We start from the raw sequence: 55,470 nt of genomic DNA, 5'->3' as shown, positions 1-55,470 counted from the left end.
CAGCCCGGAAACGCCAATCTTCGACAAGGGGCGCAACCTTTACAACCTTGGTCCGGCGCGGGCGGCGGTGGCCAAGGGCGCGCCGCTGATTGTGGCCGAAGGGTATATGGACGTGATTGCCCTTGTCCGCGCCGGGTTTGAAGGCGCGGTCGCGCCTCTTGGCACCGCGATCACCGACAGTCAGTTGCAACTGATGTGGCGCATCTCGCCCGAACCGGTGATTATGCTGGACGGCGACGCGGCGGGACAACGCGCCGCGCTGCGGCTGATCGACATGGCTCTGCCCATGAGCGGGCCAGGGCAGGCGCTGCGTTTCGTGACCCTGCCCGCCGGGCAAGACCCCGACGACCTGATCCGCGACCACGGTGCGGGGGCGATGGCGGTGCTGCTGGCGCAGGCGCGGCCTCTGGTCGATCTGCTGTGGTCGCGCGAAACTGAAGGTAAGGTGTTTGACAGCCCCGAGCGCCGCGCCGCGCTGGACCATGCGCTGCGTCAGGCAATTGCAAAAATCCCCGATGAAACTACGCGCAATCACTATGCGCAGGAACTCAAGCGCAAACGCTGGGAGATGTTCAGCGGCGGCGCAGGTGGTGGGGCCGGTAGCGGGGCCGGGCGCGGGCGCTTTACCCCCGGTCTGCGGAACCGCCGAAACGAAGGTGCCGCGCCACAGACACGGGCGTCGGCGCTGGTGACGGGGGATGTGGGCGATACGTTGCTGGAGGCGGTGGTGCTGATGCTCTGCGCCCGGCATCAGGTGCTGATTGCCCGGCTTGAATCGCGGCTGGAGCGGCTGGAGCCGCAAGACCCAGACCGCGCGGCGCTGGTTCACGATCTGCTGACCGCGACAAGTTGCGAGGCCGGGGGGCGCGCTCTTGAACGGCTGCGGGCCGATCCCCATGTGTCCAGCACCGCCATCATCAACGACGAGGACACGGCTTTGACCATCGTGGAAAACGCGCTGGACCGGCTGGAAGCCCGGCGTGCCGCCCGTCAGGGGCTGGCCCGTGCCGAGGCCGAGATTGCCGGCCTTGCCGATGAGGGTCTGACCTGGCGTATGAGCCAGCTTGCCCGCGCCCGGCAGCGTGCCGAGCATCCCGATATGGATGATACCAGCGATCTTGGTGAGGATCACGAGGCGCTGGCGGCCAGCCTGAAAGCCAAGCTGGATGCGCAGATCTGGCGCAAGGGCGGGGCCTGACCCCGTTCGCCCGAAACGAATCAGTTGCGAATCACGCGGCGTCCGGGCTTTGACAGCCACGCCGTAAACGCTAAAAATCCACCGAATCGCCAAGTGATTCGCTGCCCCGCGAATCACCCGCCTGAAGGAGCCGCACATGGCCAAGGACGACGACAACAAGCCGGATACCGAGGACGATGGTCACTCGCTGGACATGAGCGCGGCTGCGGTCAAGAAAATGATCGCTGAGGCGCGGGAACGCGGCTTTATCACCTATGACCAGTTGAACCGCGTGCTGCCGCCTGAACAGGTCAGCAGCGAGCAGATCGAAGACGTCATGTCGATGCTGTCCGAAATGGGCATTAACGTCGTCGAGGATGAGGACGAGGCCGAACAGGAAAGCGCGGGCGAACTGGTCCCGGTCAACACCGGCACCCGCGATGTGGCGCTGGCGAGTGCCACGACCGAAAAGCTGGACCGCACCGATGATCCGGTGCGCATGTATCTGCGTGAGATGGGCAGCGTCGAACTGCTCTCGCGCGAGGGCGAAATCGCCATCGCCAAGCGGATCGAGGCTGGCCGCAACACGATGATTTCCGGGCTGTGCGAAAGCCCCCTGACATTCAAGGCCATTACCATGTGGCGTCAGGAATTGTTGGATGAAGACATCCTGCTGCGCGACGTGATCGACCTTGAAACCACCTTTGGTCAGTCGATGGAGGATGAGGAGGGCGAGGAGGTCGAGCTGGACGAACCAGAGGCCGAGGAGGCCCCGGCCGCAGCACCGCCCGCTGGCGAGGATGACGAGGACGAGGACGAAGGTGCCAACCTGTCGCTGGCCGCGATGGAAGCCAGCCTGAAACCCAAGGTTCTGGAGACGCTGGAAGCCATCGCCATGGGCTATGAGCAACTGGCTGATATGCAGGACCAGCGCATGTCCGCGACATTGAACGAGGATGGCCGCTTTACCGCCAAAGAGGAAAAAGCCTATCAGGTGCTGCGCCAGAAAATCGTTGATCTGGTGAACGAATTGCACCTGCACAACAACCGGATCGAGGCGCTGGTCGATCAGCTTTACGGCATCAACCGCAGCATCGTCAGCATTGATTCGGCCATGGTCAAGCTGGCCGACGCTGCCCGCATTAACCGGCGCGAGTTTATCGACGCCTATCGCGGCTCGGAGCTTGATCCGACCTGGATCGACCGCATGTCGGGCAACAAAGGGCGCGGCTGGCAGGCTTTGTTCGAGAAATCGCGCGAGCATGTCGAGAAGAACCGTCACGACATGGCCCGCATCGGCCAGCACGTCGGCGTGGACATCGAGGAGTTCCGCCGCATCGTGAATCAGGTCCAGCGCGGCGAGAAAGAGGCGCGGCAGGCCAAGAAGGAAATGGTCGAGGCCAATCTGCGGCTGGTGATCTCGATCGCCAAGAAATATACCAACCGCGGGTTGCAATTCCTTGATCTTATTCAGGAAGGTAACATCGGTCTGATGAAGGCGGTGGACAAGTTCGAATACCGCCGCGGCTATAAGTTCAGCACCTATGCGACCTGGTGGATCCGGCAGGCGATCACGCGCTCGATCGCCGATCAGGCGCGCACCATCCGCATCCCGGTGCATATGATCGAGACGATCAACAAGCTGGTGCGGACGGGGCGGCAGATGCTGCACGAAATCGGCCGCGAACCCACGCCCGAGGAACTGGCCGAAAAGCTGCAAATGCCGCTGGAAAAGGTCCGCAAGGTGATGAAAATCGCCAAGGAACCGATTTCGCTGGAAACCCCGATTGGCGACGAGGAAGACAGCCAGCTTGGCGATTTCATCGAGGACAAGAACGCCGTCCTGCCGCTGGATTCGGCCATTCAGGAAAACCTGAAGGAAACCACGACCCGCGTTCTGGCCAGCCTGACGCCCCGCGAAGAACGGGTGCTGCGCATGCGTTTCGGCATCGGCATGAACACCGATCACACGCTGGAAGAGGTCGGCCAGCAGTTCAGCGTCACCCGCGAACGCATCCGCCAGATCGAGGCCAAGGCGTTGCGCAAGTTGAAGCACCCCTCGCGTTCGCGCAAACTGCGGTCATTCCTTGACCAGTAACGGGATCAGTAATGGCGGCTTGGCCAGCCATGGCGTCGTGGCTGATGGTCTGGTTTTTCTGCTGTATCGCAGCGAAACCGACCTGAAGCCGGGCGCGGTCGAGGTGGATAATATTATCTATGTTGCCCGTCGTGACAATCAGCACGGCGGGTTGACCGGCTATCTGCACCTTGAGGATGGCTGTTTCTATCAATGGCTTGAAGGGCCGGGCGATGCTTTGACGGCGCTGATGGGCCGGATTTGCGCCGACCAGCGCCACCGCAACGTCAAGGTGCTGTGGCAGGGGCAGGCGTTGAGCCGCCAGTTTCCTGACTGGTCCATGGGCTTTGGGATTGCTGACCCGGACACGCTGTTTGACTGGGTGTCTCAACGCGGCGTCGCGGGGGTGGATTCCGCAGGCTTTGCCCGCGAAATCCTGGCATTTATGCGGGCTCAGGCCGCTTAACCGATTTTCCCGATATGGGTGGCAAAGGCGTCGATGAAGCCTTGCAGGAACTTGCGGGTGCCGTCGTCGGTGATGCTGCCATCTGCGGCGAAAGCCTCATCACGCCATTGGATATAGGCTTCCGGCTGTTGCATCACATGCATGTTCAGATGCAGTATGGCGTTGCGCAACTGCACCTGACCAACCGCTGCCCCAATCGCACCGGGCGAGGTGCCGGTGACTGCCGCCGGTTTGCCCGACCACGAGTTGTTGCCATAAGGGCGGCTGCCCCAGTCCAGCGCGTCTTTCAATACGCCCGGAAAATGCCGGTTATATTCCGGCGTCAGGAACAGAACGCCGTCAGCCGTGCCGATCCGCTCTTTCAGGGTCACGACCGAGGCGGGCGGATTGTCCCACAGATCTTCGTTGTAATGGGGCAGGTCAGCCAGTTCGATGTAATCAAACTCCAACTTGCCCTTTGCCAGCTTTTCAAGGGCTTGGGCTAATTTCCGGTTCAGCGAATCCTTGCGCAGCGAACCGATCAGGACGGCAACGGTCTTGGTCATGGTAACTCCTCTGAGAAAGATAAAGTTTTAACTAAATAGCTGTGGAAAGCGTTCCTTTGCAGCTTGAAATTATCGGGGAAAAACGAGAACATGCAGCAATGGAACAGGTGATGCGATATTGGCAGGATGCGGGGGCGTTACAGGCGGCGGTGGTGCTGCTTGGGGCGCTGGTCCTGATTTTTCTGCTGCTATGGTGGCGGCAGCGGTCAGCGCGGCTGCGTCTGGACGCGCTGTTGCAGCAAGCCGGGCTTGATGCCGGGCGGCAGGATGAGCGGTTGGATTTTCAGGCTGCGCGGCTGGTGGCGCTGGCTGAGGAGCGCGATGATTTCAAGGATGCCTTGCATCAGGCCCGCCGTGATCTGGCCGGGCTGGAACGCGACCTTGCCGGGGCGCAGGCGCGGTTGCAAACCGCCCAACAGATGCGCGAGGAAATCTCGGGGCAATTCCGCCTGCTGGCCGATGAAACCCTGCGCCAAAAGGGGGCCGATCTGGAAAAGACCCATTCCGACCGGCTGTCGGCCCTGCTGACTCCGTTCCGCGAGCAGGTGGACGGGTTCCAGCGCGAATTGCGTGACCGGGGCCGTGCTGTCGATCAGGAACGCGCCCGGCTACGCGAACAGATCGAAGGGCTGCACCGCCGGTCCGAGGATTTGGGGCGTGAGGCGCTGGCGCTGACCCGTGCGCTCAAGGGCGACCGCCAGCGTCAAGGTGCCTGGGGCGAGATGGTGCTGGAACGTCTGCTTGAGGAATCCGGCTTGCTGCGCGGCACCCATTATCAGGTTCAGGCCAGCACGACCGACGAACAGGGGCGTCGTTGGCGGCCCGATGTGATCGTGCATATGCCGCAGGAGCGGGCGCTGGTGATTGATGCCAAAGTGTCGCTGTCGGCCTATGAACGCGCCGTAAATGCCGATGACGCCGAGGCGCGGGGGCAGGCGCTGCGTGATCTGGTTGCGGCGGTGCGGGCGCATGTCACGGGCCTGTCGGCGCGGGGCTATCAGGCGCTGGATCATGGCAGCGTTGACTATGTGCTGATGTTCGTCCCGATCGAGGGGGCGCTGGCGCTGGCCATGCAGGCCGATCCTGACCTTGCCCGTTTCGCGGTGGATCGTAAGGTCGGGCTGGTGACGCCGCTGACCCTGATGCTGGCCTTGCGCACGGTGGACCATATCTGGACGGTTGAACGGCGCGAAAGCAACGCTATGGAAATCGCAAACCGTGCCGGGGCGCTTTATGACAAGCTGCATGGCTTCGTCTCCTCGGTCGAAGATGTGGGCAAGGCGCTCGATCAGGCGCAGCGTGCGCATCACACCGCGTTGGACCGGCTGGCGCGGGGGCCGGGCAACGTGATCCGTCAGGCGGAAATGTTGCGTGAATTGGGGGCGCGGGCGCAGAAAAAACTGGCGCTGGACCACGATCAGACTGACCTGTTGCCGGGTGAGGTTGCGGAATGATCGCAGGGCTGAGCATCGAAACGCAAGGGCTGGGCTGCTATGACATCACCGACCGGGTGGCGGCGCTTCTGCCCTCGGGTGATGGGCTGCTGACCCTGTTCCTGCGGCATACGTCCTGTTCGCTGCTGATTCAGGAAAACGCTGATCCATCGGTTCAGCGCGACCTGTTGGCGTGGCTGGACCGCATCGCACCTGCTGCCGACGCCCCCGGCATGGGCTGGATCACCCATCGCAGCGAAGGCCCGGATGATATGCCTGCCCATCTGAAGGCTGCCGTTCTGCCCACCAGTCTGAACATCCCTTTCGTCAAGGGGCGTATGGTGCTTGGCACATGGCAGGGCATTTATCTGGTTGAACACCGCAGCCGCCCGCATCTTCGGCATATCACCTTGCACATGCGCCCGGACTGAGTCGCGGGGGCAACAGGTTGCCCCCATGATCTTGCGGGTGGGGTTTCGGGCTACTCAAGTTGTCGTGTGGTTGCTATCATGCTGGGGAAACCGAATGTGATGCCTCCAGATAAAGGGACACCGATGCGCTGCCCGTTTTGCGGAAATGTCGATACGCAGGTCAAGGATTCACGTCCGGCCGAAGATAACGTCGCTATCCGCCGCCGCCGTTTTTGCCCGGCCTGCGGTGGCCGGTTCACCACCTATGAGCGGGTGCAGTTGCGCGATCTGGTGGTGGTGAAATCCAATGGCCGGCGCGAGGATTTCGACCGGGATAAGATGTCCCGCTCGATCCGCATTGCCATGCAGAAACGCCCGGTTGACCCGGAGCGCATCGACCAGATGATTTCTGGCATCGTGCGGCGGCTGGAAAGCATGGGTGAGACCGATATTTCGTCGAAAATCATCGGTGAGATCGTCATGGAGACGCTGGCCCGGATCGACACCGTGGCCTATGTGCGTTTTGCCAGTGTTTACAAGAACTTCCAGGACCCGGATGATTTTGACCGCTTCGTTTCCGAACTGCGCCCTTCGGTTGAATGAACGGGGCTGACAGCCGCCACATGGCCCATGCGCTGCGCTTGGCGGCGCGGGGATTGGGGAACACATGGCCCAATCCGGCGGTTGGTTGCGTGATCGTGACGCAAGGGCGGGTGGTCGGGCGCGGGTGGACGCAGCCGGGTGGTCGTCCCCACGCCGAGGTGGTTGCCTTGGCGCAGGCCGGGGCGGCGGCCCGGGGGGCAACCGCTTATGTCACGCTGGAACCCTGTGCGCATCACGGCAAGACCCCGCCTTGCGCAGAGGCGCTGATCGCGGCCGGGGTCTTGCGGGTCGTTGTGGCGCTGACCGATCCTGACCAGCGGGTGTCCGGGCGCGGGCTGGCGATGTTGCGGGCGGCAGGTGTCGAGGTGGTCGAGGGTGTCCTGACGGATGCCGCGCGGGTGATGCAGCGCGGATTTCTGAACCGCGTGACGCTGGGCCGACCGATGCTGACCCTGAAGCTGGCAACCAGTTTCGACGGGCGGATTGCGACGGGCGGCGGTGACAGCCAATGGATCACCGGGCCAGAGGCGCGGCGGCATGTGCATCTGCTGCGATCACAACATGATGCGGTGATGGTGGGCGGCGGAACGGCACGGGCGGATCTGCCGGGGCTGAATGTGCGGGATTTGGGCGTGACGCATCAGCCGCTGCGGGTGGTGGTGGCGCGTGAGGCTGTGCCGGATTTGCCCGAGGGGCCGGGCTATGGTCCGCTGTGGCGTGTGACCGGGCAGGGGGGCGGCGGGCAAGGTCGGGTGATCCGCGTGGCGGAAGACGCGCGGGGGCTGGACCCGCTGGCTATCATGCAGGCTTTGGCTGCCGAAGGTCTGACGCGGGTGTTTTGTGAAGGGGGCGGACAGCTTGCAGCGGCGCTGCTGCGGTCCGGGCAGGTGGATGAACTGGTCGGCTATAGCGCGGGCGTCGTGATCGGGGGCGATGGGCGCGCTTCGGTCGGGGCGATGAGCCTGAACCGGCTGACCGATGCGCCGCGCTTTGATCTGATCGAAGTGCAGCGTATCGGGCCGGATCTGTTCCACCGCTGGCGTTTACGGCGTGATGGGTAAGTAAAGCCCCGCAATTCAGCAGGGCTTTACGCTTACATATGATCGCCGCCGATGGCTGCGGAAAATGCGCCGCGGTAAAGGGCCGAAAGCTCGGCCAGCGGGGCGCTGTCGCCGCCAAGGCTGATCGTGTCGCCACCAAAACGGCCGGCCACGGCTGCCGGAACGCCCGCCGCTTGCGCCGCATCCAGCAGGGCTTGCGCCCGATCGGGGCGGCAGGCCAGCAGGTAACGCGCCTGATCCTCGCCAAAAAGCTGCGCGATGTCGGCAGGTTCCAGCGTGACGCCAAGGCCCGCAGCCTCGGCCATCTCGAATGCGGCCAGCGCAAGGCCGCCATCCGACAAGTCGCAGGTGGCGCCGATCAGCTTGCGATTGGTGCGGATGAATTGGCCATGGGCCAGTTCGGCGGTAAGGTCCACGGTGGGGGCGTCGCCGGACTCAATCCCGAAGGCTTCGGCAGCCAGCGCGGATTGGCCAAGATGGCCAGCCGTCTTGCCGATCAGCAGCGCCACATCGCCCGGTTGCGGCAGACCCGCAATCAGATCGTCCAGATGATCCAGCAGCCCGACCGCACCGATGGTCGGTGTCGGCAGGATGCCCTTGCCATCGGTTTCGTTGTAAAGCGAGACGTTGCCCGACACGATGGGCATATCCAGCGCCGCGACGGCCTGTCCGATGCCCTCAATGGCACCGACAAATTGCCCCATGATTTCAGGCTTTTCCGGGTTGCCAAAGTTCAGGTTATCGGTGGTCGCCAAGGGGCGCGCGCCAACGGCACAGAGGTTGCGGAACGCCTCGGCCACGGCCTGCTTGCCGCCCTCGACCGGGTTGGCCTTGACATAGCGCGGTGTCACGTCGCTGGTGAAGGCCAGTGCCTTGTCGGTGCCGTGGACGCGCACCACACCCGCCCCAAGACCGGGGCGGCGGACCGTATCGGCCCCGACCTGGCTGTCATACTGTTCCCAGACCCATGACTTTCGGGCGTAATTCGGGCTGCCGATCAGGGCGCGCAGGCCGGTGATGGGGGTGATCGCAGGCAGGGCGGGCATGGCATCGGCCGGTGGGGTGGCGATCCACGGACGGTCATATTCCGGGGCCGAGGACGACAGCTTCGACAGCGGCAGATCGGCCATGACCTCATTGCCGTGCAGGATCAGGAAGCGGTCCTCGGCAATGGTTTCGCCAACAATGGCGAAATCCAGATCCCATTTTTCGAAAATCGCACGGGCCTCGGCCTCTTTTTCAGGCTTCAGCACCATCAGCATCCGCTCCTGCGATTCCGACAGCATCATTTCATAGGCCGTCATGTTGGTTTCGCGTTGCGGGACGTGATCCAGCATCAGTTTGATGCCCAAACCGCCCTTGTCGCCCATTTCCACGGCAGAACAGGTCAGCCCTGCGGCCCCCATGTCCTGAATGGAAATCACCGAGCCAGAGGCCATCAGCTCCAGGCAGGCTTCCAGCAGGCATTTCTCGGTGAAGGGGTCGCCAACCTGAACGGTGGGGCGCTTTTCCTCGATCGTGTCGTCGAACTCGGCGCTGGCCATGGTTGCGCCGCCGACGCCGTCGCGGCCGGTTTTGGCACCCAGATAGACCACCGGCATCCCGATCCCCGAGGCGGCCGAATAGAAAATCTTATCCGCATCGGCCAGCCCCGCCGCAAAGGCGTTCACCAGACAGTTGCCATCATAGCTGCGATGAAAACGCACCTCGCCGCCAATGGTAGGCACGCCAAACGCGTTGCCATAGGCGCCAATCCCCTCGACCACACCTTTCACCAGATGCGGGGTCTTGGGGTGTTCCGGGCGACCAAAGGACAGCGAATTCATCGCGGCGATGGGACGTGCGCCCATGGTGAACACATCGCGCAGGATACCACCAACCCCGGTTGCCGCGCCCTGATGGGGTTCAATATAGGATGGGTGGTTGTGGCTTTCCATTTTGAAAACAACAGCTTGTCCGTCGCCAATATCGACCACGCCGGCGTTTTCGCCGGGGCCGCAGATCACCTGCGGGCCTTCGGTCGGCAGGGTGCGCAGCCATTTTTTCGAGGATTTATAGGAACAATGCTCGTTCCACATGGCGCTGAAAATGCCAAGTTCCGTGAAACTCGGCTCACGACCGATGATCTCAAGGATACGGCTGTATTCGTCGGGTTTGAGGCCGTGCGCCGCAATCAGTTCCGGTGTGATGGTCGGTTCGGTCATGGTGGCCCCCTATATGCGTTGCCCTGTCTTTTAAGGGCCGCAAGGGGCGCGGAAAAGGGGCAGCAGGACGCAGGGTAAAAAAAAGCCGGGCGCAAGGCCCGGCGCAAGTCCAACAGGGAGGTGAAGGAAGGGCAAATGCCCCTGTGTTCCTTCAATGCCCGATGTATGGGCGTGGTGCCTGCCTTGCAAGCCTAAGCGGATGGTTTGGTGGCATATCCGCTATGCGCCATTCGCATGGCTTGTGTCATCCATTTCGGTTTCGGCCTGCCAGCGACGATGGGACTGGATTTCCTCCAGAACGAAATCGCGGAAAGCCGTGACCCGGCGCGAGCTGCGCAGTTCTTCGGGGAAGGCAAGGAAAACCGGGACTTCGCCGGATTCGATCTCGGGCAAAACGCGGATCAGATCGGGGAAATCCGCGACCAGATAATCGGGCAGAACGCCGATGCCAACGTCGCTCAGCACCGCTTGCAGCACACCGAAATAGTTGTTCACCATCAGCATGGACCGCGGGTTCTGGGTCAGCAATTCCTGTGACAGCACCGCCCCCGAGGCGACTTGTGGCACCTGCGGGTTCTGGCAGATCAGCCGGTGTGCTGAAAGATCAGGCAGATTTTCCGGCAGGCCGGTCTCATCCAGATAGCGTTGTGTGGCGTAAAGCCGCATCCTGATGTTCAGAAGCCGCCGCCGGATCAGGTCGGATTGGCTGGGTTCTTTCATGCGAATGGCCACGTCGGCCTCGCGCATGGGCAGGTCCAGAACGCGCTCCTCCAGCATCAGGTCGATTTTCAGGTCAGGATAACGCGCATAAAGTTTCGCCAGACGTGGCACCAGCCACATGCTGCCAAAGCCGGTCGTGGTGGTGACTTTCAACTCGCCAAAGACGTGATCTTCGCTGTCGCGGATGCGGGCGGCGGTGGTATCCAGAAGGCTGCTCATGTCGCGGGTGGCGTTGAACAGGATTTCGCCCTGTTCGGTCAGGATCAGCCCGCGTGCATGGCGGTGAAACAGGGTGGTGGCCAGCGATTCTTCAAGCGCGCGGATCTGGCGGCTGACGGCGGATTGCGACAGGTGCAGCGCATCGCCCGCATGGGTCAGGCTGCCGGCATCGGCAACGGCGTGAAAGATGCGCAGCTTGTCCCAGTCCATGATGCTTGTCCTTGTTGTCGCAGGCCCATGCGAAAATGCCGTTCTGCCATGCGCTCAGCGCAACACTAGCACAAGTCACGGGTAAAACAAGGAAATCTGATGCGGCAGATTTTCCTTGGTTGGTCAGTAAAACTGACCTATACTTGCCGAAACATCCAGCAGAGGGGAGGCTGCCAGATGACCGCACAGGGATTTTCACTGAATGATCGGTTCGACCTGACCAAGCATCAGGTGTTGCTGAACGGCACGCAGGCGCTGGTGCGCCTGATGCTGATGCAGGCGGCGCGCGACAAGGCGGCGGGGCTGCATACGGCGGGGCTGGTCACGGGCTATCGTGGCAGCCCGCTGGGTGGCGTCGATTTGCAGATGATGAAGGCGCAAAAGCTGCTGTCGGCGTCGGATGTGCTGTTTCAGCCGGGGCTGAACGAAGACCTTGCCGCCACCGCCATTTGGGGCAGCCAGCAGGCCGAGATACGCGGCGAAGGCCGCTATGACGGTGTGTTCGGCCTGTGGTATGGCAAGGGGCCGGGGGTGGATCGGTCCGGCGATGTGATGCGCCATGCGAATATGGCCGGGTCCAGCGCCCATGGCGGCGTGCTGATGGCGATGGGCGACGATCACACCGGCGAAAGCTCGACCGTGCTGCATCAGTCGGATTGGGCGATGGTCGATGCCTATATGCCGGTGATCTCGCCCGCCGGGGTTCAGGAAATCCTTGATTATGGGGTTTACGGCTTTGCGCTGTCGCGTTTTGCCGGTGTCTGGGTCGGGCTGAAAACCATGAAGGACACGGTTGAGGCGACCAGCGTCGTCGATGGCGACCCGTTCCGCATGTCGCTGGTGACGCCCGATTTTGCCATGCCGCCGGGCGGGCTGAACATCCGCCTTGGTGATACGCCGGTGGCGCAGGAAGTGCGGATGATTGATTTCAAACGCTTTGCCGCCGAGGCTTTCGCCCGCGCCAACCGCATCGACCGCAAGGTGTGGGGCCGCCCGGATGCCAAAATCGGCATTTGCGCGGCGGGCAAGAACTGGCTGGACGTGGTTCATGCGCTGTCTTTGCTGGGGCTGGATCAGGCGGGTGCAGAGCGGCTGGGGATCACCACCTATAAGATCGGCCAGACCTGGCCCATGGACATGCGCAGCTTTCAGGAGTGGTCCGAGCCGCTGGATATGGTGATCGTGGTCGAGGAAAAGCGCAAGCTGATCGAGGTGCAGGTCAAAGAGGCGATTTTCGATAATCGCAAGGGCCGCCGGGTGATCGGCTGGAAGCATGACCGCACCGGGGCCGAGGTGTTCCCGACCCGCTATGCCCTTGATCCGGTGATGATTGCCGAGAAGCTGGGCGGCATCCTGATCGAGGAAGGCCGCGGCACCGAAAGCCTGCGTGCTGCGCTGGACCGTATCGCGGAAAGCCGCCGCGCCGATAATGCGCCGGAAATTGCGGTGCGGACGCCGTGGTTCTGCTCGGGCTGTCCGCATAACAGCAGCACCCGCCTGCCAGAAGGCAGCCGCGCCTATGCCGGGATCGGCTGTCACTATATGGTGCAATGGATGGGGCGCGAAACCAACGGCTTTACCCATATGGGGGCCGAGGGCGTGAACTGGGTCGGTGAAGCACCGTTTTCCAAACGCGGCCATGTGTTTCAGAACCTTGGTGACGGCACCTATAACCACTCGGGTTCGCTGGCGATCCGCGCGGCCAAGGCGGCGGGAACGAATATCACCTATAAGATCCTGTTCAACGACGCCGTGGCGATGACCGGCGGCCAGCCGAACGAAGGCGGGCTGACTGCCGATCAGATTGCGCGGGAACTGGTGGCGATGGGCGTCGATCCGGTTGTGGTGGTCCATGACGAGAAAGAGGACATCGACCGGGGGCGCTTCCCTTCGGGGCTGCGGTTCGAAACGCGGAACAAGCTGATGGCGGTGCAGCGCGATCTGGAAACCGCGCAGGGCGTCAGTGCGATCCTGTATATCCAGACCTGCGCGGCGGAAAAGCGGCGGCGGCGCAAGAAGGGGGCGTTCCCTGATCCTGACCGCCGGGTGTGGATCAACACTGATGTCTGCGAGGGCTGCGGGGATTGCTCGGTGCAGTCGAATTGCGTTTCGGTGGTGCCGGTCGAGACGCCTCTGGGGCGGAAACGGGCGATTGACCAATCGTCCTGCAACAAGGATTTTTCCTGCCTGAACGGCTTTTGCCCCAGTTTCGTGACGGTCGAGGGGGGCAAGCCTCGCCGCCCCAAGGCTGCGGCTTTCGATCTGCCTGCGCTGCCCGCGCCTGCGCTGCCCGCAATCAACGGCACGCATAATGTGGTGATTACCGGCGTGGGTGGCACCGGGGTCGTGACCATCGGTGCCGTTCTGGCGCAGGCTGCCCATATCGACGGCAAGGGCGCCGGCATGATGGAGATGGCAGGGCTGGCCCAAAAGGGCGGGGCGGTGCATATCCACCTGCGCCTTGCCAACCGGCCCGAGGATATTTCCGCCATCCGTGTCGCCGTGGGCGAGGCTGACTGCGTGATCGGCGGCGATCTGGTGGTTTCGGCCGGGGCGAAAACGCTGGGGTTGATGACCTCGGGGCGCACCGGCGCGGTGGTCAATGACCATGAAATCGTGACCGGAGAGTTCACCCGCAATCGTGATTTTCAGGTGCCGACCGGCCAGTTGAGGCTATCGCTGGAGGCGCGTCTGGGGGACCGTGTGGGGTTCTTTGACGCCTCGACGCTGGCGCTGCGGCTGCTGGGGGATTCGATCTATTCTAACATGCTGGTGCTTGGTGGTGCGTGGCAGCGGGGGCTGTTGCCGCTGACGCATGAGGCGATCATGCAGGCGATTGCGCTGAACGGGGCCAAGGTGGCGGAAAACCAGCGCGCCTTCGAGATCGGGCGTTGGGCTGTCACCGATCCGGCAGGCGTGGCGCAGGCGGTTGCGGAACCCAATGTCGTGGCGTTGCCGGGTGATCCGGTTGCCGATCTGGCGGCGCGGGTGGCTGAATACCAGAACGAGCGGCTGGCGCGGCGCTTTATGGCGCTGGTCGATCAGGCACCTGCCGAGCTGCGCGAGCCTGTCGCGCGGGGCTATCATAAGCTGCTGACCTATAAGGATGAATACGAGGTTGCGCGGCTGCATTTGCAAACCCGCGCCCGCGTGGCCGAGGCGTTCGAGCCGTCGAAGGAAGGTGGCGAAATGCGGGTGATCTGGCACCTCGCGCCGCCGGTGATGTGGGGTCGTGACGCCGAGGGCCGCCCGCGTAAACGCGCCTTCGGGCCTTGGGCGGAACGGCTGTTCGGTGTGCTGGCCCGGATGAAGGGCCTGCGCGGCACGCCGCTGGACCCGTTCGGCTGGCTGGGTGAGCGCCGGGCCGAGCGTCGCGCTATCCGCGAATATGAAACCCTGATGGCCGGCCTGTTCCCGCGCGTCACCGATAAAAACCGCGCGATTGCGCAGGAAATCGCTGAATTGCCGCTCTCGGTTCGGGGCTATGGTCCGGTCAAGGAACGCGCTGAAAAGGCGGCTTCTGCCCGGCTGGACGTGCTTTTGCAGCAGTTCGACAACCCGCCGGTGACGTTACAGGCCGCTGAATAGGCGCTTGTCCAAAGTCATGGTATTCCCCGCGGCCCCGGCGTAAAAGGGGCCGCGCAACGGGAAAGGGTGTGGCATGGCGGTCGGCGTTTTCGATTCAGGGCTTGGCGGGCTGACCGTCTGGAGCGCCATTCGCAAGCGCCTGCCCGACCTGCCGCTGGTCTATCTGGGCGACAATGCCCATGCGCCCTATGGGGTGCGGACGGCGGATGATATTTTCAACCTGACCTGCGCCAGCGTCGAACGGCTGTGGGCCGAAGGTTGTGATCTGGTTATTCTGGCCTGTAACACCGCTTCGGCGGCGGCGCTGCGGCGGATGCAGGAAAGCTGGCTGCCGGAAAACAAGCGTGTGCTTGGGGTGTTTGTGCCGCTGATCGAGGCGCTGACCGAACGGCAATGGGGTGATAACTCGCCGCCGCGCAAGGTCGCGGTGGAAAATGTCGCGTTGTTCGCCACCCCGGCGACCGTCGCCAGCCGGGCGTTCCAGCGCGAGCTGGCGTTTCGCGCCATTGGCGTTGATGTCGAGGCGCAGCCCTGCGGTGGTGTCGTCGATGCGATTGAGGATGGCGACGAATTGTTGGCCGAGGCGCTGGTGCGGTCTCATGTCGAGGCGCTGAAACGCCGGATGCCTCACCCGCAGGCTGCCATTCTGGGCTGCACCCATTATCCCTTGATGCAAAAGGCATTTCAGGATGCCTTGGGGGCGAATGTGCAGGTGTTTTCACAGGCCGGGCTGGTCGCTGACAGCCTTGCCGATTATTTGCAGCGTCACCCGTCGATGATCGGGGCGGGGACCGCCTCGCGCTGCCTGACCACTGGAGACCCGGCGCGGGTCTCGTCCAAGGCGACCCAGTTTCTACGCACCCCGGTGCAGTTCGAGGCAGCCTGAAGAAAGGAGCTTTCCGCCATGAAATCACTCAAGAAAAAGCGCCGCGTTCAGGTGATCGTACTGGCCTTCATTGCGCTGGTCGCGGCCACCGCGCTGATCGGCTACGGCTTTCGTGATGGCATCAACTTGTATCGCAGCCCGACGCAGGTTGTTGAAAGCCCGCCGTCGGATTCCGAATATTTCGACCTTGGGGGCTTGGTGAAAGAAGGCTCGATCGTGAACCGCGATGGGGTGGCCTTTGATTTTGTGATCACAGATGGCGCGAACGAAGTGCCGGTCAGCTATGTCGGCTCGGACCCGCGCCCGGATCTGTTCACCGAAAACAGCGGCACCATCGCCAAAGGCCATTTGGTTAATGGCGTGTTCGAGGCACGCTCGCTGCTGGCCAAGCATGACGAGGAATACATGCCGCGCGAAGTCATTGATTCCTTGAAAGAACAGGGCGTTTATCAGGAGCCCAATTCCTGACGCAACGCGCGGGCCATTAAGGCTGCGTTAACCATTCCGCCCCAGTCTTGCCGTCGTTTTCAGGCGAAAAGGGGGCGGAATGAAAACCGTAGAGCAAATTGCGACGGAAATCGTCGCGCGAGAAGGGGGCTATGTCGATGACCCCTCGGACCCCGGCGGGGCGACGAATTACGGCGTGACCATCGGCACGATGCGCCGGCTTGGGCTGGACCTGAATCGCGATGGCAAGGTCGATAAGGCGGATGTGCGGGCGCTGACCCGTGCGCAGGCCCGCGACATCTTTGTGCAACACTATTTCAACGGGCCGGGGCTGGATGGGCTGCCGCCAGCGTTGCAGGCCAGCGTCTTTGATATGTATGTGAATGCGGGCAATAATGCGGTGAAAATTCTGCAACGTCTGGTCAGTCGCATGGGCTTTCCGGCGCAGGATGATGGGGTGATCGGGCCGCTGACCCGCGCCGCCGTTCATGCCGCAACCGAGGCCGCGCCGCGCCATATCACCGATGCCTACGGAATCGAGCGGCGCAATTATTACTATCGCCTGGCCAATCAGCGACCCGCCAGCCGCAAATACGCCCGCAGCAACGCGGGCGGCAAGGGCGGCTGGATCAGGCGGGCGGAGGAGTTTATCTCGGCCCGGTATCACCTGACCGAAGCGCAGCACCGCGAAAGGACTGCGACATGGGCATGATTGGGCGTATTCTTGGCGCAGGCCCCGCCATGCAGGCGGTGGGGCAGGCCGCAACCGGGCTGGCCGAGGTCTTTACCCCCAATGCGACTCGCAAGCTTGAATTGGACGCAGCCGCACATGGCACCGCGCTGGATCAGTTCGGAACCGAGTTCACCATTGCGCGGCCGGGCGTGTTTGACAGCCTTATCAATGGCGTGAACAGACTTCCTCGACCATTTCTGGCGCTGGGAACGATGGCCTTGTTCGTCTATGCGATGGTCGATCCGCCCGGTTTCGGGCTGCGCATGGCCGGGCTGGCTGAGGTGCCGGAACCGCTGTGGTGGCTGCTGGGGGCGATTGTTTCGTTCTATTTCGGTGCGCGGGAGGCGCATTATTACCGCATCCGTAAAGCCACCCCTGCGACTGCGCCGGTCGAGTCCCCGGTGTCGTTGACGGTTAAGTCAGCGGCCGGCGATTTCAGCGATAATGCCGCGTTGCGGGATTGGGCCGCAGGTCAATAACCCCGATCTGCGACAATTTGTGAAGCCCCCGTCCCCGGCGGGGGCTTTCGCATATGCGCCCCTTTCGTTAGTGTCCGCCGCAAAAGGAGACCTCGCATGATCGCAGAATTCGGCCATTTCGCACTGGTCCTCGCCCTTGGGGTGGCCCTGTTTCAGATGATCGTGCCGATGATCGGTGCCAGCCGCAACTGGCCCGTCTGGATGGAGGCCGGGCGCACCGCTGCCTTGGCGCAATTCGGGCTGATCGGCCTGTCCTTTGCGGCGCTGACCTATGCTTTTGTGACCTCGGATTTTTCGCTGTCGGTGGTCTATGCGAACTCGCACAGCCTCAAGCCGATGCTTTACAAAGTGTCGGGTGTCTGGGGCAACCACGAAGGCTCGATGCTGCTGTGGGCGCTGATTCTGGCGCTGTTTGGCGCAGCGGCGGCGGTGTTCGGAGATAACCTGCCGCCGGGATTGCGGGCGCGGGTGCTGTCGGTTCAGGCCTCGATCGGGGTGGCGTTTTTGCTGTTCATCCTGCTGACCTCGAACCCGTTCGAGCGGATGCCGTTTCCGGCCTTGGACGGGCGTGACCTGAACCCCTTGTTGCAAGACCCCGGACTGGCCTTCCACCCGCCGTTCCTTTACCTTGGCTATGTCGGGCTTTCGATGTCCTTCAGCTTTGCCATGGCGGCACTGATCGAGGGCCGCATCGACGCCGCCTGGGCGCGTTGGGTGCGGCCGTGGACGCTGGCGGCTTGGGTATTTCTGACCATTGGTATCGCGCTTGGTTCGTGGTGGGCCTATTATGAGCTGGGTTGGGGCGGGTTCTGGTTCTGGGATCCGGTTGAAAACGCCAGCTTCATGCCGTGGCTGTTTGCTGCCGCCCTGCTTCATTCGGCCATCGTGGTGGAAAAGCGTGAAGTCCTGAAAAGCTGGACGATCCTGCTGGCGATTCTGGCCTTTGGCTTTTCGCTGATGGGGACTTTCATCGTGCGTTCGGGGGTGATTACCTCGGTTCACAGCTTTGCCAGCGACCCGCAGCGTGGCGTGTTTATCCTTGGAATTCTGGCCTTTTTCACCGGCGGCGGTCTGGTGCTTTACACCATGCGGGCAAACCGGATGGCGGCCAAGGGCGTCTTTGCCCCGGTTTCCCGCGAGGGTGCCTTGGTGCTGAACAATATCCTGCTGGCGGTGTCGTCTTTCGTGGTGTTCATTGGGACCATGTGGCCGCTGATCGCGGAATTGCTTTGGAACCGCAAACTGTCGGTGGGCGAGCCGTTCTTTAACCAGGCTTTCACCCCCTTCATGGTCGCGCTGGCGATTGTGCTGCCCATTGGCGCGGTGCTGCCGTGGAAACGCGGGCGGATCGGCAATGCGCTGCGCCCGCTGCGGGGGGCCTTGGCGTTGGCGGCGGCGGTGATGCTGCTGGTCTGGTCGGTGTCCACAGGCAACACGGCGCTGGCCGTGATCGGGGCCGGGCTGGGGTCATGGCTGATCTTCGGCGCGGCGGCGGAATTGTGGATGCGCACTGGCAACAGCGGTGCGTCGCGCCTGCTGCGCTTGCCGCGTGCCGACTGGGGCAAGGCCATTGCCCATGCCGGGCTTGGGGTGCTGTTCATCGGGGTTTCACTTCTGCTTGGCTGGCAACAGGAAAGCATCCGCACCGCGAAAATCGGTGATAGCTATGACATCGGCGCCTATACGATCCACCTTGCCGATGTGCAGGAGGTGCCGGGGCCGAACTATACCGCGACCCGCGCCACGATGGAGGTGTTCCGCGGCGGGCGTCAGATCACCACACTTTACCCGGAAAAGCGGGTCTATCCGGTGCAGGCCATGCCCACGACCGAGGCCGCGATCCGGTCTGGCCTGTTCGGTGACATCTATCTGGTGATCGGTGATCCGCAGGCGGATGGCGGCTGGGCGGTGCGATCCTATGTGAAACCGTTTACCATGTGGATCTGGCTGGGCTGTGCCTTCATGTCGCTTGGCGGGCTTATCAGCCTGTCCGACCGCCGCTATCGGGTGGCGGCCGGGGCGCGGCGGGTGGCGGCAAAAAGGGTGGCTGCGGAATGAAACGTCTGGTTCTGATTGCGGCCCTGCTGGCCAGCCCCGCTTTTGCCGTGCAACCTGATGAGGTGCTGGACGATCCTGCGCTGGAATCGCGGGCGCGGGGCATTTCGCAGCAGTTACGCTGCCCGGTCTGTCAGGGCGAGAATATCGACGATTCCAATGCCGGGATCAGCCGCGACCTGCGGCTTTATGTGCGCGAACGGCTGGTCGAGGGCGATTCCGATGCGGAGGTGATCGAGGCCGTGACCTCGCGCTATGGCGAGTTCGTGCTGTTCAATCCGTCCAAGACCGGCGGCAATCTGGTTTTGTGGCTGGCCGGGCCGGTGATGGCGCTGCTGGCGCTGCTGGGGGGCTGGCTTTACATCCGCAGCCGCCGCGAGGAAACCGGGACAGCGCCACTGTCGGCGGATGAACAGGCCGAGCTGGAGCGCATCCTGAAGGAATGACGCGGCGGCAGGGATTGCCGTCGCCGTCGTGCCGGGCCACCCTGCGGCAAAGAGGGAGGCCATGATGACGCAAACAATCCAAACCCAATTCAATGACCGTATTCTGACCGTTACCCTGAACCGCCCCGAGGTGATGAACGCATTGAACAGTCAGATGCGGGCCGAAATCACCGCTACGCTGACCGATTTGCCGGAAGGGGCGCGCTGCGTGGTGCTGACTGGTGCGGGGCGGGCGTTCTGCTCGGGGCAGGATCTGAACGATATGCAGGCCGCCGATGACATCACCGGCGTGCTGAAACGCGAATATGAGCCGATGCTGCGGGCGATCACCGATTGCCCGGTGCCAGTAATCTGCGCCCTGAACGGGGTGGCGGCGGGGGCCGGGGCCAATCTGGCGCTGGTCGCGGATGTGGTGATCGCCGCCGAAAGCGCCGCACTGGTCGAGGCGTTTTCCAAGATTGCCCTGATCCCCGATGCGGGCGGGACGTGGTTTGTGCCGCGCCTTGTCGGTCATGCCCGTGCCATGGGGATGATGCTGTTTTCCGATGCGATCCCTGCCCGCAAGGCCGAGGAATGGGGATTGATCTATCAGGTGTTGCCCGATGCCGATTTCGTCGAAGGCGTTGCTGCCCGTGCCCGTGCTTTGGCGAATGGCCCGACTGGCTGTTATCGCGCCATCCGCCGCGCGGTGCGGGAAAGCTGGTCGAACGATCTGGAAGCGCAACTGACGCTTGAGGCAGAATTGCAGGGCCAGGCGGGCACCAGCCCCGATTTCGTCGAGGGCGTTTCGGCCTTTCTGCAAAAGCGCAAACCGCAGTTTACCGGCCAGTAATCCGGCCCCCTGCCGTGTCATGGCCGCATCGCCTGCGTAAGATGGTTGCGCAGGCGGTCGCTGTCTTCCTATAGCCCATCATACGCTTGGAATCATCCACTTACAAAGGCATCTGACCGAAGGCTGCGCCTCAAGGCTCAGGAAGGTGCATTGCGGGATACGAGGAAACCGCCAGAAGCGACCTCGCTATATAGTCAGCGTCGCATCACTGTATGAAACAAAGTGCGCAGGCCCTAACGGATCTGGACAAAGCGCGGCGCATGGCTACGGTTGTCGAAAAACGGCACGGTTTCGGGGCGCGGCAGGTGGTCGTGGCCACGGGCCAGTGCCTCGACCTCGGCCAGAACCACCTCGGTGATAAAGGGCAGGTTCAGGGCGCGGGCCTGTGCAACCGGCACCCAATGCAGGTGAGACAGTTCATCACAAGCGGCTGAAAAATCGTCAGGATCGCCGGTAATCTGCGCTGCATCTGCGGCAAAGAAACGGGCGTCAAAACGGCGCGGGCGGCCGGGCGGGGTGATGGCCCGGAACACAAAGCGCAAGGCTGCGGCACCATCACGCAGGTGCAGCCCGGTTTCCTCGGTCAATTCGCGCAGTGCTGCTGCCAGAATTGCCGGGGCTGGCATATCGGTGCCCGCGCGTGGTTCCAGAGACAAGCGGCGCAGGCAGTCGGGGTCCGCGCCATCCTCTGTCGTCAGGGCATCGTCCTGATCGACAGCTCCGCCGGGAAACACATATTTCGACGGCATGAAGGCAGCCTTGGCCCCCCTCATCCCCATCAGCACGGCCAACCCCTCGGGCATCCGGCGCAGCAGGATGATGGTTGCCGCATCGCGGATCGGCATATCGGCCGCCGTCATGCCGCCCCCCGGTGGCTGTGGGCGTCCTGATCGAAGCCGTGCATCCGTCGCGCCCATTGCCAGGCGATCATCGCCCCTTTGACGCGAGGCAGCAGGATCAGCGAGAGCAGGATCGCCCCCAATGAAAAGCCGATCAGCATAGAGATGGCGGATGGCCGATAGGCAATGAAAATCCACAATAAAAGCGGCGCACCGATATGCGAGACGGTCAACACCGTCAGATAGGCCGGTCCGTCATCCGCGCGGTGGTGGTGCAGTTCCTCGCCGCAGGCCGGGCAGCGGTCACGCACCTTCAGAAAACTTTGAAAGATGCGGCCCTGACCGCAGTTCGGGCAAAGCCCCAGAAATCCCCGGCGCAGAGCTTGGCCAAGCGGGCGTTCGGCATTTGCCGAGGGGGCCGGGCTTTGCAGGTCAGGCGTTTGGGTCATGGGATGGTCCACCGGGTTGCGACATTTTGTCAACAGAGCATGAGCCGTGGGCGCCGTTTTGGCAAGCCCGGCATCAGGCGGCCTGGGAGCGCCGGGCGGTGGCGACCAGTTGGTCGCGGCCGCGCAGCTTGGCCGTCAGCAGCGCGTGATCGGCTGCGGCGATAATCTGCTCGATCTCAGTGCCGCTGAGCGCCTCGGATGTGTCGCTTGGCAGATGCGTCGCGCCAACCGAAACCGTGATCCGCAGATGCGCCCCGCCAAGATGCGGGGGCAGGATGATCCGGTGGCTGGCAAGCGCCTGCCGCAGCGCCTCCCCCATCCGCAGCACCGTGTTGCGGTCTGTGTCCGGCAAAATGGCAAGAAACTCTTCGCCCCCGATGCGGAACAATTCGCCCGTATCGCCAATTGTTTGTGTCAGGCAATGGGCTGCCTGCCGCAAGGCTGCATCACCCGCAGCATGGCCAAAACGATCATTCACCTCTTTGAAATGGTCCAGATCAAGTGCCAGCAGCCCGACGCCGCTGCCGGAGGCGGTCCCAAGTGCGGCCCGAATTGCCCTGAATGCCGCGCGGCGATTGCCGATTCCGGTCAGCGGGTCTTGATAGGCCAGCCGAAGTTGCTGCTGATGTTGCAGGCTTTGCGCCTGCAACAAAGCCCGTCGGCGCAGGTGACGACGCACCAAAACAGCGGTCAGATCAATCACCTCACCTTGCCGGGGGCTGCCTTCGATCACGTCATCGGCGCCAAGATCCAACCCGACCGGAGCCATGCTGACCGCGCTGCCTTCCAGCAGTAAAAGACAACAGGCATCGCGGAAATTGGGCCGCGCCCGCAGTTCGGATAAAAGCGCCAACCCTTCGCCCGGTGCAGCGGGGTCCAGCGCGATCAGATACATGTCCGAAGTGTTGCCGTGGGTGGCCTGCGCCAGAACCTGCATCCCGGTTGCGGTGTCGATCCGCACGGCCAGCCGCTGAGCCAGATGGCGTTTCCAGCTCATGGCGATTTTATGTGAAGGGGCCACGATGGTCAGCTCAGCCCCCTCAACGGGAAAGGGTGTGCTGTCGGTGTGAACATCAAGCCGACGCAGGCTCTGATCGCGCAGACAGGCCCGCAGCCGGGCCAGCAGCAGGATCTCATCCCCTTCGGGGCGGTGGACGGCATCTGCCCCGGCTTGCAGGCAGGCAGTATGATGACTGCTGTCGGTCAGCGCAATCACCGAGGCGTCTGTGCAATCGGTGATGTCACTGCACAAATCCCGCAAGGCACCACCGTCCTGCGGCTCGGCCAGAAGAATCACGTCAAAGCGTTGCGCGGATAGCTGTCGCACCAGCTCTGCACGAGAGCCGACGGCAACGACATGATAGCAGGCGCCAATCAGGCGGACCTTACTTTTGATGCGGTGCGACGGGTCGGGGTCGCAGATCAGGATGCTTGAACTCATGGTGCTTCTCGGCTCGGTGCTTCTCGGTTACTTACGACCAAATCGTTAACAAATCGTTTCCGCCGGAGATTTTTCGATGATGACGCAAGCCGCTGCCCGTGATCTGGCTGAGCAAGCTTTTCTGTATCTGACTGAAGATCCTGATTCTTTGGTGGGTTTTATGGCTGCGTCTGGTCTGGCACCGTCTGAGCTGCGCAATGCGCTGCAACAGCCCGGATTTCACGAATCGGTGCTGGATTTCCTGATGCTGTCCGATTCGCAGGCCGAAGGCTTTCTGCACCAACAGAGCTTGCCTGCCGATGCCCTGCGGGCAGCCCATGCGGCGCTTTCGGGGGGTGTTTATGAATGGTAGGCCGTCATTGACGGTTTCTTAAAGGTTTTGCGCTAAGCCTGCCTGTAAAGGAGGCTGCTGTGCAGGACTTGATTACACGATTTGTCGAGGATTTTTTGGCCCAAGTCTATGGCGAATCGCTGGTTGCGGCGATCGCGCAGGACAGCGGCCATACCCCTCCGCTGACTTTGCTGACCCATGCGGCAGGCAGGCTTGACAAGCCATTGTTTGAATTGATCGAAGATTTCGGTTTGTGGCTTGCCCGGATCGAGGTGGTACGCCGGCTGCTGCGCTTCAGCGGTGCGGCTTTCCCGGATTTTCTGGCGGCCTTGGGCGAGTTGCCGGGCCGGGTGCGGCTGGTTTTGCCGGACCTGACCTTGCCGGATATTCGTGTGCGCTCGGATGGTCCGGCGCGGCAGCATTTGCTGCTGGGCGGGGATGATCCGGCATGGACGAGCCTGCTGGCGGGACTACTGCGGGGGATGGCGGATGATTACGGCAGTCTGGCGCTGATCGAAGTGCAGGGCATGGCGGTTTGCGTCGATGTATCACTGGATGATTATGCGGCGGGGCGGGATTTCTCGCTTGTGGCGCGGCATGGATAACATCCGGCTGGATCGGGGTGCGCTGGATGTGATGCTGCCCCTGCATTTGCGGCTGGCGGCGGATGGCGTTTGTCTGGCGGCGGGGCGCAGTTTGCGGCGTTTCCTGCCGCCGCAGATGCCGCCGTTTCTTGGCGGTGCGTTGCGCAGCAATGAAGGCCGGGTCGGCACGGCGGCGGCGCTGCGCTTTGCCGCCGCGCAACATGCCCGGCTGTTTCTGCGCCTGCCCGATCTGCACGAGGAATTGCGCGGTCATGTCGTTGTTTGTGAGGCGGGTTTCCTGTTGAACTTTGGTTTCAGCGTTGGTCTGCGTGAAGCCGTTGCCGTGGGACAACTGACTGATACGGATTTCACCCCCTGCGATCTGGCGATGGAGGTCCTGTTTCTGCACGAAGCCAATGCCGCCGTGATGGCCGAACTGTCGTGGCGCAACCGGCAGTTGGATGCGGCCCGTTCCGCGGCAGAGCGTCAGGCATTTTCCGACCCGCTGACAGGGCTGGCCAACCGGCGGGGCTTTGATCTGGCTGCGGCTGTGGTGGCGCGGGATGCCAGGGGATTTGCGCTGATCCATCTGGATCTGGACCTGTTCAAAGCGGTGAATGACACGCTTGGGCATGGTGCGGGTGACAAGGTTTTGCAGCATGTTGCAGAGGTTTTGCGACAAGAAACACGGGCCGAGGACAGCATTTGCCGTGTCGGCGGGGATGAGTTTATCCTGATCCTGCCGGGGCTTCAGGAACGGGCCGGGCTGGTGGCCATGGCCCGGCGGCTGATCGCCCGGATCGAGGCTCCGTTGGTGCTGGCCGAGGGGGAGGTGCGGATTTCTGCCAGTATGGGCATTGCGCTTTCAAGGGACTATAATCCGGCGGATATGACGCAGATGTCTGCCGCTGCTGATGCAGCCTTATATCAGGCCAAAAGGTCCGGGCGTGGGCAGGCAGTTTTTGCGGCGCAAGGCGGGGCTGGCGCGGACAGGGTAACGGATGGCAAAAGTAGAACAAGGCTGGCGTGAAAGCCGCGCCGGGTTGTTGTTGCGAGACGGCGCACGGATCGGATTGCTGGGCGGGTCGTTCGATCCGGCTCATGCGGGGCATGTGTTCATCAGCGAACAGGCGCTGAAACGCTTCGGTCTGGATCAGGTCTGGTGGCTGGTGACGCCGGGCAACCCTTTGAAACAGCACGGCCCGGCCCCTCTGGAGCAGAGGCTGGTTTGGGCGCGGAAGCTGGTTGGCCATCCACGCATCCGCATCACTGCGCTGGAGGCCGAGTTTGGCACCCGTGCGACCATCGACACAATCCGCGCTTTGCAGCGGCATTGGCCAAAGCTGCGGTTCTGCTGGCTGATGGGCGCTGATAATCTGGTTCAATTCAACCGCTGGGAGGATTGGCGCGAAATCGCCGCACGGGTGCCGATCGGCGTTCTGGCGCGGCCCGGCTCGCGGTTGCGGGCGCGGTTGTCATCGGCGGCACGTTATATGCGGCGGAACTATTTGTCTGAACGGGCGGCCTTTGGGCTTGGCGCGGCCATGCCACCCGCTTGGGCGATGGTGAATATTCCGATGGTTTCCCATTCGTCCAGCGCGATTCGGGGACGGTTGGGGCAGCAGGACTGGACGCAAGCGCCGTTGGCGCGGATACGGGATGAGGCTCATGATGACTGAACCGCGCATTAGCCGCCGGTTTTTGCTGGCCGGGGGGCTGGGCTTTGCGCTGGCCCGGCCAGGCTTGGCGCAGGAGGCCGCTGGGCTGCTGGCGTCGCAGCGCCCGGCGATTGCGCCCGCACCTGATCCGGAGGCGTTGGTTCAGGCAGCCCGGCTTGGTGGGGTGGTCAGCTTTCAGGCCATGGATGCGGCCAGCGGGCGGATCGTGGCGCAGCGTGCCCCGGATTTGCCGCTGCCCCCGGCCAGCACGCTGAAGGTGCTGACGGCGCTTTACGCGCTGGATCGGCTGGGGCCGGATTACCGCTTTCGCACACGGATTTTGCGGCGGGGGGACGATCTGATCCTTGCCGGTGGCGGTGATCCGGTGCTGGACACGGATCAGCTTGCCGAACTGGCGAAACGCACCGCTGCCGCGCAGCCTCAGGGCGTTACCCGTCTGCTGGTCTGGGGCGGGGCGCTGCCCGCGCGGGCGGTGATCTCGGCGGAGCAAGAGGACGCGCTGGCTTATAACCCGGCGATTTCCGGGCTGAATCTGAACTTTAACCGGGTGCATCTGTCATGGCGTTGCGCCAGCGATTGCCAGTTGAGCTTTGAGGCGCGTGCGCGTCGGCACAGTCCGCGTGCCTATACGGTGCGTGGTCAGATGGTCGCCGGGGGCGGGCGAATCCGCCTGAATCAGCAGCCGCAAGGGGATATGTGGCAAGTGCCGCGGAATGCTCTGGACCGGCAGGGGGCGCGATGGCTGCCGGTTCGCACGCCGGAACTTTACGCCGGCGATGTGTTTCAGACCCTATGCCGGGCGGAGGGGCTGGCACTGCCGGCTCCCGAAGTCACTGCCGAGGCGCAAGGCGACGAAATTGCCGTGATCGACAGCCCGCCTCTGCGTGAGATTTTGGCTGGGATGCTGGATTATTCCACCAATCTGACCGCTGAGGTCGTCGGGCTGACGGCCAGCGGTGCCGGTGATTTGCCTGCGTCAGCGCGGATGATGCAGGACTGGGCCGCCGGGCAAGGGGTGCAGGGGGTGATCTGTGCCGATCACTCTGGCCTGTCGGCGCAAAACCAGGTGACGGCGGCGGCGATGGTGCAGCTTTTGGCGGGGCCGGGGCGGGGGCAGGACATTGCCGCGCTGCTGAAGTCAGGGCCGGTCTGGCCGGATGCCGGAGACGGCTGGACCGGCCAGATGCGGGCTAAAACCGGCACACTGAACTTTGTGTCCAACCTTGTGGGCTATGCCGGGGCAGGCGGCGCGGATGGCGTCATATTTGCCATTTTCTGTGCCGATCAGCTGCGCCGGGCCGAGAACGAAGGACGCGAACTGCCGCCCGGCGTGATTTCCTGGACCAATCGCGCCAAGGCTTTGCAACAAGATTTGATCGACGGCTGGAGCCGTGAGACCATGCGCCAGGACCGCAACAGTGAACGCCTGCCCTTGCCGCCGGATGCAGGTTAAGCCAAGCGACGATGACGCGCCCGCGCGGCCAGCTCGATTGCGGCGGCATGAAGGCGGTCGATTTCCAGCTCATCGCGGATCTCGGCCAGCATCTCGACCTCGGTGTCGGTCAGATGGCCGTCGGCAGCGGCCACGTCGCAGGCCAGAACATATGCCGTATCAAACAGTTGCCGGGGCAGGCTGTCACGAACCAGCCCGAACAGCGCGGCCAGCCCATCCTCGTCTTCGAACAGGGTAAAGACGGTCTGTGATACCGGCCGGATGCGGTCGATGTCATAGGCTGCAAACACCGGCGTATGGTTGACGATGCGTTCAATGGCAATCAACTCGGCGGTGCGCATCTCGGAATCTGAGGCCGAGACGGCAACCATCACCGCAACAAGCGCGTCACAGGGCGAAAGCGGGGGCAGGTCGATGGTCATGGGCTGTTCCTTATGAAGGGCCGATGGTCGCAGATTATTGACGATTCCCGGCTGGTTCAATACGGGGGCAGGCGACAGTATTGTGATGGAGACAGCCGATGACCGCCCTGCGCGACGCCGCCATGAACAGCAAGGCCTGGCCTTTCGAGGAAGCGCGCCGGGTGTTGAAACGCTATGAAAAGGCACCGCCCGAGAAGGGCTATGTGCTGTTCGAGACGGGCTACGGCCCTTCGGGGTTGCCGCATATCGGGACTTTTGGCGAGGTTGCCCGCACGACGATGATCCGCCGTGCCTTTGAAATGATAAGCGATATTCCCACCCGTCTGATTTGTTTTTCAGACGATCTGGACGGGATGCGCAAGGTTCCCGATAATGTGCCGAATACGGATATGCTGCGCGAGCATTTGCAAAAGCCGCTGACCTCGGTGCCTGATCCTTTTGAGGAATATCCCAGTTTCGGCGATCATAATAATGCCATGCTGCGCCGGTTTCTGGACACTTTTGGTTTTGAATATGAGTTCATCAGTGCGACGGACTTCTATAGATCCGGCCGTTTTGACGGGGTTTTGCTGAAAGCGACCGAGAAATATGATGATATTATGCAGGTGATGCTTGCCAGTCTGCGCGAAGAACGCCAGCAGACGTATTCCTGCTTTTTGCCGATCAGCCCGATCAGCGGACGCGTTCTTTATGTGCCTATCAAGCATGTCGATGCGAAAAATGGGACGATCACCTTTGATGATGAGGATGGGTCCGAGACAGTTCTGTCGGTGACGGGCGGAAATGTGAAATTGCAGTGGAAGCCGGATTTCGGTGCGCGTTGGGCTGCGTTGGATGTGGACTTTGAAATGTATGGCAAGGATCATTCCACAAATACGCCGATTTATGACCGTATTTGTGAGATTTTGGGGGGGCGAAAGCCAGAGCATTTCACCTATGAACTGTTCTTGGATCAGCACGGCCAGAAAATCAGCAAATCGAAAGGGAATGGTCTTTCGATTGATGAATGGCTGACCTATGCTGCAACGGAAAGCCTATCCTATTTTATGTATCAAAAGCCCAAAACGGCCAAGAGGATGCATTTTGATGTCATTCCAAAGGCCGTTGATGAATACCATCAGCAATTGCGGGCTTATCCCGATCAGACGCCTGAACAGCAATTGGCAAACCCGGTCTGGCATATTCATGGTGGAAATGTGCCGAAGTCGGATATGGTGGTACCGTTTCAGATGTTGCTGAATCTGGCCTCGGTTGCGGGGGCTTCGGATAAGGACGGGCTTTGGGGCTTTATTCGCCGCTATGCGCCCGAGGCCAGCCCGGAAACGCATCCGCATCTGGATCAGGCTGCTGGTTTCGCTGTGCGTTATTTTAATGATTTTGTCGCGCCGCAGCGTCAGTTCCGCGCACCTTCCGAGAATGAGCGGCGGGCATTGGAGGCGCTGGCGACGCGGTTGGCGGAGTGGGATGGCCCGGTCGATGCCGAGGCGCTGCAATCCATGGTCTTTGCCATTGGCAAAGATTACGGGTTCGAGCCGCTGCGGGCCTGGTTTGAAACACTGTATCAGGTGTTGCTGGGGGCTGATCAGGGACCGCGTTTCGGCGGGTTTATCGCGCTTTATGGCATTGATGAAACGCGTGATCTGATCCGGCGTGCCTTGGCGGGAGAACTGACGGCCTGACCTACGCTTGTTAACCTGATTTTAGGTTTTCTCTGTCAATCTGAACCTGTCCGACGCAAGAATCACTTGAGGGCGTTGGGCGGTTGGATTGAACAGGAGTATAGGACACGTTGAACAGGATCGTTCGTCGGCAAGACAGGCAACGCACGCTGAATTAAGACCTCATTAACCCATTCCTGACAGGTTCCCCTGCGATTTTGCAGCCATCTTGGCTGTGTTGCGAAGGGGAGAGTGGGATGAATATTGCAGTCACCAATGGTTTGGTTCTGACGCCGCCGGATTTCAGCGCCGGGTTGCGGGTTTGGTCGCGTGAAAATGGCACGGCTGGCAGCGCAACGTGGCATGGTGCGTCGAACGCTTCGATCGTTCCGGCTGATCAGGATTTCGGCACCTGTCTGGAAATCGTCAAGCAGCAGGATGTCACGCAGCTTCGCTTCATGGGTGAAACGCCGATCCTGCCCGGCACATATCTGCGGATTTCAGCCCGGCTGAAGATGGTTGCGGGAACGATCTGTCAGGCTCGGATTGCAGGCTGGCCGGGGGATGGTGGGCGGCGCCATGTCTCGGGGCTGACGCAGACCGGGGTGACGGTGACGCTGGGCAGCTATGGGCAAGTCACGGAAATCTCTGCGATTGTCAGCCCGGCAAGTCGGCAAGGTGTGACGATGGCCTGGGGGCTGACCCCGGTTATGGGGCATTTCGGGCTGGATCTGGTTGGGCCGAATGGTGGGGCGGTTCGGATCGAGAGTATCCGGATCGAGGATGTCAGCGCTGATTTTCTGGTCGGCAGCCGCGATTGGGTGGATGTGCGCGATTATGGTGCGGTTGGCGATGGTGTGACCAATTGCCGGGCGGCATTTCTGGCGGCGGATGCAGCGGCCGCGGGCGGTCAGATTTTGGTGCCGGAGGGAACTTATCGGCTGGCCTCGGATACCTCGCTGTCCAGTCCGGTGCGTTTCAAGGGCAAGCTGACGATGCCGGATACGGCGCGGTTGGCATTGCTGTCATCCTTTGATTTCCCGACCTATGCTGCGGCTTTCGGGGACGAGACTCTGGGTCTGAAAAAGGCGCTTCAGGCGCTGTTTGGCTATGTGGACCATACGGTTCTGGATTTGCGGGGACGCCGGGTCGATCTGACTGAACCGCTGGAGATTGCGAAATATGCGCCGGGTTTGACCAGTTTCGGGAACCGGCGGATGATTGTGAACGGTCAGATCAATGTGACGCCGGGGACGGCGTGGGAAAGCGGTCTTGTGACTTCGCAGGCGCGCTATGACCCGGCGCGCCCCTTGGAACTGACCGAGGTGGCGAATGTTGCCAATATCGAGGTCGGTTCGCTGATTTCGGGCATGGGCGTCGGGCGTGAGGTCTATGTCCGGGCCAAGAATGTGGCACAGCGCAGTATCACGCTGTCGCAGCCTTTTTATGGTGGTGCCACCGCGCGCAATTATCAATTTACCCGGTTCCGTTATATTTTTGATTTCTCTGGAATTGATAAACTGGATCGGTTGACCTTTGCTAATGTTGAATTCCTGATGAATGGCAATGCCAGTGCTGTTTTGCTGCCGGGGGATGGCTGGCTTTGGCAGTTTCAGGGATGCCATTTTACCGGGCCGAAAAATCGGGGAATCACGTCGATTGGCTGGGGCTGTCAAGGGATGCAGATTGATAATTGTCAGTTCATTTCCAGCGAGCTGTCCGCTCTGGCGCAGGATCGTGTGTCCATTGGGATGAACAGCAATGCGAATGATGTGAAGATCCGTAACAACCAATTTGTCCGGTTCGGCACCAGTATGGTGATTGCTGGAACAGGGACAATCATTTCTGGAAACCATTGGTTTCAGGGCGATGATGCCGACTTGGGGATGCGGGTTCCGGGGTTAGTGCTGACGGCCAAAAACGCGATGACGACCATCACCGGGAACTATGTCGATAATAACACGATTGAATGGTGCAATGAGCATGACCCCTATCCGCAATTCACCGAGCCGAGCTATTCGTTCGGCGGGTTGACGATTGATTCAAACCATTTCGTCGTTCGTCGCCCGCATGAAGATTTCGTTTGGTTCTCGGTCAAGCCGATGGGGGCTGGGCATTTCGTGCATGGGCTGTCGGTGACATCGAATGTGTTCAAAACGCTGGTCAATCGGATCAAGCGTGTTGACCGGGTGGATAACAGCGTGGCAGATCTGAACTATAACCGGATGCGGAATATTACCTATTCCGGTAATTCGTTTAATGGCGTGAATACCTATGTCGCCAATCCGGTTTGCATCACCCATAATCAGAATACGGCACAGGCGAATTGGCTGGTGCCGGTTGGGGCAGCGCTGCCCTTGGGCGGCTGGGCGAATAAGGTGGATGCGCTGGTGCTGGAAACTGCGATTACGGACGGCGCGAATCGGCGCGTGGTGGAAAGCCCCGTGTGCCAGAATCGGCGTGGTAGCGACATGACCAGCATCCAGTTGAACTGGTCGCAGGCGGTCAAGGGGACTGTCTCGATGTGGGTGCGAACGGATCAGCCCGGCTGATCCGCATAAGATGACAGAACCAGCCCGGCGGCCTTAGGGGCGCCGGGTTTCAGGCGTTCAGGGCGTCGGATAGATCTTTGGGGCCAAGTTGAGACGCGCGGCCAAAACCGCTGTTCAGCACGCCTTGCACCGGCGCGAGGTGCCAAAAACGGAAATCGGGCAGATTGGCATAGATCGTGGCCTTGGGGTCGCCGGCAAGCCATGCCTGCCGCAGCACATCGGTTGCCTCGGCTGGTGTGGCGCGGATTTGCAGGGACAGTCGGGCCTGGACCATTTCATCGCCTTTTCCCTGTCGTGCATGGGTTATCAGCAATCCGGCGCGGGGATCGGCGGTAAGGGCGCGGCTGTGCTGGGCGATACCGGCCAGCAGGGCATAGATGCGACCATCAGGACCAAGTTGCGCGCTGATCCGCGACAGGATCGGGCCTTCGCCTGCCGGGTCGTGGCAGGCCAGTGTGGCGTGGCGCATCCCGGTCAGCATGTCCTTGATGCTGGCCTGCGCTGCGGCGTCGATCGGCTGGAACAGGGCTGTCGTCATCGCGGGAACTGTTAACGCAAATCAATAAAAACCCATTGTTGCACGCAACAATATTGCGCTGCAAGGGCTTTACGCTGCGCAAAAAAGGCCGTTTACTCTGGTTTCAGGAGGGGGCCGAAACGGGGAAACCCGGCTTGGCCAGATGAGCGGAGGAGAGACACATGGCGGAGACCATAGCCAAGCACCCGATTCCGGCTGGGGGCGAAGGGGCGCATTGCAGCCCGGCGGATTATCAGCGGATGTATGCGGAATCGATCAGCGACCCGGATGCGTTCTGGGCGCGTGAGGGCAAGCGGCTGGACTGGATCACGCCCTATAGCAAGGTGAAGGAGACCGACTTCACCATGGGCAAGGTCAGCATCAAGTGGTTCGAGGATGGGGTGCTGAACGCCTCGGTGAACTGTATCGACCGGCATTTGCCGACGAAATCGCGCCAGACGGCGATCATTTTTGAGCCAGATGATCCCGAGCAGCCGGCGCAGCATATCACCTATGCCGAGCTGTCGGACAAGGTGAACCGGATGGCGAATGTGCTGCTGTCCCAAGGGGTTATGCGCGGCGATCGGGTGGTGATCTATCTGCCGATGATCCCCGAGGCCGCCTATGCCATGCTGGCCTGCGCCCGGATCGGGGCGATCCATTCCATCGTTTTCGCGGGCTTCTCGCCCGATGCGCTTGCCAACCGGATCAATGATTGCGGGGCCAAGCTGGTGATTACCGCCGACACCGCTCCGCGTGGTGGCCGCCGCACGGCGCTGAAATCCAACACCGACGCCGCTCTGCTGCATTGCAGCGACCGGGTGCGCTGTCTGGTGGTCAAGCATACCGGCGATCAGACGACCTGGATCGACGGGCGCGATGTGGACTTGCTGTATCTGATGAGCCACGCCAGCCCGGACTGCCCGCCGCGGCCAATGAATGCTGAAGATCCGCTGTTCATCCTCTATACCAGCGGTTCGACCGGAAAGCCCAAGGGCGTGGTTCATTCGACCGGCGGCTATCTGGTCTATGCGTCGATGACGCATGAATATACCTTTGATTACCGCGACGGCGATGTGTTCTGGTGCACGGCGGATGTGGGCTGGGTGACGGGGCACAGCTATATCGTCTATGGCCCGCTGGCCAATGGTGCCACCACGCTGATGTTCGAGGGCGTGCCGACCTATCCTGATGCCGGGCGCTTCTGGGGGGTCTGTGAAAAGCACAAGGTCAACCAGTTCTACACCGCCCCGACGGCGATTCGGGCGTTGATGGGGCAGGGGGTCGAGTGGGTCGAGAAATACGACCTGTCCAGCCTGCGGATTCTGGGTTCCGTGGGTGAGCCGATCAACCCCGAGGCGTGGAACTGGTATGACCAGCATGTCGGCAAGGGCCGCTGCCCGATCGTGGACACGTTCTGGCAGACGGAAACCGGCGGGCATATGATTACGTCCTTGCCCTATGCTATTGAAACCAAACCGGGCGCGGCGACGCTGCCGTTCTTTGGTATCAAGCCTGCCATTCTGGAATCCGAATCGGCCAAGTTGATCGAGGGCGACCCGGCGGATGGTGTTCTGTGCATCGCGGACAGTTGGCCGGGGCAGATGCGCACCCTCTGGGGCGATCACCAGCGGTTCATGGAGGCGTATTTCCAGCAATATCCGGGCTATTATTTTACCGGCGACGGCTGTCACCGGGATGAGGACGGCTATTACTGGATCACCGGGCGCGTCGATGACGTGATTAACGTCAGCGGTCACCGGATGGGGACCGCCGAGGTCGAATCGGCACTGGTTGCCCATGCCAAAGTCGCAGAAGCCGCCGTGGTCGGTTATCCGCATGAGCTGAAGGGGCAGGGTATTTATGCCTATGTCACGCTGATGAACGGGATCGAGCCGTCTGACGAGCTGCGCAAAGAACTGGAACATTGGGTCCGCACCGAGATTGGCCCGATTGCCAAGCCTGACCTGATCCAATGGTCGCCGGGCCTGCCGAAAACCCGTTCGGGCAAGATCATGCGGCGGATTCTGCGCAAGATTGCGGAAAATGACTTTGGCAGCCTTGGGGATATTTCGACGCTGGCCGATCCGTCGGTGGTTGATGATCTGATCGAAAACCGGATGAACCGGGGATAAACAGGGGCGGGCCGGACAACCGGCCCGGCCTTCTGCTCGATGGTCCTGATCGCCGCCGCCACGGCCCGGACCCGTCAATGAAACGGCGGTTGTGTTCAAGAGGGAGGAACACAGGAAAATGAGGGATAAACAAGCAACGAATGCCTATTGGCAGGCCAACCTTCGGGTGATCTGGGTCTGCCTTGCCATCTGGGCATTGGTATCATTCGGCTTTGGCATCGTGTTCCGGCCCTTCCTGATGGGGATTGCGGTTGGTGGTTCGGATCTTGGTTTCTGGTTCGCGCAGCAGGGCTCGATTCTGGTCTTTATCGTTCTGATCTTCTGGTATGCCGCACGCATGAACCGGCTGGACCGTGAACATGGCGTCGAGGAGTAATCATGGATCAGTTTACGCTTAACCTGATTTTCATTGGCCTGTCCTTTGCGCTGTATATCGGTATCGCAATCTGGGCGCGGGCCGGTTCCACGGCCGAGTTCTATGCCGCGAACCGGGGGGTTCACCCGGTCATGAACGGTATGGCTACGGGCGCTGACTGGATGTCTGCGGCCTCGTTCATCTCGATGGCGGGTCTGATCGCCTTTACCGGCTATGACAACTCGACCTATCTGATGGGCTGGACCGGCGGCTATGTGCTGCTGGCGCTGTTGCTGGCGCCTTACCTGCGCAAGTTCGGCAAGTTCACCGTGCCAGAGTTCATCGGCGATCGGTTTTATTCCGGCACGGCGCGGATCATCGGTGTGGTCTGCCTGATTACCATTTCGATTACTTATGTGATCGGCCAGATGACCGGGGTTGGCGTCACCTTCTCGCGCTATCTGGAGGTGGATTATGCAACCGGCCTGTGGATCGGTGCGGCGCTGGTGTTCTGCTATGCTGTGCTGGGCGGGATGAAGGGCATTACCTATACGCAGGTGGCGCAATATGTGGTGTTGATTATCGCCTATACCATTCCGGCGGTGTTCATTTCGCTGAACCTGACGGGCAACTTCCTGCCGCAGCTTGGGTTGTTTGGCACGGTCGAGAATGGCACGCCCTTCCTGCAAAAGCTGGATCAGGTTGTGACCGATCTTGGCTTTAATTCCTATACCGGCCACCATCTTGGCACGTTCAACATGGTGCTGTTCACCATGGCGCTGATGATCGGCACCGCGGGTCTGCCGCATGTTATCATCCGCTTTTTCACGGTGCCGAAAGTGTCGGATGCGCGGTCTTCGGCAGGTTGGGCGCTGGTCTTTATCGCGCTGCTTTACACGGTCGCCCCGGCGGTCGGTTCGATGGCGCGGTTCAACCTGTCTGCCGCAATGTGGCCCGGTGCCGAGCATGGTGAAACCTTCAGCCAACCCGCCGTGTCGCTGGATGCGATCCAGAACGCGCCGGAACTGCAATGGATGCGCACCTGGTCCGACACCGGCCTGCTGACCTGGGAGGACAAGAACGGTGATGGTCTGATCCAGTATTACAACGAGGCAGGCGCTGCGAACTCGCCCGCGCTGCAAGAGCAGATCGCGGCGCAGGGTTTGGTCGGCAACGAACTGACCAAGGTGGATAACGACATCATGGTTCTGGCCAATCCCGAAATCGCCAACCTTCCGGGCTGGGTGATCGGGATTGTGGCGGCCGGTGCGCTGGCGGCGGCTTTGTCCACCGCAGCGGGTCTGCTGCTGGCGATTTCCTCGGCGGTCAGTCACGATCTTATCAAAGGGGCGATCAACCCCAACATCTCGGAAAAGAACGAGCTTCTGGCCGCGCGCATCTCGATGGCGGTGTCGATCCTTGTCGCCACATGGCTGGGGCTGAACCCGCCGGGCTTTGCCGCGCAGACGGTGGCGCTGGCCTTTGGTCTGGCGGCCAGCTCGATCTTCCCGGTGCTGATGATGGGTATTTTCAGCAAGCGCGTGAACCGTCACGGCGCCATCTGGGGGATGCTGGCCGGGATGCTGTCCACGGTGATCTATATCTTCACCTATAAGGGCTGGTTCTTTATCTCGGGGACCAACTTCCTGCCGGATCAGCAAGCCTATTGGCTGTTCGGTATCGCGCCCGCCAGCTTTGGCACCATCGGCGCGCTGATTAACTTTGCCGTGGCTTATCTGGTGTCCAACGCGACCGAGGAAGTCCCGATGGAGGTGCAGGATCTGGTCGAATCTATCCGCGTGCCGAAAGGCGCAGGCGCGGCGGTCGATCACTAAGCAATGCGGCCGCGTCCCTTACCGGGGCGCGGCCATCTGACCAAGAGGGGAAACCGTGGACGACATTCGCAACTTTATCGCCGCGATTCACCCCTATGATTCTCTGTCGCAGGACGAATTGGCGCGGGTCGCCGCTTCCTTCAGCCGCAGAGATTGGGCGGTGGGCGAGCAGGTCTATCGCGCGGGTGAGGTGCTGGAAGGGATCTGGCTGATCGTCAGCGCCGGGGTTGCCATCACCGATGCCAACGGCGCACCGGTGTCGGAACTGTCGCGCGGTAACAGCTTTGGCGAACGCGGGTTGATGACGGGCGCAGGGCTGGCCGTGACCAATGCCCGCGTGACGCAGGCCGGGGCAATGCTGATGCTGCCGCGGGCCGAGTTCCAGCGCCTGTTGCGCACATCACGCCCCTTTGCCCGGTTCTTCCGGCGCGGTTCCGCCGCCAGCCCGCGCGGGGCCGAGGTCGCCACGCTGCGGGTGGCCGATCTGATGTCGGGCCGCGCCTTGGCCTGCCGTCCTGATACCACGATAACGGATGCCGCGCGGATGATGCGCGATGCTCATATCAGCAGCCTTGGCGTGACGGATGCGCAGGATATGTTGCTGGGGATCGTCACCATCCGCGATATGTCGGCCAAGGTCGTGGCCGGCGGGCTGGATGCATCGGGGCCGGTTTCGGGGATTATGACCGCCAACCCGGCGGTGCTGACGCCTTCTGACATTGGCTCGGATGTGCTTGGGGCGATGCTGGAACATAATATCGGCCACCTGCCCATCGTTGAACAGGGCCGCTTTGTCGGCATGGTCACGCAAACTGATCTGACGCGCTTGCAGGCGGTCAGCTCTCAGGTGCTGTTGCGCGATCTGGCCGGGGCACCGGATGCGGCGGCGATGGCGCAGGTGACGGCGCGGATACCGGAACTGCTGGTCCAGCAGGTCAGCGCCCATCAGCGGCACGAGGTCACAACCCGGCTGATTACCGACGTGGCCGATGCCGTCACCCGCCGCCTGCTGGCGCTGGCCGAGGCGACACTTGGCCCGCCGCCGGCGCCCTATCTGTGGGCGGCCTGTGGCTCGCAGGGGCGGCGCGAACAGACCGGCACCAGCGATCAGGATAACTGTCTGATTTTGGATGACTCTGCCGATCCGAACGATCCTTATTTCGAAAAACTGGCACGGTTCGTCAGCGATGGGCTGCATCAGGCGGGCTATGTCTATTGCCCCGGCGATATGATGGCGACGAATCCGCGCTGGCGGCAGCCGCGCCGGGTCTGGCGTGAGTATTTCCACGGCTGGATCACCACCCCCAACCCCGAAGCGCAAATGCTGGCCAGCGTCATGTTCGATCTGCGCGCCATCGCGGGCGAGGTCTCGCTGCTGGAGGGGTTGCAGGCCGAGACCTTGCAGGATGCCGCCAAGAACTCGATCTTTGTGGCGCATATGATCGGCAACAGCCTGAAACATCGCCCGCCTTTGGGCATGATCCGGGGCTTTGCGACGATCCGTTCGGGCGAGCATCGCAACCAGATCGACATGAAGGCCAATGGCGTGGTGCCGGTGACGGATCTGGCCCGCGTCTATGCCCTGCGCGGCCAGATCGAGGCGGTGAACACGCGTGAACGCCTGCTGGCGGCGCAGGGGGCGGGGATTATTTCCGACAGTGGCGGGCAGGATCTGGTTGCCGCCTATGACCTGATCCAGACGCTGCGGCTGGAAAATCAGGCTGAACAGGTGCGCGAAGGCCGCAAGCCTGATAATTATCTGGCCCCCTCGGATCTGGCGGATTTCCAGCGCAGCCACCTGCGCGATGCCTTTGTGGTGGTGCGCACGATGCAATCGGCGGTCGGGCATGGCAAAGGGGCGATGATCTGATGGCTGGCATGTCGTGGGATATTCTGGCGATGCTGGCCGTGGGGATCGGCGCGGCGGCGGCGCTTTACGCGGCGCTGCACGCGGCAAGCAAGGCCGGGTTCGATTTGCCGCGCTGGCTGCTGCCTGCCGGGATCGGGCTGGCGATGCTGGGGTTCACGGTCTGGAATGAATACACATGGTTCCCGCGGGTGCGCGACCAACTGCCCGCGCGGGTAGAGGTGCTGGAGGTCGGGCAGGGCGGCAAGGCGTGGAGGCCCTGGGCCTGGCTGGTGCCGATGGTGACGCGCTTTACCGCGCTGGACCCGGCGATGGTGCAGCAGAGCGAGGGGCTGCGGCAGGCGCCGGTGCTGCTGGTCGAACGCTGGCAGCCGACGCGGCAGGTGACGGTTCAGGTCGATTGCGCAGCGGGGCGGCAGCGGATGCTGGCTGCCAGCGGCACACCAACCGGCTGGTCAGACCCTGCACCTGCTGATCCGTTGATCCGTGCCATGTGCAAAGGGGGGTGACGGATGAGTGATCGCAAGGCTCTGCATGAAAGACTGTCCCTGCGCCAGCGGGTGTTTCTGATCTTTGCCGGGCTTGGGCTTGGGATTCTGGCGCTGATTGCGGTCGGGCTTTATGCGGCGGCGCAAAAGATGGCGGCGGCGAACCTTGGCTTTCTGGGCCAGCGTGCGCCGGGGCTGACCTCGGCCCTGACGCTGGCCGGGCTGATCGGCGGGCTTGGTGGGCTGGGTCTGGTGACGTGGGTCTGGTATCTGTTCGATCAGAACGTCGCCCGCCCGATCGAGACCTTGGCCGGGGGCTTACGGGCCGGGGCCGCACCTTTGGGGGCCGAGGGCAAATATCTCGCCGATCTGGCCCCGGCAACACGCGACGCCTGCGGTATCGGCGGCCGCCCGGCACAGGCGGCGCTGGCCGAAGGGGCCGTGCTGCAAGAGATTCTGGCCGATCCCGGCGCGGGGCTGATCCTGTCTGATCTGCATGGCCATGTCATCCTGTTCAATGCCGCAGCCGAGGCCGCTTTGCCGGGACTGGCCATTGGGCAGGACTGTCCGGACTGCCCGGCAGCGCGGCGGCGTGAGCTGTCGATCGGGCATCTGGATATTCTGCCCGCGCCCGCGCCTTCGGACCCGCTTTTGCAGGTCGAGCTATCCGCCATTTCGGCGCTGGCGCTTGGCGGTTTGCAGGGCGGGCATTTTGTGGTGTTTGATACCGAAACCACCGGACTGGACCCGGAAACCGACCGGATCGTGCAGATCGCCGGTGTGCGGTTGCGCGGCGGGCGTGATACCGGGGAACGCTTTGAAACGCTGGTCAATCCGGGCCGGGGGATTCCGCCCAAGGCAACGACGATTCACGGTATCAGCGACAAGATGGTGCGCGACGCGCCGGATATGACAACCGCGCTGACCAGTTTTCGTGACTTTTGTGAGGGGGCGACGTTGATCGCCCATAATGCCCCCTTTGATATGGGCTTGCTGCACGCCGCCGAGGCCGAAACCGGGCAGCGGTTCGATCAGCCGGTGATGGATACGATTTTGCTGTCTGCGATGCTGTGGGGGCAGGCCGCACCACATTCGCTGGATGCGCTGGTGGCGCGGCTGGGGATCGACCTGCCGCCGGAAAAACGCCACACGGCGATGGGTGACGCCGAGGCCACCGCGCAGGCGGCGCTGCGCTTGCTGATGGCCTTGGCGGGCAAGGGAATCCGCAGCTTCGATGAGGTGCGGGCCGAGGCGAAAAAGCACCGTCGCCTGTTGGCGGATGCCAACCGTGATTAGAGCATTGGCGGATGCCAGCCGGATTACAGTTCGAGTTCCGGCGCTTTGGGCGACGGGTCCAGCGGCGGATGACCGGGGGGAAGCGAGGGCTCGCTGTCAGCAGGGGGGCGGGTCAGCTCCATCAGCCGGTCGCTGACCGGCGGGGGCGGTGGTGCATCGGCCTTGCGGCGGATCAGAATGTCGCCGTTTTCCAGCCGCTCGGGCGGGTTGTAATTGCCCATATCGTCGATCAGCTTGCCAAGATCCTGAACCGTTGGCAGCAGCGCGTTGGCCGCGCCCTCCATGTCTGCTTGCAGATTGTTCAGATGCGGCAGCGCCTCTTGCAACAGGTTTTGAAAGATATTGCCCATCAGATCAGCAATCGGGTCGCTGTCGGCCTGCGGGGCAGGGGTGTCGGCGCGGGGCATGGTGAAATCCTGCGCGATGGCCGGGCTGGCCAGTGCAAGGGCCAGAGCCAGAAGCAGCGGACGGGTCGGGTGCATGGCAACCTCCTGTTAACCGAAATGTAACCCGCGAGCAGACCGGCGGTTCCACCAGTCGCGCGGGCAGGAGCCTATTTGATTGAAGAAGAAATCAGGCCGTGTGCAAAGCGGCCTGAGACTGGAACTCTTGCCAGGCGGTGTTGATCTGGCGGGTGCGGGCCTCGGCCAGACGGACGGCTTCAGGCGGCAGGCCGCGGGCGATGGCGCGGTCGGGGTGGTTCTCGCGCACCAGCTCGCGCCAGCGTTTGCGGGCGATGTCAACGGGGGTGTCGGGGGCAAGGCCAAGGACTTCGCAGCTTGCGCAGCGCCGGATCGGATCGTGGCGACGGCGGATCGCTGCGGTGGTTTCGGGCGCGATACCAAAACGGTCTGCGACCTCGGCAATGAAGATCAGCTCAGGTTCGTTCATCTCGCCATCGGCAGCGGCGATGATGAACAGCCCTTCGATGACATCGACCAGAACCGGGTCGCCCTGCGGGAACATGCGGGCGATGCGGTCGGCCCAAAGCTCGAACCCGGCCACGTCCTGACGGGCGAGGTCAAAGACGCGGGCGGCGTTCTTTTCCTCGGCGCGGGGGATGATGAAAACGCGGCGGAAGGCGGCGACCTCGGAGCGGGCGACGGTGCCATCGGCCTTGGCGAGTTTTGCGCCCAATGCGATCACCGCGATGGTAAAGGCGACCGAGCGTTCCGGCGGTGTGGCCGCCCTGACGGTGCCGATCAGCGCCGCAAAACGGTCCGCGATTCGCTGCCAAAAGCTGCGCGGGCGCGGAAGTTCGGGCGCAACTGCGGCGCGAGAGGGGGCGGGTGTGTCGAGCATAGGGACATATTAGCGCAAACAACGCCGCCCCGCGACACAATTCCGCGTCAGGGCAGCTGTCAGGCGGAATGGGCGCCCGCTGCCAGTGCGCGGACGAAATCCAGCACTTCGCCGGCGGGGCGGCCTTCGCCGATCAGCTTGACGATGGCACTGCCGACCACACAACCATCGGCCACGCCAGCGATGTCGCGTGCCGCGTCCGGGGTCGAGATGCCAAAGCCCACCACGACCGGCAGGCCGGCCGCCTTACGGATGCGGGCGACCTCGGGGGCGACATCACCCGCCTGCGCCGCCGCGCCGCCGGTGATGCCGTTGACGCTGACGTAATAGACGAAGCCGCTGGTGTTTTTGACCACCGCAGGCAGGCGTGCGTCATCGGTCGTCGGCGTGGCCAGACGGATGAAGTTCAGCCCGGCGTCCCGCGCGGGGATGCACAGTTCGGCGTCTTCCTCGGGCGGCAGGTCAACGACGATCAGCCCGTCCACGCCCGCCTCGACCGCAGCGGCCAGAAAGCCCGGCACCCCGCCGTGGCCTGCGTAAATCGGGTTGTAATAGCCCATCAGCACGATGGGGGTGTCCTGATCCTGCTGGCGAAAGGCACGCACCATGTCCAGCGTGCGCGCGACAGAACCGCCCGCCGCCAGCGCCCGCTGGCCCGCAGCCTGAATCGTCGGCCCGTCCGCCATCGGGTCGGTAAAAGGCATCCCCAGCTCGATGATGTCCACCCCCGCAGCGGGCAGGCCGCGCATCACCGTCAGCGCGGTTTCCGCATCGGGATCGTCGGCCATGATATAGGCGACGAAAGCCTTTTTCCCCTGTTCTTGCAGTTGGGTGAAGCGTTGCTCGATTCGGGTCATGGGGCCATCCTTTGCGTCTTGCGCCAAGGCTTAACCGCAAGGGCCGGACAATATCAATGTGGACTTGGCCCGTCTGCGCCCCTAGATAGCCGCCAGACGCAAAGGAAAGGGTGCATCATGGGCTTTCGCATGGGGATCGTCGGACTGCCGAATGTGGGCAAATCGACGCTGTTCAACGCGCTGACGAAAACGGCCGCCGCGCAGGCCGCCAATTTTCCGTTCTGCACCATCGAACCGAACGTGGGCGAGGTTGCGGTGCCGGATCGTCGCCTGTCGGCCTTGGCCGAAATCGCGGGCAGCAAGCAGATTATCCCGGCGCGGATGACCTTTGTTGATATTGCCGGGCTGGTCAAAGGCGCCAGCAAGGGCGAGGGTCTGGGCAACCAGTTCCTTGCCAATATCCGCGAGGTGGATGCTATCGCCCATGTGCTGCGCTGTTTCGAGGATGGGGATGTGACCCATGTCGAGGGCCGCGTCGATCCGATTGCCGATGCCGAAACCATCGAAACCGAGCTGATGATCGCGGATCTGGAAAGTCTGGAAAAGCGGCTGTCGAACCTGACCCGCAAGATCAATGCGGGCGACAAGCAGGCCAAAGAGGATGCGCGGCTGATGGGGCTGGCGAAAGAGGCGCTGGAGGCGGGCCGCCCCGCCCGCACGGTCGCGGTTTCGGATGATGACCGCAAGGCGTGGAATATGCTGCAACTGCTGACGGCTAAGCCGGTGCTTTACGTCTGCAACGTCCCCGAGGATGAGGCCGGGCAGGGCAATGCGCTGTCGGCTAAAGTGGCCGAGATGGCGGCGGCGCAGGGCGCAGGTCATGTGGTGATCTCTGCCAAGATCGAAGAAGAAATCAGCCAGTTGCCCGAGGATGAGGCCGAGATGTTCCTGGGCGAAATGGGGCTGGAGGAGGCCGGCCTGGACCGGCTGATCCGCGCGGGTTACGATCTGCTGGGGTTGCAGACCTATTTCACCATCGGCCCGAAAGAGGCCCGCGCCTGGACCATCCGCAAAGGCACGCTGGCCCCGCAGGCGGCAGGCGTCATTCATGGTGATTTCGAACGCGGTTTTATCCGGGCCGAAACGATCGCCTATGATGACTATATCGCTGGCAAGGGCGAGGCTGGCGCGCGTGAGGCGGGCAAGCTGCGGGTTGAGGGCAAGACCTATGAGGTCAAGGATGGCGACGTTCTGCATTTCCTGTTCAACGCTTGAACAGGGGCCTGAACGGGGCCTGAACAGCAGCCATAAGACATGAAAAAGGGGCGCATCAAGCGCCCCTTTTCCGTTTTGATCGGTTCCAATCAGAACTGATAGGACACGTTCAGGCCAACGGTGGTTGCGTCCAGATCGACGTCATCCGCACCAAAGTCCTTATAGTCGCGCTTCAGCACTTCGGCACCGACCAGAATGTTCTCGGTCGCCTTGAACTTGACGCCCGCACCATACAGCAGACCGCTGCCACTGACATCGGTGCCGGTGCCGTTAAAGTCCTTCAGCTTGGCTTCGCCATAGCCGATGGTGGCATAGGGCATCCAGCGGCCCGCGTCGTAACCGGCCAGCACTTTACCCATGACTTCATGGCCGCTGTGACCATTGCCATTGTCGATCTTGACCGAGTTCAGCTTGTTATAGGCAAGCTCACCGCCAAGAACGAATTGGCCAAAGTCATGCATATAGCCGCCATGCAGACCGTAAGCGGTGCCGTCAACATCCTGATCGGCCGCGCCGGGGAAGCTCAGCGAGCCGCTGACCAGCTTGCCAGCCTGAATACCGGCATAGGGGCCGGTCCAGTCAAAGGCCGGGGCCGCGACGACCGGGGCCACAACCACGGGATCAACCGGGGCCGGGGCGACAAAGCCGCCAGCCATGGCAGCCGAACCCGAGGCCAGAAGGGCCGCAGCAGAGATAAGACGAAGTTTCATAAGACTGTTCCTCGTTATTGATCTTCAGTCACTCAACGAACGCTGACCTAAACCTTATGGTTGCATCTGAACAGCCCGGGCAAGGAAATGTGAATGGCCGCGATCCGCCCGTGAGGGGCTGCGGGGCTTGCACCTTGCCGCCGTTCTTGTGCTATGAGCCGGGACTCGATGGAAATGCGGCAAAAGGCGGCACAATCATGTATCATTATGACGGGTTACGGGTGATCCATGTGGCCACGCACCACAAGACCGGCTCGGTCTGGTTCATGGCCGTGTTCCGCGATTTTGCGCGTCGTGCGGGGTTGCATATGGTGCCGTTGTGGATGTTTCGCAACAATCCTGAACACCACCTGAATATTGCGCGCAACGGTCGTGGGGTCCTGATTCTGTTCAGCCAGACCGGCGCGCAGACGCCCGAGGATCTGGCCATCGGTCCGGCGCTTCATATCGTGCGCGACCCGCGCGAGATGCTGATTTCGGCGATGGATTACCACCTTGAGGCGACCGAGGGGTTCCTGCGCCGGACTTGGCCGGGTCTGCCAAAGGGTGTGACCTATCAGCAGCATTTACGCGGGCTGCCGGATTTCGAGGCGCGGCTGGGGTTCGAGCTGGAGGCATTTACCGCTCGCACGTTTGACGAGATGCGCAACTGGATCGGGGCCGGGCAGAACGTCTTTACCCTGCGCTACGAGGACGCCATCCATGATCGCCAGATGACGGTTTTCGCGCTGGCGCTGCGCCATATGGGCTTTTCCGGTGCAGATTTCGCCATCGGTCTGGCTGCGCTTCATAACAACAGCCTGTTCGGCGGCCTGTCGGGTGCGCGCGCCCGTGCCGCCATTACACCGGGCGGAACCGCGCATATCCGGTCGGATGGAACCCGGAAATGGCAGCTTTTGCCGCGCTCCGTTGCCGAAGCCATCGCCCGCGATCACGGCGACCTGCTGGTGGCCTATGGCTATGCCGAGGGTGATAACTGGCTGTCGCAATTGTCGTCCGACGCCTGATCCGCCGCGCGTAACAGGTACCAGCCCGGCCAAGTTTTTTGACAAAATCTTGACCCACCGCCTTGCCTCCGCCCGCCCGCCTCGCTAAACGCGTCGGCGGAGTGGTGGCCGAGTGGTCGAAGGCACACCCCTGCTAAGGGTGCAGGCGGGAAACCGTCTCGAGGGTTCGAATCCCTTCCACTCCGCCACCTTGGTATAAAACCGGGAACGCCGATTCCCGCCGATTTCCCTCCCTTAGCGGCGACCAGCGCCCTCAACAGCGTGTTTTTGTTGCCGTTGATGTAGATCGCATCGTCCGCGACCTCGACATGCTGCGCGAAAGCTCGGACGTGATCCCGCCGATAACCGCCCTTTTCGAGCCGAAGCCCGGTGCGCGCCTCGCTCGCCAGTTCCCGCACGGCCGCCCCCGTGAGGCCCTTATGGGCAGAGCTTTTCAACATGGCTTCGGTCCTTACGGCGTCGGCCCGCGCCTGATCCCGTATCGCCGTAAGGCCGGCGATGCGTTCGCCGAGGGCGGATTCGGCCGGGTCGAGTGAACCGCCCTCGATGGCGTCATAGAGCCGCTTTAGCCGCATGTCGGCTTCGGCCGCGCGCTGGTTCAATTCGGCGATGTGCTGGCCGCGCCGCTCGACGCTCTCCTGCCGGCGATCCAGCAGCGAGGCAAGCACGTCTTCGATCCGCTCGGGGTCCAGCAGCCTTTCCTCGATATGGCTGACCACGATGCGGTCCAGCTTGTCCATAGGGATCGCGCGGCCCTTGCAGCCGGTTTCGCCCTGCCGCGCCCGGATCGAACAGGCATAATAACGGTAGCGGCCGTTCTTGCCGGTGCGCAGCGTCATGGCCCCGCCGCAATTGCCGCAATAGCAAATGCCCGTGAGCAGGTTCGGGCCGCTGACGACGCGCGGCGGCGTCACCTTCGGATTGTTGACCTGCAAACGCTTCTGCACCGCCTCGAATATCTCAAGGTCGATCAGCGGCGGCACCGCGACGGTGACGACTTCTTCCTCGGGCTTCACCTCGCCTTTCTTGGACCGGCGATTGAACCGATGTTCGCCGATATAGGTGCGACGGGTCAGGACGCGGTGAAGCTGGCCGATGCCCCAACGCCCGCCGCTGCGAGTGAACATGCGGTTCCTGTTGAGGTAGCTGACGATGTTCTTGACGCCCATGGGGCCGGACGTGCCATCGCCTTCCGATGCAAGGCGGAAGATCAGGCGCACGGTGTCGGCGTGCAGCGGGTCGATTTCCAGCTTCTTCTTCATCTTCGTGCCACGCTGCTCGGCATCGACGACGCGGTAGCCGATGGGCGGCAGCGAGCCATTCCAGAAGCCTTGCCGCGCGTTCTCCTTCAAGGCGCGCAGGACGTGCTTGGCGTTCTCCTTCGACTGGTATTCGTCGAACAGCGACATGATCCGCCGCATCATCTGGTGAATCGGATCGTCACCAAGTTCCTGCGTCATGGATACGAGTTTGACGCCGTTCTTCGCCAGCTTCCGGTAGTAGTATTCCATTTCAAATTCGTCGCGGAAGAACCGCGAGAAGCTATGCACCACCACCACGTCGAACGCTGGTGGCTTCGACGTGCCGGCTTCGATCATGCGCTGGAACTCGGGGCGGCGGTCGTTGGTCGCCGATGCACCCGGCTCGACGAAGGTTTCCACAAGCTGATAGCCGCGAGACTCGCAATAGGCTTCGCCCTGCCGCTTCTGGTCGGGGATCGACACGTCATGCTCGGCCTGCCGGGCGGTCGAGACGCGCAGATAGAGCGCGGCGCGTAGGGCAACGTGCGGGGAATGAATGTTCATCACCGGCCTCCTTTCGCCGCGCGGCGTTCGAGCAAGGGCAAGTCCAGCTCGACACGATCATGCAGCACCTTGGGCACGACTTTCTGGCCCTCGCCGGGGTCCATGCGGATCAGGCCGTAGCTCGCCATCTTTTTGAGGGTTCGGGACAGGCTAGGCTTTGCCCGCCCGGTAATCCGTGACAGTTCCTCCAGCGAGCCGGGCGATTGCTCGTCGATGACGCGCAGCAGCTCGCGGTTCCCGCTGGAAAGGAGCTGTGCAAAGGATTCCATGGATGTGAACCACACCTTCGGATCGTCCGCCGCCGGATTTTCCTCGCCCTTGGCGATCCGCATGGTGCGGGCCTTCATTTCGTCGTAGCCGGCAATCCCGACTTTCAATGTGGTCATAGGACACCTCGCTCCTTCAACACCGCGTCCACCGCCTGCCAGAAGTCGGCCAGCAGCGTGGCCGCGTCCTCGTAGGCATAGGGCTTCACGGTCTGGAGGCGGTGCCGATGGTCCATCGGCTCGCCGCGTCTGCCCCGGCCGACCGGATGGGCGTTATCGAAGCCGACCAGCCGTTCGCCCGAAGGCCCGTGAAGCGTGAGCGAATAATCGAGGCCGTGCGGCTTCTCCGGGGACGCCGGAACGCGGGTGACGATGAACTTCACCCAATGGCCGCCCTCGGGATCGACGACAAGCACCTGACCGTCGAGGTCCAGAAGCGTGTCGAGGCTCTGGTCACGATCCTCGCTCATGGCTCATTGTTACCATCTGATGTTAACGGTGGCAAGCTCTGATTGTCGGGATCAAGGTCAATGGGGCCAAAAAGACGGTCAAGCACATGGCCGAAATACCGCTCGAAGATTTGCAGTTCTTCCTCGGTGATCGGCACCTTTTCGGGCCAGTCGTCGAAGACCGGCAGCGTCTCAACATCGACGATGCGAAGCGGCGAGCTGCGGCGTTCCCGGCCGTCTGGCGTGGGTTCGTCGGCGTAGTCGAACAGATCGTCGGGAAGTGCTTCGGGGACCGGGTGTCGCGGTCGCCCTTTGCGGGCGCGGCGGCGCTCTGCGCACATGGAATCCTCCTTGGTTCTGGTGGATTCCGGGGCGCTACAGGCCCCGGAATTAGGCGAACCATGGAGGGCAGTCGGCGGCCTGTAGCGTGCCGCATTTGCGCCTGTGCGCTGGCGGCACCCCCTTTTACTCCCGTAGTGACGTTGCTGTGCCCGTTTGCTCAACGTAAGTTGAAATCATGCAGTGGAAGAATCGAAACCTCCGAGCGTTGGCCGATATTGTGTGTGGCAATGTCGATCACTTTCCGTATCGGTCGAGCAGCTACATCACCGAGTTCTTCGAGGATTGCGATCTGAACTATGCTCATGACGGGTCAACGCGATGGGCTTGGACCGCCGCGCGCTTGGAAGAAGTCCTAGCACTGCCGCACTCGCGGCCATCGGTTCCACCAGACGCTTTTGTTCGGATTATTCGTCGCTTGCTTGATATGGGAGAGGCCGAAGAAGGTGATGAAGATCGCGGTAAAGCGCTAGCAGCCTTAAATATCGTTCTCGCCCGTGAGGGGTGGGAGGCGTTCTACGATGAACGTGGGATCGGTCAGCTTCGACACATCGCAACGAATACGGTTGCGGAGGTTGCCAACCCACATCGTCCGCTTACTCCGCAAGAGCTACAGCGCAAAGAGCTGCTAACCGCATATCTCGACAAGTGCGCGGAAGATGAGCTGATTGAGGAGGTTCTGCTACCGCTATTCCGACAACTTGGATTCCATCGCGTAACCGCCATCGGTCACAAGGATAAGGCCCTAGAATATGGCAAGGACGTGTGGATGAAGTTCACGTTGCCGACGCTCCATGTCCTCTACTTTGGCATCCAAGCCAAGAAGGGGAAGCTGGATTCGGCGGGCATGAGCAAGGGCGGGTCGAGCAACATCGGCGAGATGTTGAACCAAGTCACGATGATGCTCGGGCACGAGATATTCGACCCCGAGGTGAACAGGCGCGTGCTGGTCGATCACGCATTCATCGTTGCGGGGGGCGAGATAACTAAGCAGGCAAAAAACTGGCTAGGTGAGCGGCTAGACGCAACCAAGCGTTCGCAGGTCATGTTTATGGATCGCGAAGATATACTCAACCTTTTCATCGTGACGAACCTGCCGCTGCCGAAGGGTGCGCTTCCTCCTTCACCGGCAGCGGACGATTCAGATGAGATACCATTCTAGCAGACCGCAAGGTGCGTGATTCTATGCTCGCCGTGCCTTCGCAAACCCTCGATCCGTGGCGATGAAGTGTTGAAGCATCGGCACGATGAGCTTGGCGGGATCGGCGGCGGGCTGGCCGCTCTCACGGGCCAGCACCTCGGCATAGGCGATAAGATCGCGGTTGAGGGTTGCGGGCAACTCCAGCATGACCTTCACGGGCTTGTCGTCGGGCAGCGGGCCGAGTTTCAGCTTGGTCATGGTCAACCTCCTGCCGGATCGAACACAAGATCGCGGGTGACGATGATCCTGACCGGGAAGCCCGGCCGGATGGTGAGCGTCGGCGCAACCTGCAACTGGCGCTGGACGATCTGCTGGCCCGCCTGATTGACGGTATCCTGCGCCCCGTCGCGGATGGCGCGGATCAGCCGGTCCTCGTCGCTCGTCGCCAGCTCCGAGCCGACTGCAAGCAGCGTGGACAGCCCTGCGGCCTTCATCAAATCCCACCAATGATAATCGACGCCATCCTCAAGCCCGGCATAGCCGCTGGCGTCCGCGCCCGGCAGGCGCTCCAGAACGATGGAGCGGCCGCCCGGCAGGATCAGGCGATTCCAGACCAGCAACACGCGGCGCTGGCCGAACGTCACGCCATCGTCGTATTGGCCGATGATGCGGGTGCCCTGCGGGATCAGGAGCAGCGAGCCGGTCGGGCTGTCATAGACGTTCTCCGTCACCTGTGCGGTGATCTGGCCGGGCAGATCAGAACGGATGCCGGTTATCAACGCGGCGGGGATCACGGCCCCGGCCTGAAGGATGTAGGGCGATGCCGGCGGCGTGACGCGATCCGGGGCGACGGTCTGCCGGTCCACGGGTCCGTTGAGAAACGCGGCGTGGCGATCCTGTGTTGCGGGCTGTCCGCCGAGGCCAAGCCCGGCGAGGCCGGGCATGGTCGTTCCTGCCGGCGTTCCCGTGCGCGGGCCGGACTGGAAAAAGACGTTGCTCAAGCGCGCGGCTTCTTCCTCGGCCCTGCGGCGTTCTTCTTCGGGATCGACGGCGGGCGTCGTCATGACGGGCGGCGCGACCGGCTGTCCCCTTGTCTGCGCGTCGAGGATCGGACGGCCGAGGTCGCCGGGCAGCGCCGGGCCGAGCGCCGGCCCGCTATAGTCGCTCGGCAGGCCGGACAGGCCGTCCGCCGTGGGCCGGTTCTCGGTCGAATAGAGTTCGTCGCCGCCCGGTCCTGCATCGCGGGTCTGGAGCGCGTAGATCAGCGCCCCGCCGATGCCGAGAAGCGCGACCGCTCCGACGCCTGCCAGCATCTTGCGGGACAGGCGGGTGACGCGGGGCGGCTCGGCGCGCAGGCGCATGGGTGCGATGGTATCGGTGATGGTGTTGTCGCTCATGACGGGGTGTCTCCGGTCGCGCTGGCAGGCTGCGCGGCGGCGGCCTGCGTCGGGTTGGTGCGGACGATCCTGACGACCTGCTGGCGGTTGCCGCTGCCAAGGCGCAGCTCGGCCGCGCCGAACAGGCGGTCCACGATCAGGACGTTCTGGTGGATGCGGGAATTGACGATCTGCGGCTCGCCGTTCGATCCAAGCACGAAGATCGGCGGCATCTCGCCCTGCACGATCCCGGCCGGGAAGACGACATAGACGCGCCTGCCATCGTCGAAGACGGAAACCGGCCGCCATGGCGGGCTGTCGCCCTGCACCTGCAAGGCGTAGCGATAGTTCCGCGCTGCCTCGGCCGGAATGACGGGCGCGGCCGGGACCGTCTGGCGCTGACCTGCTGGCGGTGCGGGATAAGCCCATGCCACGGCGGGCATGTAGAGCGATTCCCGCGCGCGCAGTTCGAGCATGTAAGTGCGCCGGTCGGTGGTAACGACAAGGTTGGTGGAAATATCCGGCCGCGTGGGTTTCACGAGGATATGGACACGGCGGTTCGCACCGCTGCCGCTCTCGGTGTCGCCAATGATCCAGCGGGCGGTGTCGCCGGCCGCGATCGGCCCCGCGCCTGTCAGGCTCTCGCCCGGCTCCAGCGCAATGGTGGTGATCTGCCCGACTGCGGCATAGACCTGATAGAGCGCGCCTTCCGACCACGGATATATCTGGATGGCGTTGTAGTAGCCTTCCCGGCGCGGTTCGACGCGGGCGGCGGCATTGGCGTTCTCGACGCGGCCGGTCGGCGTGCCTGCGGCGGTGCCGCCGCGCGCCACGGTCCATGCCGGGGGCACATGCAGCGGCCGGGGCGTGTTGTCGGTTGCCGCCGCCTGCACGGTCGGCAGCGGCGGCACGCTGGCGTCGTAGCTGAATTGCGGCGTCCGGTTGGTGGCGCAGCCTGCGAGCATGGTGGCTGAAAGCAGCACGGCCGCGATTGCCGGGGTGCGGGTGATCGTTCTCATTGGCTCATCTCCCGCGACCACGAAATTGCATTGACGTAGATTCCCAGCGGATTGGCGCGCAGGCGCTCGGCGTCGCGCGGCGGCTGGATGACGATGGTGAGAATGGCCGTCCATCGTTCCGTGGTGGAAAGCTGGCCGTTCTCGAAATGCCTTTCCGTCCACGCTACACGGAAGCTGTTGGGCGAGGCCCGGATGACGCTCGACACCTCGACGGCGACCTGCTGGCGGCCGACCTTGGCGAAGGGGTCATTGGCGCGGGCGTAGTCGTTCAATGCCGCCGCGCCGCGATCCGTGGTCCACTCATAGGCGCGAAGCCAGTTCTGGCGGACAATGATCGCGTCGGCCGGGATCGCGCGCACCTGCTCGATGAATCGGCCGAGATGGAAAGCAATCTGCGGATCGGTCGGGCGATAGTCGGCACTGGCTGGCGCGACGGTCTGCGCCTGACCGAGATTGTCCACCTGCACGACCCAAGGCACCACGGTCCCGCGTGCGGACTGCCAGACCAGTGCGGACGCGAAGCCGGCAGACAGGATCAGCGAGCCGAAGGCCATGAGCCGCCAGTTCCGCGCCTGCACGCGGGCCGAGCCGATGCGCTCGTCCCAGACTTGCGCGGCGCGCTGATAAGGCGTCTCGGGTTCCGGCGTCTTGCCGTAATGGGTTGCTGGTCGTTTGAAGATGCTCATGAGCGGTCACTTTCGGAAAGGTTGACGGAGGAACCGGAGCCGTGGCTGTCGCCGGAGCGGACGGCATGGGCGGTCATGGTGGTGCCGTGGTTGAGGGCCTGCCGGCGCTGCATCCGCTGCGCCCAAGCCGGAGGGCTGCCGGTCGGGCTGGATGGCGCGGCTGCGGGATCGGCGCTTGCGCCGCCGACCGTGCCCATGGTGGAGCTGCCGCCGCTGGCCCCGAAGCCACTCTTCACGCCATCGGAAAAGCTGGATTTGACGGATTCACCGGCACGCGCGACGGCGCGTTTCAGGGGCGAGATAGCGGCGGAACCAGCGGCGCGCGCCACACCGCCCATGCCGGAAGCAACACCAGCCGCACCGGACTGACCGAGCGAGCCGACGCTGTAGGCAGCGGAGGCAGCGCCTGCGGTTGCCGCGCCGCCGCGAACGGCAGCGGCTCCACCGGACAGGGCAGCGGCACCGCCCTTGGCGGCAAGCATGGCCCCGCCGCCAGCGGCGATGGCCGCGCCGCCGACCGCAAGCCCGGTTCCCACAGCGGCGCCCGCGCCGAGCTGCGGCCCGCCCGATACGATGCCGTTGGCGATGCCGGGACCGAAGATGCCGAGGCCGAGCAGCGACAGGGCTGCCAGCACAATCGCCATGGCGTCGTCCACGGTCGGGGTTGCGCCGCCAAAACCGGCCGTGAACTGACCGAACAAGGTCGAGCCGATCCCAATGATGACGGCCAAGACCAAGATTTTGATCCCGGACGACACCACGTTGCCCAAGACCTTTTCGGCCATGAACGCCGATTTGCCCCAAAGCCCGAAAGGAATGAGGACGAAGCCGGCGAGGGTGGTCAGTTTGAACTCGATCAGCGTCACGAAAAGCTGGATGGCGAGGATGAAAAACGCCAACACGACCAGCGCCCACGCGAACAGCAGGCACGCGATCTGGATGAAGTTTTCAAAGAAAGCGATCCAGCCCATCAGGTCGGAAATGGATTCGAGCAGCGGGCGGCCGGCATCGAGGCCGGTCTGTGCCACGCGGCCCGGTCGCATCAGATCGGAGACGGAAAATCCGGTGCCGGACGCCATGAGGCCGAGGCCGGCGAAGCTCTCGAAGACGATGCGCGCGAGGTTGTTCCAGTTGCCGATGATGTAGGCGAAGACGCCCACGAACAGGGTCTTTTTGACCAGCCGCGCGACCACATCATCATCCGCGCCCCATGCCCAAAAGAGCGCGGCGAGCGTCACGTCGATGACGATCAACGTGGTGGCAATGAAGGCGACTTCGCCGGACAGCAGGCCGAATCCGCTGTCGATGTAGGACGTGAATACGCCGAGGAAATTGTCGATGACGCCGGTGTTTCCCATGGTCAGCGCCCTTCGCTGGCCTGCGGCGTGGCGGGCGCGGACGGGCGGCCCAGGAAGCGGTCGCGGGATAGCGCCCATGCGGCGAGGCAGTCGGCGTCACTTGCCGCCGCTTCGCCGAGCTGCTGGCAGCGGCGCAATGTTTCGCGCAGGGGATCGGCCGGGGGCTGGAAGGCCGACGCCGGCGGCGGCGCGGAAGGTTCGTCCTTCCGCGCCATGTCGATTGCGGTCGCCGTGACGGCGATGGCGACGAACACCACGGCCCCGAGGCGGGCCAGCATCTTGCCGTCCATGGCGAGCCTCCCGGTCAGTTGTTGCCGTTGTTGAACATCTGAGCGTTGCCGGGCTGGTAGCCGGTGCCGGGTGTCAGAAACCGCTCACGCTGGATGCGGCCCTGTTCGGCGGCGGTCGCGCGCTCGGCCTCGGTCAGCGCATCGGCGCGGCCGTTTGCAGAGATGACCGCGATCAGGTCGGAAAGCTGCTGCGACTGGAGGGCGAGAAGCTGGTTGCCGGCCTGCGTCGCCTGCAATGCCCCGGTCGCGCCCTGACTCTGGCCGACAAGGGCCGCCATCTCGGCGCGGTTGCTGTCGATGTTGCCGACGACGCCAGCCTGCACGCGCATGGCGTCCTGCAAACCGCCAACCGTATTTTCCCAACGGCCGCGCGCGTCGGCGACAAGCTGGGCGTCGGTCGCGGACAGCGAGACATTGCCGTATTGGCTCTGGAACGCTTGGTCGATCTGGCCGACCTCGAAGGCGATGTTCTGTGCCTGCCCGAGAAGCTGCTGCGTGCGCTGGACGTTCTGCTGGAGCTGCTGGAGCGAGCTATGCGGCAGGCTCGCCAGATTGCGGGCCTGATTGATGAGCATCTGCGCCTCGTTCTGGAGGCTGGTGATCTGGTTATTGATCTGTTCGAGCGTGCGCGCTGCCGTGAGCACGTTCTGCGCATAGTTGCTCGGGTCATAGACGATCCGGCCGAAGCCGAATTGCGCATGGGCCGGGCTTGCGAGCATGGGCGAAAGCGTGAGCGGCGCGGCGAGCATCGTCGCCGCCATGAAAATGGCGCGCGAGGGGGAACGACGAATGGTCATGATTGGGACTCCTTTTCGGGCTGGGGGATGAGATTGGTGAGGTTCGGGATCAGGTCAGCCGCCCAATCGATGCCGCGCGTCCGTAGCCATGCGGCGAGGAAGCCGTCGCGACCGTGTTCAGCGGCAATCTGCGCAATGAGGGTCTGGTCGGATTTGGCGGATGCGGCGCAGAGAGCGAGGCCGACTTCGGACAAGCCCAGCTCGAACAGCCGGTTGCCGCGCCGCGACTGGCAGTAATAATCCCGCTTGGGCGTGGCCCGTGCGAGGATTTCGATCTGCCTGTCATTGAGGCCGAAGCGGCGATAAATGGCCGTGATCTGCGGTTCGATGGCCCGTTCGTTCGGCAACAAGAGTCGCGTCG

Annotated in this window: 54 protein-coding genes, 1 tRNA gene and 2 pseudogenes (1 of these 57 only partly in view); 33 read left to right on the top strand and 24 right to left on the bottom strand. The window is 62.7% G+C overall.

Going from position 1 to position 55,470, the window contains the following annotated elements; all coding sequences use genetic code 11:
• The 3 genes from dnaG to Q4G24_RS11500 all read left to right on the top strand — a co-directional run.
• Positions 1-1,198: the 3' portion of a DNA primase gene (gene dnaG / locus Q4G24_RS11510; protein ID WP_303366679.1), read on the top strand. 704 nt of this gene lie to the left of the window's left edge; only the last 1,198 of its 1,902 coding nucleotides appear in the window; its start codon lies off the left edge, out of view; its stop codon occupies positions 1,196-1,198.
• A gap of 136 nt (positions 1,199-1,334) precedes the next feature.
• A complete protein-coding gene (gene rpoD / locus Q4G24_RS11505; protein WP_303366678.1) occupies positions 1,335-3,275 on the top strand; it encodes an RNA polymerase sigma factor RpoD in 1,941 nt (646 codons plus the stop codon).
• Positions 3,265-3,720, top strand: coding sequence for a BLUF domain-containing protein (locus Q4G24_RS11500; protein WP_303366677.1), 456 nt, complete (start codon positions 3,265-3,267; stop codon positions 3,718-3,720). Before rpoD ends, Q4G24_RS11500 begins: the two co-directional genes overlap by 11 nt.
• On the opposite strand, the gene Q4G24_RS11495 is transcribed toward Q4G24_RS11500, so the two are convergent.
• Positions 3,717-4,265 (bottom strand): NADPH-dependent FMN reductase, encoded by a 549-nt coding sequence (locus Q4G24_RS11495; RefSeq protein WP_303366676.1) that lies wholly within the window; start codon positions 4,263-4,265, stop codon positions 3,717-3,719. The genes Q4G24_RS11500 and Q4G24_RS11495 overlap by 4 nt on opposite strands.
• Positions 4,266-4,375: 110 nt before the next feature.
• Between Q4G24_RS11495 and rmuC the strand changes: the two genes are divergently transcribed.
• The 4 genes from rmuC (at position 4,376) to ribD (ending at position 7,772) form a co-directional block, all read left to right on the top strand.
• Positions 4,376-5,719 (top strand): DNA recombination protein RmuC, encoded by a 1,344-nt coding sequence (gene rmuC, locus Q4G24_RS11490; protein ID WP_303366675.1) that lies wholly within the window; start codon positions 4,376-4,378, stop codon positions 5,717-5,719.
• Positions 5,716-6,129: a secondary thiamine-phosphate synthase enzyme YjbQ gene (locus tag Q4G24_RS11485; RefSeq protein ID WP_303366674.1), complete on the top strand. Its 414-nt coding sequence runs from the start codon at positions 5,716-5,718 to the stop codon at positions 6,127-6,129. The genes rmuC and Q4G24_RS11485 overlap by 4 nt, the downstream gene beginning before the upstream one ends.
• 123 nt (positions 6,130-6,252) lie before the next feature.
• The gene (gene nrdR, locus Q4G24_RS11480) at positions 6,253-6,711 is read left to right on the top strand and encodes a transcriptional regulator NrdR (protein ID WP_303366673.1); all 459 of its coding nucleotides are present in this window, start codon (positions 6,253-6,255) and stop codon (positions 6,709-6,711) included.
• The gene (ribD, locus tag Q4G24_RS11475) at positions 6,708-7,772 is read left to right on the top strand and encodes a bifunctional diaminohydroxyphosphoribosylaminopyrimidine deaminase/5-amino-6-(5-phosphoribosylamino)uracil reductase RibD (protein WP_303366672.1); all 1,065 of its coding nucleotides are present in this window, start codon (positions 6,708-6,710) and stop codon (positions 7,770-7,772) included. Before nrdR ends, ribD begins: the two co-directional genes overlap by 4 nt.
• A gap of 32 nt (positions 7,773-7,804) precedes the next feature.
• On the opposite strand, the gene purL is transcribed toward ribD, so the two are convergent.
• Positions 7,805-9,976 carry a phosphoribosylformylglycinamidine synthase subunit PurL gene (gene purL, locus Q4G24_RS11470; RefSeq protein WP_303366671.1) on the bottom strand — a complete coding sequence of 724 codons (2,172 nt, stop codon included), beginning with the start codon at positions 9,974-9,976 and terminating at the stop codon, positions 7,805-7,807.
• Between the two features lie 219 nt (positions 9,977-10,195).
• Entirely contained in the window at positions 10,196-11,125 is a 930-nt protein-coding gene (locus Q4G24_RS11465) for a LysR family transcriptional regulator (RefSeq protein ID WP_303366670.1), read from the bottom strand.
• Between the two features lie 177 nt (positions 11,126-11,302).
• Between Q4G24_RS11465 and Q4G24_RS11460 the strand changes: the two genes are divergently transcribed.
• The 8 genes from Q4G24_RS11460 (at position 11,303) to Q4G24_RS11425 (ending at position 20,591) form a co-directional block, all read left to right on the top strand.
• Complete coding sequence (locus Q4G24_RS11460) at positions 11,303-14,713, top strand: indolepyruvate ferredoxin oxidoreductase family protein (protein ID WP_303366669.1); 3,411 nt, start codon at positions 11,303-11,305, stop codon at positions 14,711-14,713.
• 73 nt (positions 14,714-14,786) lie between these two features.
• Positions 14,787-15,599 (top strand): glutamate racemase, encoded by an 813-nt coding sequence (locus Q4G24_RS11455; RefSeq protein WP_303366668.1) that lies wholly within the window; start codon positions 14,787-14,789, stop codon positions 15,597-15,599.
• A gap of 18 nt (positions 15,600-15,617) precedes the next feature.
• On the top strand, positions 15,618-16,067 hold the full coding sequence (gene ccmE, locus Q4G24_RS11450) for a cytochrome c maturation protein CcmE (protein WP_303366667.1): 450 nt from the start codon (positions 15,618-15,620) through the stop codon (positions 16,065-16,067).
• A gap of 79 nt (positions 16,068-16,146) precedes the next feature.
• A complete protein-coding gene (locus tag Q4G24_RS11445) occupies positions 16,147-16,758 on the top strand; it encodes a holin-associated N-acetylmuramidase (RefSeq protein ID WP_303366666.1) in 612 nt (203 codons plus the stop codon).
• On the top strand, positions 16,749-17,258 hold the full coding sequence (locus tag Q4G24_RS11440) for a holin family protein (protein WP_303366665.1): 510 nt from the start codon (positions 16,749-16,751) through the stop codon (positions 17,256-17,258). Before Q4G24_RS11445 ends, Q4G24_RS11440 begins: the two co-directional genes overlap by 10 nt.
• 96 nt (positions 17,259-17,354) lie before the next feature.
• The gene (locus Q4G24_RS11435; protein WP_303366664.1) at positions 17,355-19,316 is read left to right on the top strand and encodes a heme lyase CcmF/NrfE family subunit; all 1,962 of its coding nucleotides are present in this window, start codon (positions 17,355-17,357) and stop codon (positions 19,314-19,316) included.
• Entirely contained in the window at positions 19,313-19,759 is a 447-nt protein-coding gene (locus tag Q4G24_RS11430; RefSeq protein ID WP_303366663.1) for a cytochrome c-type biogenesis protein, read from the top strand. Before Q4G24_RS11435 ends, Q4G24_RS11430 begins: the two co-directional genes overlap by 4 nt.
• A gap of 61 nt (positions 19,760-19,820) precedes the next feature.
• Positions 19,821-20,591 carry an enoyl-CoA hydratase-related protein gene (locus Q4G24_RS11425; protein WP_303366662.1) on the top strand — a complete coding sequence of 257 codons (771 nt, stop codon included), beginning with the start codon at positions 19,821-19,823 and terminating at the stop codon, positions 20,589-20,591.
• A gap of 233 nt (positions 20,592-20,824) precedes the next feature.
• Here Q4G24_RS11425 and Q4G24_RS11420 read toward each other — a convergent pair whose 3' ends face one another.
• The 3 genes from Q4G24_RS11420 to Q4G24_RS11410 all read right to left on the bottom strand — a co-directional run bounded on the left by Q4G24_RS11420 (position 20,825) and on the right by Q4G24_RS11410 (position 23,320).
• Positions 20,825-21,451 (bottom strand): NUDIX hydrolase, encoded by a 627-nt coding sequence (locus tag Q4G24_RS11420; protein ID WP_303366661.1) that lies wholly within the window; start codon positions 21,449-21,451, stop codon positions 20,825-20,827.
• A complete protein-coding gene (locus tag Q4G24_RS11415) occupies positions 21,448-21,879 on the bottom strand; it encodes a DUF983 domain-containing protein (protein ID WP_303366660.1) in 432 nt (143 codons plus the stop codon). Before Q4G24_RS11415 ends, Q4G24_RS11420 begins: the two co-directional genes overlap by 4 nt.
• 73 nt (positions 21,880-21,952) lie before the next feature.
• Positions 21,953-23,320 carry a diguanylate cyclase gene (locus Q4G24_RS11410; protein WP_303366659.1) on the bottom strand — a complete coding sequence of 456 codons (1,368 nt, stop codon included), beginning with the start codon at positions 23,318-23,320 and terminating at the stop codon, positions 21,953-21,955.
• Between the two features lie 76 nt (positions 23,321-23,396).
• On the opposite strand from Q4G24_RS11410, the gene Q4G24_RS11405 reads away from it, so the two are divergent.
• Genes Q4G24_RS11405 through Q4G24_RS11385 form a run of 5 tightly spaced genes read left to right on the top strand, consistent with a single transcriptional unit; the run spans position 23,397 to position 27,367 of the window.
• Positions 23,397-23,672, top strand: coding sequence for a DUF3572 family protein (locus tag Q4G24_RS11405; protein WP_303366658.1), 276 nt, complete (start codon positions 23,397-23,399; stop codon positions 23,670-23,672).
• 59 nt (positions 23,673-23,731) lie between these two features.
• Positions 23,732-24,256 (top strand): heme NO-binding protein, encoded by a 525-nt coding sequence (locus Q4G24_RS11400; protein WP_303366657.1) that lies wholly within the window; start codon positions 23,732-23,734, stop codon positions 24,254-24,256.
• Positions 24,207-25,265, top strand: a complete 1,059-nt coding sequence (locus Q4G24_RS11395; RefSeq protein ID WP_303366656.1) for a diguanylate cyclase — start codon at positions 24,207-24,209, stop codon at positions 25,263-25,265. The genes Q4G24_RS11400 and Q4G24_RS11395 overlap by 50 nt, the downstream gene beginning before the upstream one ends.
• Positions 25,237-25,914 carry a nicotinate-nucleotide adenylyltransferase gene (locus Q4G24_RS11390; RefSeq protein ID WP_303366655.1) on the top strand — a complete coding sequence of 226 codons (678 nt, stop codon included), beginning with the start codon at positions 25,237-25,239 and terminating at the stop codon, positions 25,912-25,914. The genes Q4G24_RS11395 and Q4G24_RS11390 overlap by 29 nt, the downstream gene beginning before the upstream one ends.
• Positions 25,907-27,367 (top strand): D-alanyl-D-alanine carboxypeptidase/D-alanyl-D-alanine-endopeptidase, encoded by a 1,461-nt coding sequence (locus Q4G24_RS11385; RefSeq protein WP_303366654.1) that lies wholly within the window; start codon positions 25,907-25,909, stop codon positions 27,365-27,367. Before Q4G24_RS11390 ends, Q4G24_RS11385 begins: the two co-directional genes overlap by 8 nt.
• Here Q4G24_RS11385 and Q4G24_RS11380 read toward each other — a convergent pair.
• Complete coding sequence (locus Q4G24_RS11380; protein ID WP_303366653.1) at positions 27,364-27,789, bottom strand: tellurite resistance TerB family protein; 426 nt, start codon at positions 27,787-27,789, stop codon at positions 27,364-27,366. The two genes, Q4G24_RS11385 and Q4G24_RS11380, sit on opposite strands and share 4 nt — an antisense overlap.
• 98 nt (positions 27,790-27,887) lie before the next feature.
• Here Q4G24_RS11380 and Q4G24_RS11375 point away from each other — a divergent pair, with 98 nt between their 5' ends.
• Together Q4G24_RS11375 and Q4G24_RS11370 are read left to right on the top strand one after the other, a co-directional pair.
• Positions 27,888-29,468: a lysine--tRNA ligase gene (locus Q4G24_RS11375; RefSeq protein ID WP_303366652.1), complete on the top strand. Its 1,581-nt coding sequence runs from the start codon at positions 27,888-27,890 to the stop codon at positions 29,466-29,468.
• Positions 29,469-29,704: 236 nt separating this feature from the next.
• Positions 29,705-31,999, top strand: a complete 2,295-nt coding sequence (locus tag Q4G24_RS11370; protein WP_303366651.1) for a glycosyl hydrolase family 28-related protein — start codon at positions 29,705-29,707, stop codon at positions 31,997-31,999.
• Positions 32,000-32,048: 49 nt separating this feature from the next.
• Here Q4G24_RS11370 and Q4G24_RS11365 read toward each other — a convergent pair whose 3' ends face one another.
• Entirely contained in the window at positions 32,049-32,537 is a 489-nt protein-coding gene (locus tag Q4G24_RS11365; RefSeq protein ID WP_303366650.1) for a pyridoxamine 5-phosphate oxidase, read from the bottom strand.
• Between the two features lie 161 nt (positions 32,538-32,698).
• Between Q4G24_RS11365 and acs the strand changes: the two genes are divergently transcribed.
• The 6 genes from acs to Q4G24_RS11335 all read left to right on the top strand — a co-directional run bounded on the left by acs (position 32,699) and on the right by Q4G24_RS11335 (position 40,492).
• Positions 32,699-34,651 (top strand): acetate--CoA ligase, encoded by a 1,953-nt coding sequence (gene acs, locus Q4G24_RS11360; protein WP_303366649.1) that lies wholly within the window; start codon positions 32,699-32,701, stop codon positions 34,649-34,651.
• A gap of 118 nt (positions 34,652-34,769) precedes the next feature.
• Positions 34,770-35,027, top strand: coding sequence for a DUF4212 domain-containing protein (locus tag Q4G24_RS11355; RefSeq protein WP_303366648.1), 258 nt, complete (start codon positions 34,770-34,772; stop codon positions 35,025-35,027).
• A 2-nt stretch (positions 35,028-35,029) separates the two neighbouring features.
• Positions 35,030-36,841 carry a sodium:solute symporter family protein gene (locus Q4G24_RS11350; protein WP_303366647.1) on the top strand — a complete coding sequence of 604 codons (1,812 nt, stop codon included), beginning with the start codon at positions 35,030-35,032 and terminating at the stop codon, positions 36,839-36,841.
• A 55-nt stretch (positions 36,842-36,896) separates the two neighbouring features.
• A complete protein-coding gene (locus tag Q4G24_RS11345) occupies positions 36,897-38,711 on the top strand; it encodes a DUF294 nucleotidyltransferase-like domain-containing protein (RefSeq protein WP_303366646.1) in 1,815 nt (604 codons plus the stop codon).
• Positions 38,711-39,217, top strand: a complete 507-nt coding sequence (locus tag Q4G24_RS11340) for a hypothetical protein (RefSeq protein WP_303366645.1) — start codon at positions 38,711-38,713, stop codon at positions 39,215-39,217. Before Q4G24_RS11345 ends, Q4G24_RS11340 begins: the two co-directional genes overlap by 1 nt.
• A gap of 3 nt (positions 39,218-39,220) precedes the next feature.
• Positions 39,221-40,492, top strand: coding sequence for a PolC-type DNA polymerase III (locus Q4G24_RS11335; protein WP_303366644.1), 1,272 nt, complete (start codon positions 39,221-39,223; stop codon positions 40,490-40,492).
• Between the two features lie 23 nt (positions 40,493-40,515).
• Here the strand turns inward: Q4G24_RS11335 and Q4G24_RS11330 are convergent, their stop codons facing one another.
• The 3 genes from Q4G24_RS11330 to trpA form a co-directional block, all read right to left on the bottom strand.
• The gene (locus Q4G24_RS11330) at positions 40,516-40,974 is read right to left on the bottom strand and encodes a hypothetical protein (protein WP_303366643.1); all 459 of its coding nucleotides are present in this window, start codon (positions 40,972-40,974) and stop codon (positions 40,516-40,518) included.
• A 91-nt stretch (positions 40,975-41,065) separates the two neighbouring features.
• Positions 41,066-41,794, bottom strand: a complete 729-nt coding sequence (locus Q4G24_RS11325) for a molecular chaperone DjiA (protein ID WP_303366642.1) — start codon at positions 41,792-41,794, stop codon at positions 41,066-41,068.
• 59 nt (positions 41,795-41,853) lie between these two features.
• Positions 41,854-42,651, bottom strand: a complete 798-nt coding sequence (trpA, locus tag Q4G24_RS11320) for a tryptophan synthase subunit alpha (RefSeq protein WP_303366641.1) — start codon at positions 42,649-42,651, stop codon at positions 41,854-41,856.
• Between the two features lie 117 nt (positions 42,652-42,768).
• On the opposite strand from trpA, the gene ychF reads away from it, so the two are divergent.
• Positions 42,769-43,866, top strand: coding sequence for a redox-regulated ATPase YchF (gene ychF, locus Q4G24_RS11315; protein WP_303366640.1), 1,098 nt, complete (start codon positions 42,769-42,771; stop codon positions 43,864-43,866).
• A gap of 89 nt (positions 43,867-43,955) precedes the next feature.
• Here the strand turns inward: ychF and Q4G24_RS11310 are convergent, their stop codons facing one another.
• Entirely contained in the window at positions 43,956-44,576 is a 621-nt protein-coding gene (locus Q4G24_RS11310) for an outer membrane protein (RefSeq protein WP_303366639.1), read from the bottom strand.
• 197 nt (positions 44,577-44,773) lie between these two features.
• Between Q4G24_RS11310 and Q4G24_RS11305 the strand changes: the two genes are divergently transcribed.
• The 3 genes from Q4G24_RS11305 (at position 44,774) to Q4G24_RS11295 (ending at position 46,119) form a co-directional block, all read left to right on the top strand.
• Entirely contained in the window at positions 44,774-45,583 is an 810-nt protein-coding gene (locus Q4G24_RS11305) for a hypothetical protein (RefSeq protein WP_303366638.1), read from the top strand.
• 98 nt (positions 45,584-45,681) lie between these two features.
• Positions 45,682-45,771 (top strand) — tRNA-Ser (locus tag Q4G24_RS11300).
• A 120-nt stretch (positions 45,772-45,891) separates the two neighbouring features.
• Positions 45,892-46,119: a hypothetical protein gene (locus Q4G24_RS11295; protein ID WP_303366637.1), complete on the top strand. Its 228-nt coding sequence runs from the start codon at positions 45,892-45,894 to the stop codon at positions 46,117-46,119.
• 228 nt (positions 46,120-46,347) lie between these two features.
• On the opposite strand, the pseudogene Q4G24_RS11290 reads toward Q4G24_RS11295, so the two are convergent.
• The 4 genes and pseudogenes from Q4G24_RS11290 to Q4G24_RS11275 all read right to left on the bottom strand — a co-directional run.
• Positions 46,348-47,388: pseudogene (locus Q4G24_RS11290) on the bottom strand (recombinase family protein); the annotation flags it as partial.
• A complete protein-coding gene (locus tag Q4G24_RS11285; RefSeq protein ID WP_303366636.1) occupies positions 47,388-47,774 on the bottom strand; it encodes a helix-turn-helix domain-containing protein in 387 nt (128 codons plus the stop codon). The gene Q4G24_RS11285 and the pseudogene Q4G24_RS11290, both read right to left, overlap by 1 nt.
• Positions 47,771-48,124 (bottom strand): DUF6516 family protein, encoded by a 354-nt coding sequence (locus tag Q4G24_RS11280; RefSeq protein WP_019173979.1) that lies wholly within the window; start codon positions 48,122-48,124, stop codon positions 47,771-47,773. The genes Q4G24_RS11285 and Q4G24_RS11280 overlap by 4 nt, the downstream gene beginning before the upstream one ends.
• Positions 48,121-48,444 carry a hypothetical protein gene (locus Q4G24_RS11275; protein WP_303366635.1) on the bottom strand — a complete coding sequence of 108 codons (324 nt, stop codon included), beginning with the start codon at positions 48,442-48,444 and terminating at the stop codon, positions 48,121-48,123. The genes Q4G24_RS11280 and Q4G24_RS11275 overlap by 4 nt, the downstream gene beginning before the upstream one ends.
• A gap of 176 nt (positions 48,445-48,620) precedes the next feature.
• Between Q4G24_RS11275 and Q4G24_RS11270 the strand changes: the two genes are divergently transcribed.
• Positions 48,621-49,604, top strand: coding sequence for a hypothetical protein (locus Q4G24_RS11270; RefSeq protein ID WP_303366634.1), 984 nt, complete (start codon positions 48,621-48,623; stop codon positions 49,602-49,604).
• A 21-nt stretch (positions 49,605-49,625) separates the two neighbouring features.
• On the opposite strand, the gene Q4G24_RS11265 is transcribed toward Q4G24_RS11270, so the two are convergent.
• From Q4G24_RS11265 to Q4G24_RS11230, 8 genes and pseudogenes are all read right to left on the bottom strand, one after another.
• Positions 49,626-49,841: a DUF2274 domain-containing protein gene (locus Q4G24_RS11265; RefSeq protein ID WP_303366633.1), complete on the bottom strand. Its 216-nt coding sequence runs from the start codon at positions 49,839-49,841 to the stop codon at positions 49,626-49,628.
• Positions 49,842-49,843: 2 nt separating this feature from the next.
• Positions 49,844-50,980, bottom strand: coding sequence for a TrbI/VirB10 family protein (locus Q4G24_RS11260; protein ID WP_303366632.1), 1,137 nt, complete (start codon positions 50,978-50,980; stop codon positions 49,844-49,846).
• On the bottom strand, positions 50,977-51,978 hold the full coding sequence (trbG, locus tag Q4G24_RS11255) for a P-type conjugative transfer protein TrbG (protein ID WP_303366631.1): 1,002 nt from the start codon (positions 51,976-51,978) through the stop codon (positions 50,977-50,979). Before trbG ends, Q4G24_RS11260 begins: the two co-directional genes overlap by 4 nt.
• Positions 51,975-52,664 carry a conjugal transfer protein TrbF gene (gene trbF, locus Q4G24_RS11250; protein WP_303366630.1) on the bottom strand — a complete coding sequence of 230 codons (690 nt, stop codon included), beginning with the start codon at positions 52,662-52,664 and terminating at the stop codon, positions 51,975-51,977. The genes trbG and trbF overlap by 4 nt, the downstream gene beginning before the upstream one ends.
• Positions 52,661-54,022 carry a P-type conjugative transfer protein TrbL gene (trbL, locus tag Q4G24_RS11245; protein ID WP_303366629.1) on the bottom strand — a complete coding sequence of 454 codons (1,362 nt, stop codon included), beginning with the start codon at positions 54,020-54,022 and terminating at the stop codon, positions 52,661-52,663. The genes trbF and trbL overlap by 4 nt, the downstream gene beginning before the upstream one ends.
• A gap of 2 nt (positions 54,023-54,024) precedes the next feature.
• Positions 54,025-54,312, bottom strand: coding sequence for a putative entry exclusion protein TrbK-alt (trbK-alt, locus tag Q4G24_RS11240; protein WP_303366628.1), 288 nt, complete (start codon positions 54,310-54,312; stop codon positions 54,025-54,027).
• Positions 54,313-54,326: 14 nt separating this feature from the next.
• Complete coding sequence (gene trbJ / locus Q4G24_RS11235) at positions 54,327-55,109, bottom strand: P-type conjugative transfer protein TrbJ (protein ID WP_303366627.1); 783 nt, start codon at positions 55,107-55,109, stop codon at positions 54,327-54,329.
• A pseudogene (locus Q4G24_RS11230) lies at positions 55,106-55,470 on the bottom strand (conjugal transfer protein TrbE); the annotation flags it as partial. The gene trbJ and the pseudogene Q4G24_RS11230, both read right to left, overlap by 4 nt.

The organism is Paracoccus sp. (in: a-proteobacteria), assembly GCF_030538695.1.
Classification (GTDB): domain Bacteria; phylum Pseudomonadota; class Alphaproteobacteria; order Rhodobacterales; family Rhodobacteraceae; genus Paracoccus.
The sequence above is the reverse complement of the archived record's forward strand: the minus strand, read 5'-3'. Positions and strand labels throughout refer to the sequence as shown.

Bases quoted from the DNA above. Each gene is read 5' to 3' on its own strand.
- Q4G24_RS11265 (WP_303366633.1), bottom strand. From the start codon at position 49,841: ATGACCAAGCTGAAACTCGGCCCGCTGCCCGACGACAAGCCCGTGAAG.
- trbG (WP_303366631.1), bottom strand. From the start codon at position 51,978: ATGAGAACGATCACCCGCACCCCGGCAATCGCGGCCGTGCTGCTTTCA.
- Q4G24_RS11260 (WP_303366632.1), bottom strand. From the start codon at position 50,980: ATGAGCGACAACACCATCACCGATACCATCGCACCCATGCGCCTGCGC.
- Q4G24_RS11445 (WP_303366666.1), top strand. From the start codon at position 16,147: ATGAAAACCGTAGAGCAAATTGCGACGGAAATCGTCGCGCGAGAAGGG.
- Q4G24_RS11355 (WP_303366648.1), top strand. From the start codon at position 34,770: ATGAGGGATAAACAAGCAACGAATGCCTATTGGCAGGCCAACCTTCGG.
- Q4G24_RS11375 (WP_303366652.1), top strand. From the start codon at position 27,888: ATGACCGCCCTGCGCGACGCCGCCATGAACAGCAAGGCCTGGCCTTTC.
- rmuC (WP_303366675.1), top strand. From the start codon at position 4,376: ATGCGATATTGGCAGGATGCGGGGGCGTTACAGGCGGCGGTGGTGCTG.
- Q4G24_RS11330 (WP_303366643.1), bottom strand. From the start codon at position 40,974: ATGCACCCGACCCGTCCGCTGCTTCTGGCTCTGGCCCTTGCACTGGCC.
- Q4G24_RS11270 (WP_303366634.1), top strand. From the start codon at position 48,621: ATGCAGTGGAAGAATCGAAACCTCCGAGCGTTGGCCGATATTGTGTGT.
- Q4G24_RS11275 (WP_303366635.1), bottom strand. From the start codon at position 48,444: ATGTGCGCAGAGCGCCGCCGCGCCCGCAAAGGGCGACCGCGACACCCG.
- Q4G24_RS11280 (WP_019173979.1), bottom strand. From the start codon at position 48,124: ATGAGCGAGGATCGTGACCAGAGCCTCGACACGCTTCTGGACCTCGAC.
- Q4G24_RS11325 (WP_303366642.1), bottom strand. From the start codon at position 41,794: ATGCTCGACACACCCGCCCCCTCTCGCGCCGCAGTTGCGCCCGAACTT.
- nrdR (WP_303366673.1), top strand. From the start codon at position 6,253: ATGCGCTGCCCGTTTTGCGGAAATGTCGATACGCAGGTCAAGGATTCA.
- Q4G24_RS11420 (WP_303366661.1), bottom strand. From the start codon at position 21,451: ATGACGGCGGCCGATATGCCGATCCGCGATGCGGCAACCATCATCCTG.
- Q4G24_RS11455 (WP_303366668.1), top strand. From the start codon at position 14,787: ATGGCGGTCGGCGTTTTCGATTCAGGGCTTGGCGGGCTGACCGTCTGG.
- Q4G24_RS11370 (WP_303366651.1), top strand. From the start codon at position 29,705: ATGAATATTGCAGTCACCAATGGTTTGGTTCTGACGCCGCCGGATTTC.
- Q4G24_RS11495 (WP_303366676.1), bottom strand. From the start codon at position 4,265: ATGACCAAGACCGTTGCCGTCCTGATCGGTTCGCTGCGCAAGGATTCG.
- Q4G24_RS11485 (WP_303366674.1), top strand. From the start codon at position 5,716: ATGATCGCAGGGCTGAGCATCGAAACGCAAGGGCTGGGCTGCTATGAC.
- Q4G24_RS11425 (WP_303366662.1), top strand. From the start codon at position 19,821: ATGATGACGCAAACAATCCAAACCCAATTCAATGACCGTATTCTGACC.
- Q4G24_RS11335 (WP_303366644.1), top strand. From the start codon at position 39,221: ATGAGTGATCGCAAGGCTCTGCATGAAAGACTGTCCCTGCGCCAGCGG.
- purL (WP_303366671.1), bottom strand. From the start codon at position 9,976: ATGACCGAACCGACCATCACACCGGAACTGATTGCGGCGCACGGCCTC.
- Q4G24_RS11435 (WP_303366664.1), top strand. From the start codon at position 17,355: ATGATCGCAGAATTCGGCCATTTCGCACTGGTCCTCGCCCTTGGGGTG.
- Q4G24_RS11460 (WP_303366669.1), top strand. From the start codon at position 11,303: ATGACCGCACAGGGATTTTCACTGAATGATCGGTTCGACCTGACCAAG.
- trpA (WP_303366641.1), bottom strand. From the start codon at position 42,651: ATGACCCGAATCGAGCAACGCTTCACCCAACTGCAAGAACAGGGGAAA.
- ccmE (WP_303366667.1), top strand. From the start codon at position 15,618: ATGAAATCACTCAAGAAAAAGCGCCGCGTTCAGGTGATCGTACTGGCC.
- Q4G24_RS11310 (WP_303366639.1), bottom strand. From the start codon at position 44,576: ATGAAACTTCGTCTTATCTCTGCTGCGGCCCTTCTGGCCTCGGGTTCG.
- Q4G24_RS11350 (WP_303366647.1), top strand. From the start codon at position 35,030: ATGGATCAGTTTACGCTTAACCTGATTTTCATTGGCCTGTCCTTTGCG.
- trbK-alt (WP_303366628.1), bottom strand. From the start codon at position 54,312: ATGGACGGCAAGATGCTGGCCCGCCTCGGGGCCGTGGTGTTCGTCGCC.
- Q4G24_RS11365 (WP_303366650.1), bottom strand. From the start codon at position 32,537: ATGACGACAGCCCTGTTCCAGCCGATCGACGCCGCAGCGCAGGCCAGC.
- Q4G24_RS11385 (WP_303366654.1), top strand. From the start codon at position 25,907: ATGACTGAACCGCGCATTAGCCGCCGGTTTTTGCTGGCCGGGGGGCTG.
- trbF (WP_303366630.1), bottom strand. From the start codon at position 52,664: ATGAGCATCTTCAAACGACCAGCAACCCATTACGGCAAGACGCCGGAA.
- Q4G24_RS11305 (WP_303366638.1), top strand. From the start codon at position 44,774: ATGTATCATTATGACGGGTTACGGGTGATCCATGTGGCCACGCACCAC.
- rpoD (WP_303366678.1), top strand. From the start codon at position 1,335: ATGGCCAAGGACGACGACAACAAGCCGGATACCGAGGACGATGGTCAC.
- Q4G24_RS11395 (WP_303366656.1), top strand. From the start codon at position 24,207: ATGATTATGCGGCGGGGCGGGATTTCTCGCTTGTGGCGCGGCATGGAT.
- Q4G24_RS11380 (WP_303366653.1), bottom strand. From the start codon at position 27,789: ATGACCATCGACCTGCCCCCGCTTTCGCCCTGTGACGCGCTTGTTGCG.
- acs (WP_303366649.1), top strand. From the start codon at position 32,699: ATGGCGGAGACCATAGCCAAGCACCCGATTCCGGCTGGGGGCGAAGGG.
- Q4G24_RS11440 (WP_303366665.1), top strand. From the start codon at position 16,749: ATGGGCATGATTGGGCGTATTCTTGGCGCAGGCCCCGCCATGCAGGCG.
- Q4G24_RS11390 (WP_303366655.1), top strand. From the start codon at position 25,237: ATGGCAAAAGTAGAACAAGGCTGGCGTGAAAGCCGCGCCGGGTTGTTG.
- Q4G24_RS11285 (WP_303366636.1), bottom strand. From the start codon at position 47,774: ATGACCACATTGAAAGTCGGGATTGCCGGCTACGACGAAATGAAGGCC.
- Q4G24_RS11295 (WP_303366637.1), top strand. From the start codon at position 45,892: ATGCTGCGCGAAAGCTCGGACGTGATCCCGCCGATAACCGCCCTTTTC.
- Q4G24_RS11465 (WP_303366670.1), bottom strand. From the start codon at position 11,125: ATGGACTGGGACAAGCTGCGCATCTTTCACGCCGTTGCCGATGCCGGC.
- Q4G24_RS11340 (WP_303366645.1), top strand. From the start codon at position 38,711: ATGGCTGGCATGTCGTGGGATATTCTGGCGATGCTGGCCGTGGGGATC.
- ychF (WP_303366640.1), top strand. From the start codon at position 42,769: ATGGGCTTTCGCATGGGGATCGTCGGACTGCCGAATGTGGGCAAATCG.
- Q4G24_RS11415 (WP_303366660.1), bottom strand. From the start codon at position 21,879: ATGACCCAAACGCCTGACCTGCAAAGCCCGGCCCCCTCGGCAAATGCC.
- trbL (WP_303366629.1), bottom strand. From the start codon at position 54,022: ATGGGAAACACCGGCGTCATCGACAATTTCCTCGGCGTATTCACGTCC.
- trbJ (WP_303366627.1), bottom strand. From the start codon at position 55,109: ATGACCATTCGTCGTTCCCCCTCGCGCGCCATTTTCATGGCGGCGACG.
- ribD (WP_303366672.1), top strand. From the start codon at position 6,708: ATGAACGGGGCTGACAGCCGCCACATGGCCCATGCGCTGCGCTTGGCG.
- Q4G24_RS11430 (WP_303366663.1), top strand. From the start codon at position 19,313: ATGAAACGTCTGGTTCTGATTGCGGCCCTGCTGGCCAGCCCCGCTTTT.
- Q4G24_RS11405 (WP_303366658.1), top strand. From the start codon at position 23,397: ATGATGACGCAAGCCGCTGCCCGTGATCTGGCTGAGCAAGCTTTTCTG.
- Q4G24_RS11410 (WP_303366659.1), bottom strand. From the start codon at position 23,320: ATGAGTTCAAGCATCCTGATCTGCGACCCCGACCCGTCGCACCGCATC.